The sequence below is a fragment of the Nocardia citri genome, assembly GCF_054065835.1.
Genome location: NZ_JBSUQM010000010.1, coordinates 115,344 through 172,550 on the forward strand (window position 1 = coordinate 115,344; position 57,207 = coordinate 172,550).

Annotated in this window: 50 protein-coding genes, 1 tRNA gene and 4 pseudogenes (2 of these 55 running past the window's edge); 29 read left to right on the forward strand and 26 right to left on the reverse strand. The window is 64.9% G+C overall.

Annotated features, from left to right (window positions below; genetic code table 11):
* Positions 1-742: the 5' portion of an FAD binding domain-containing protein gene (locus tag ACW2Q0_RS16815; protein ID WP_457191087.1), read on the reverse strand. The gene continues 149 nt to the left of window position 1, outside the view; 742 of the gene's 891 nt are visible here — the first part of the coding sequence; its start codon is at positions 740-742; its stop codon lies beyond the left edge, outside the window.
* A 58-nt stretch (positions 743-800) separates the two neighbouring features.
* Positions 801-1,961, reverse strand: a complete 1,161-nt coding sequence (locus ACW2Q0_RS16820; RefSeq protein ID WP_457191089.1) for an XdhC family protein — start codon at positions 1,959-1,961, stop codon at positions 801-803.
* Between the two features lie 70 nt (positions 1,962-2,031).
* On the opposite strand from ACW2Q0_RS16820, the gene ACW2Q0_RS16825 reads away from it, so the two are divergent.
* Positions 2,032-2,988, forward strand: coding sequence for a LysR family transcriptional regulator (locus tag ACW2Q0_RS16825; RefSeq protein WP_457191091.1), 957 nt, complete (start codon positions 2,032-2,034; stop codon positions 2,986-2,988).
* 14 nt (positions 2,989-3,002) lie between these two features.
* The gene (locus tag ACW2Q0_RS16830; protein WP_457191216.1) at positions 3,003-5,006 is read left to right on the forward strand and encodes a glycoside hydrolase family 15 protein; all 2,004 of its coding nucleotides are present in this window, start codon (positions 3,003-3,005) and stop codon (positions 5,004-5,006) included.
* A gap of 197 nt (positions 5,007-5,203) precedes the next feature.
* On the opposite strand, the gene ACW2Q0_RS16835 is transcribed toward ACW2Q0_RS16830, so the two are convergent.
* The gene (locus ACW2Q0_RS16835; protein WP_457191093.1) at positions 5,204-6,094 is read right to left on the reverse strand and encodes an alpha/beta fold hydrolase; all 891 of its coding nucleotides are present in this window, start codon (positions 6,092-6,094) and stop codon (positions 5,204-5,206) included.
* A gap of 136 nt (positions 6,095-6,230) precedes the next feature.
* Between ACW2Q0_RS16835 and ACW2Q0_RS16840 the strand changes: the two genes are divergently transcribed.
* Entirely contained in the window at positions 6,231-8,090 is a 1,860-nt protein-coding gene (locus tag ACW2Q0_RS16840; RefSeq protein WP_457191095.1) for a Na+/H+ antiporter, read from the forward strand.
* Here the strand turns inward: ACW2Q0_RS16840 and ACW2Q0_RS16845 are convergent.
* The 3 genes from ACW2Q0_RS16845 to mshC all read right to left on the reverse strand — a co-directional run bounded on the left by ACW2Q0_RS16845 (position 8,066) and on the right by mshC (position 11,463).
* Positions 8,066-8,635 carry a TetR/AcrR family transcriptional regulator gene (locus ACW2Q0_RS16845; RefSeq protein ID WP_457191097.1) on the reverse strand — a complete coding sequence of 190 codons (570 nt, stop codon included), beginning with the start codon at positions 8,633-8,635 and terminating at the stop codon, positions 8,066-8,068. The genes ACW2Q0_RS16840 and ACW2Q0_RS16845 overlap by 25 nt on opposite strands.
* Before the next feature lie 280 nt (positions 8,636-8,915).
* The gene (locus ACW2Q0_RS16850) at positions 8,916-9,623 is read right to left on the reverse strand and encodes a dienelactone hydrolase family protein (RefSeq protein WP_457191099.1); all 708 of its coding nucleotides are present in this window, start codon (positions 9,621-9,623) and stop codon (positions 8,916-8,918) included.
* A 595-nt stretch (positions 9,624-10,218) separates the two neighbouring features.
* Positions 10,219-11,463: a cysteine--1-D-myo-inosityl 2-amino-2-deoxy-alpha-D-glucopyranoside ligase gene (gene mshC, locus ACW2Q0_RS16855; RefSeq protein WP_457191101.1), complete on the reverse strand. Its 1,245-nt coding sequence runs from the start codon at positions 11,461-11,463 to the stop codon at positions 10,219-10,221.
* A 237-nt stretch (positions 11,464-11,700) separates the two neighbouring features.
* On the opposite strand from mshC, the gene ACW2Q0_RS16860 reads away from it, so the two are divergent.
* Positions 11,701-12,573, forward strand: a complete 873-nt coding sequence (locus ACW2Q0_RS16860) for an LLM class flavin-dependent oxidoreductase (RefSeq protein ID WP_457191103.1) — start codon at positions 11,701-11,703, stop codon at positions 12,571-12,573.
* Positions 12,574-12,821: 248 nt separating this feature from the next.
* Here the strand turns inward: ACW2Q0_RS16860 and ACW2Q0_RS16865 are convergent, their stop codons facing one another.
* The 4 genes from ACW2Q0_RS16865 to ACW2Q0_RS16880 form a co-directional block, all read right to left on the reverse strand.
* Positions 12,822-13,613, reverse strand: a complete 792-nt coding sequence (locus tag ACW2Q0_RS16865) for an SCO1664 family protein (protein WP_457191105.1) — start codon at positions 13,611-13,613, stop codon at positions 12,822-12,824.
* A gap of 3 nt (positions 13,614-13,616) precedes the next feature.
* Positions 13,617-14,201, reverse strand: a complete 585-nt coding sequence (locus ACW2Q0_RS16870) for a DUF3090 domain-containing protein (protein WP_062993133.1) — start codon at positions 14,199-14,201, stop codon at positions 13,617-13,619.
* Positions 14,202-14,284: 83 nt separating this feature from the next.
* Positions 14,285-15,028: a histidine phosphatase family protein gene (locus ACW2Q0_RS16875; RefSeq protein WP_457191108.1), complete on the reverse strand. Its 744-nt coding sequence runs from the start codon at positions 15,026-15,028 to the stop codon at positions 14,285-14,287.
* Between the two features lie 16 nt (positions 15,029-15,044).
* Entirely contained in the window at positions 15,045-15,974 is a 930-nt protein-coding gene (locus ACW2Q0_RS16880; RefSeq protein WP_457191218.1) for an undecaprenyl-diphosphate phosphatase, read from the reverse strand.
* A 237-nt stretch (positions 15,975-16,211) separates the two neighbouring features.
* Between ACW2Q0_RS16880 and ACW2Q0_RS16885 the strand changes: the two genes are divergently transcribed.
* The 4 genes from ACW2Q0_RS16885 to ACW2Q0_RS16900 all read left to right on the forward strand — a co-directional run bounded on the left by ACW2Q0_RS16885 (position 16,212) and on the right by ACW2Q0_RS16900 (position 20,313).
* The gene (locus tag ACW2Q0_RS16885; RefSeq protein WP_457191110.1) at positions 16,212-17,189 is read left to right on the forward strand and encodes an aldo/keto reductase; all 978 of its coding nucleotides are present in this window, start codon (positions 16,212-16,214) and stop codon (positions 17,187-17,189) included.
* A 28-nt stretch (positions 17,190-17,217) separates the two neighbouring features.
* Positions 17,218-18,255, forward strand: a complete 1,038-nt coding sequence (locus ACW2Q0_RS16890; RefSeq protein ID WP_457191112.1) for a heme/hemin ABC transporter substrate-binding protein — start codon at positions 17,218-17,220, stop codon at positions 18,253-18,255.
* Between the two features lie 38 nt (positions 18,256-18,293).
* Entirely contained in the window at positions 18,294-19,367 is a 1,074-nt protein-coding gene (locus tag ACW2Q0_RS16895) for a FecCD family ABC transporter permease (RefSeq protein ID WP_457191220.1), read from the forward strand.
* Between the two features lie 133 nt (positions 19,368-19,500).
* On the forward strand, positions 19,501-20,313 hold the full coding sequence (locus tag ACW2Q0_RS16900) for a heme ABC transporter ATP-binding protein (RefSeq protein ID WP_457191222.1): 813 nt from the start codon (positions 19,501-19,503) through the stop codon (positions 20,311-20,313).
* A 4-nt stretch (positions 20,314-20,317) separates the two neighbouring features.
* Here ACW2Q0_RS16900 and ACW2Q0_RS16905 read toward each other — a convergent pair whose 3' ends face one another.
* Genes ACW2Q0_RS16905 through ACW2Q0_RS16920 form a run of 4 tightly spaced genes read right to left on the reverse strand, consistent with a single transcriptional unit; the run spans position 20,318 to position 23,509 of the window.
* Positions 20,318-20,494, reverse strand: a complete 177-nt coding sequence (locus ACW2Q0_RS16905) for a hypothetical protein (RefSeq protein ID WP_457191114.1) — start codon at positions 20,492-20,494, stop codon at positions 20,318-20,320.
* Positions 20,495-20,524: 30 nt separating this feature from the next.
* Positions 20,525-22,618: an MMPL family transporter gene (locus ACW2Q0_RS16910; protein WP_457191116.1), complete on the reverse strand. Its 2,094-nt coding sequence runs from the start codon at positions 22,616-22,618 to the stop codon at positions 20,525-20,527.
* Entirely contained in the window at positions 22,619-23,146 is a 528-nt protein-coding gene (locus ACW2Q0_RS16915) for a hypothetical protein (protein ID WP_457191118.1), read from the reverse strand.
* A 6-nt stretch (positions 23,147-23,152) separates the two neighbouring features.
* Positions 23,153-23,509: a hypothetical protein gene (locus tag ACW2Q0_RS16920; RefSeq protein ID WP_457191120.1), complete on the reverse strand. Its 357-nt coding sequence runs from the start codon at positions 23,507-23,509 to the stop codon at positions 23,153-23,155.
* 154 nt (positions 23,510-23,663) lie between these two features.
* Between ACW2Q0_RS16920 and ACW2Q0_RS16925 the strand changes: the two genes are divergently transcribed.
* Genes ACW2Q0_RS16925 through ACW2Q0_RS16935 form a run of 3 tightly spaced genes read left to right on the forward strand, consistent with a single transcriptional unit; the run spans position 23,664 to position 26,030 of the window.
* Positions 23,664-24,704, forward strand: coding sequence for a hypothetical protein (locus tag ACW2Q0_RS16925; RefSeq protein ID WP_457191122.1), 1,041 nt, complete (start codon positions 23,664-23,666; stop codon positions 24,702-24,704).
* Complete coding sequence (locus tag ACW2Q0_RS16930) at positions 24,704-24,949, forward strand: DUF5703 family protein (protein ID WP_420773543.1); 246 nt, start codon at positions 24,704-24,706, stop codon at positions 24,947-24,949. The genes ACW2Q0_RS16925 and ACW2Q0_RS16930 overlap by 1 nt, the downstream gene beginning before the upstream one ends.
* Before the next feature lie 4 nt (positions 24,950-24,953).
* Entirely contained in the window at positions 24,954-26,030 is a 1,077-nt protein-coding gene (locus tag ACW2Q0_RS16935; RefSeq protein WP_457191125.1) for a quinone-dependent dihydroorotate dehydrogenase, read from the forward strand.
* 41 nt (positions 26,031-26,071) lie between these two features.
* On the opposite strand, the gene ACW2Q0_RS16940 is transcribed toward ACW2Q0_RS16935, so the two are convergent.
* Positions 26,072-26,458 carry a hypothetical protein gene (locus ACW2Q0_RS16940; RefSeq protein WP_457191127.1) on the reverse strand — a complete coding sequence of 129 codons (387 nt, stop codon included), beginning with the start codon at positions 26,456-26,458 and terminating at the stop codon, positions 26,072-26,074.
* Positions 26,459-26,864: 406 nt separating this feature from the next.
* Here ACW2Q0_RS16940 and ACW2Q0_RS16945 point away from each other — a divergent pair, with 406 nt between their 5' ends.
* The 3 genes from ACW2Q0_RS16945 (at position 26,865) to ACW2Q0_RS16955 (ending at position 31,238) form a co-directional block, all read left to right on the forward strand.
* Positions 26,865-28,367: a PfkB family carbohydrate kinase gene (locus ACW2Q0_RS16945; protein ID WP_457191129.1), complete on the forward strand. Its 1,503-nt coding sequence runs from the start codon at positions 26,865-26,867 to the stop codon at positions 28,365-28,367.
* A gap of 141 nt (positions 28,368-28,508) precedes the next feature.
* Positions 28,509-29,165 (forward strand): GTP cyclohydrolase II, encoded by a 657-nt coding sequence (locus ACW2Q0_RS16950; RefSeq protein ID WP_457191131.1) that lies wholly within the window; start codon positions 28,509-28,511, stop codon positions 29,163-29,165.
* Between the two features lie 240 nt (positions 29,166-29,405).
* A complete protein-coding gene (locus ACW2Q0_RS16955) occupies positions 29,406-31,238 on the forward strand; it encodes an AMP-dependent synthetase/ligase (RefSeq protein ID WP_457191133.1) in 1,833 nt (610 codons plus the stop codon).
* 105 nt (positions 31,239-31,343) lie between these two features.
* Here the strand turns inward: ACW2Q0_RS16955 and ACW2Q0_RS16960 are convergent, their stop codons facing one another.
* Both ACW2Q0_RS16960 and ACW2Q0_RS16965 read right to left on the reverse strand, forming a co-directional pair.
* Entirely contained in the window at positions 31,344-31,880 is a 537-nt protein-coding gene (locus ACW2Q0_RS16960) for a YbhB/YbcL family Raf kinase inhibitor-like protein (protein WP_457191135.1), read from the reverse strand.
* An 18-nt stretch (positions 31,881-31,898) separates the two neighbouring features.
* Positions 31,899-33,260 (reverse strand): M20/M25/M40 family metallo-hydrolase, encoded by a 1,362-nt coding sequence (locus tag ACW2Q0_RS16965; RefSeq protein WP_457191137.1) that lies wholly within the window; start codon positions 33,258-33,260, stop codon positions 31,899-31,901.
* Between the two features lie 692 nt (positions 33,261-33,952).
* Here ACW2Q0_RS16965 and ACW2Q0_RS16970 point away from each other — a divergent pair.
* A tRNA-Leu gene (locus tag ACW2Q0_RS16970) sits at positions 33,953-34,040 on the forward strand.
* Here ACW2Q0_RS16970 and ACW2Q0_RS16975 read toward each other — a convergent pair.
* Positions 34,019-35,764, reverse strand: a complete 1,746-nt coding sequence (locus tag ACW2Q0_RS16975; RefSeq protein WP_457191139.1) for a recombinase family protein — start codon at positions 35,762-35,764, stop codon at positions 34,019-34,021. The two genes, ACW2Q0_RS16970 and ACW2Q0_RS16975, sit on opposite strands and share 22 nt — an antisense overlap.
* Before the next feature lie 1,189 nt (positions 35,765-36,953).
* Between ACW2Q0_RS16975 and ACW2Q0_RS16980 the strand changes: the two genes are divergently transcribed.
* The 4 genes from ACW2Q0_RS16980 (at position 36,954) to ACW2Q0_RS16995 (ending at position 40,794) form a co-directional block, all read left to right on the forward strand.
* Positions 36,954-37,385 carry a hypothetical protein gene (locus ACW2Q0_RS16980; protein ID WP_457191141.1) on the forward strand — a complete coding sequence of 144 codons (432 nt, stop codon included), beginning with the start codon at positions 36,954-36,956 and terminating at the stop codon, positions 37,383-37,385.
* On the forward strand, positions 37,382-38,434 hold the full coding sequence (locus ACW2Q0_RS16985) for a tyrosine-type recombinase/integrase (protein WP_457191143.1): 1,053 nt from the start codon (positions 37,382-37,384) through the stop codon (positions 38,432-38,434). Before ACW2Q0_RS16980 ends, ACW2Q0_RS16985 begins: the two co-directional genes overlap by 4 nt.
* A 23-nt stretch (positions 38,435-38,457) precedes the next feature.
* Positions 38,458-39,348 (forward strand): DUF2637 domain-containing protein, encoded by an 891-nt coding sequence (locus ACW2Q0_RS16990; RefSeq protein WP_457191144.1) that lies wholly within the window; start codon positions 38,458-38,460, stop codon positions 39,346-39,348.
* Positions 39,349-40,185: 837 nt separating this feature from the next.
* Entirely contained in the window at positions 40,186-40,794 is a 609-nt protein-coding gene (locus ACW2Q0_RS16995) for a hypothetical protein (protein WP_457191146.1), read from the forward strand.
* Here ACW2Q0_RS16995 and ACW2Q0_RS17000 read toward each other — a convergent pair.
* Both ACW2Q0_RS17000 and ACW2Q0_RS17005 read right to left on the reverse strand, forming a co-directional pair.
* Complete coding sequence (locus ACW2Q0_RS17000; RefSeq protein WP_457191148.1) at positions 40,723-41,124, reverse strand: hypothetical protein; 402 nt, start codon at positions 41,122-41,124, stop codon at positions 40,723-40,725. The genes ACW2Q0_RS16995 and ACW2Q0_RS17000 overlap by 72 nt on opposite strands.
* Before the next feature lie 378 nt (positions 41,125-41,502).
* On the reverse strand, positions 41,503-42,393 hold the full coding sequence (locus ACW2Q0_RS17005) for an alpha/beta hydrolase (protein WP_457191150.1): 891 nt from the start codon (positions 42,391-42,393) through the stop codon (positions 41,503-41,505).
* A 214-nt stretch (positions 42,394-42,607) separates the two neighbouring features.
* Here ACW2Q0_RS17005 and ACW2Q0_RS17010 point away from each other — a divergent pair, with 214 nt between their 5' ends.
* The 3 genes from ACW2Q0_RS17010 (at position 42,608) to ACW2Q0_RS17020 (ending at position 43,957) form a co-directional block, all read left to right on the forward strand.
* The gene (locus ACW2Q0_RS17010) at positions 42,608-43,171 is read left to right on the forward strand and encodes a transposase family protein (RefSeq protein ID WP_457191152.1); all 564 of its coding nucleotides are present in this window, start codon (positions 42,608-42,610) and stop codon (positions 43,169-43,171) included.
* A gap of 25 nt (positions 43,172-43,196) precedes the next feature.
* Entirely contained in the window at positions 43,197-43,340 is a 144-nt protein-coding gene (locus ACW2Q0_RS17015) for a hypothetical protein (protein WP_457191154.1), read from the forward strand.
* A 311-nt stretch (positions 43,341-43,651) separates the two neighbouring features.
* Positions 43,652-43,957: a hypothetical protein gene (locus ACW2Q0_RS17020; RefSeq protein WP_457191156.1), complete on the forward strand. Its 306-nt coding sequence runs from the start codon at positions 43,652-43,654 to the stop codon at positions 43,955-43,957.
* Here the strand turns inward: ACW2Q0_RS17020 and ACW2Q0_RS17025 are convergent.
* Both ACW2Q0_RS17025 and ACW2Q0_RS17030 read right to left on the reverse strand, forming a co-directional pair.
* Complete coding sequence (locus tag ACW2Q0_RS17025) at positions 43,927-45,120, reverse strand: IS110 family RNA-guided transposase (RefSeq protein WP_457191224.1); 1,194 nt, start codon at positions 45,118-45,120, stop codon at positions 43,927-43,929. The genes ACW2Q0_RS17020 and ACW2Q0_RS17025 overlap by 31 nt on opposite strands.
* Before the next feature lie 1,057 nt (positions 45,121-46,177).
* Positions 46,178-46,438, reverse strand: coding sequence for a hypothetical protein (locus tag ACW2Q0_RS17030; RefSeq protein ID WP_457191158.1), 261 nt, complete (start codon positions 46,436-46,438; stop codon positions 46,178-46,180).
* Between the two features lie 41 nt (positions 46,439-46,479).
* Here ACW2Q0_RS17030 and ACW2Q0_RS17035 point away from each other — a divergent pair, with 41 nt between their 5' ends.
* The 6 genes and pseudogenes from ACW2Q0_RS17035 to ACW2Q0_RS17060 form a co-directional block, all read left to right on the forward strand.
* The gene (locus ACW2Q0_RS17035) at positions 46,480-47,157 is read left to right on the forward strand and encodes a phosphotransferase family protein (protein WP_457191160.1); all 678 of its coding nucleotides are present in this window, start codon (positions 46,480-46,482) and stop codon (positions 47,155-47,157) included.
* A gap of 524 nt (positions 47,158-47,681) precedes the next feature.
* A complete protein-coding gene (locus ACW2Q0_RS17040) occupies positions 47,682-48,563 on the forward strand; it encodes a hypothetical protein (protein ID WP_457191162.1) in 882 nt (293 codons plus the stop codon).
* Between the two features lie 21 nt (positions 48,564-48,584).
* Entirely contained in the window at positions 48,585-49,304 is a 720-nt protein-coding gene (locus tag ACW2Q0_RS17045; protein ID WP_457191164.1) for an LOG family protein, read from the forward strand.
* A gap of 51 nt (positions 49,305-49,355) precedes the next feature.
* A complete protein-coding gene (locus ACW2Q0_RS17050) occupies positions 49,356-51,380 on the forward strand; it encodes a nucleotide sugar dehydrogenase (protein WP_457191166.1) in 2,025 nt (674 codons plus the stop codon).
* 93 nt (positions 51,381-51,473) lie between these two features.
* Entirely contained in the window at positions 51,474-52,631 is a 1,158-nt protein-coding gene (locus ACW2Q0_RS17055) for a hypothetical protein (RefSeq protein WP_457191167.1), read from the forward strand.
* A 339-nt stretch (positions 52,632-52,970) separates the two neighbouring features.
* A pseudogene (locus tag ACW2Q0_RS17060) lies at positions 52,971-53,222 on the forward strand (helix-turn-helix domain-containing protein); the annotation flags it as partial.
* A gap of 102 nt (positions 53,223-53,324) precedes the next feature.
* Here the strand turns inward: ACW2Q0_RS17060 and ACW2Q0_RS17065 are convergent.
* The 3 genes and pseudogenes from ACW2Q0_RS17065 to ACW2Q0_RS17075 all read right to left on the reverse strand — a co-directional run.
* Positions 53,325-53,600: pseudogene (locus tag ACW2Q0_RS17065) on the reverse strand (transposase); the annotation flags it as partial.
* Positions 53,601-54,303: 703 nt separating this feature from the next.
* A pseudogene (locus ACW2Q0_RS17070) lies at positions 54,304-55,467 on the reverse strand (recombinase family protein); the annotation flags it as partial.
* Positions 55,468-55,481: 14 nt separating this feature from the next.
* Positions 55,482-55,685 (reverse strand): hypothetical protein, encoded by a 204-nt coding sequence (locus ACW2Q0_RS17075; protein ID WP_457191169.1) that lies wholly within the window; start codon positions 55,683-55,685, stop codon positions 55,482-55,484.
* Positions 55,686-55,732: 47 nt separating this feature from the next.
* On the opposite strand from ACW2Q0_RS17075, the pseudogene ACW2Q0_RS17080 reads away from it, so the two are divergent.
* Positions 55,733-56,047, forward strand: a pseudogene (locus ACW2Q0_RS17080) (hypothetical protein); the annotation flags it as partial.
* Between the two features lie 157 nt (positions 56,048-56,204).
* On the opposite strand, the gene ACW2Q0_RS17085 reads toward ACW2Q0_RS17080, so the two are convergent.
* Positions 56,205-57,207 carry the 3' portion of a polyprenyl synthetase family protein gene (locus ACW2Q0_RS17085; protein ID WP_457191171.1) on the reverse strand. It continues 20 nt past the right edge of the window, so the window shows 1,003 of its 1,023 coding nt (coding positions 21-1,023); its start codon lies off the right edge, out of view; its stop codon occupies positions 56,205-56,207.

Sequence of the window (57,207 nt, forward strand, 5' to 3'; positions counted from 1 at the left end):
CGGCCGCGGCGAAAACCTCCTCGGTGGGTGGCTCACCGAGGAGCACGTCCGCTGCGGCGGCCAGCGCCGCCGGATCGGGGTTGACCGCTGTCAGACCGATCCGCGCGGCCGTTATCGCCTCGTCGCGTAGGGTCACCGTCGCACCGGATGCCGCGATCGCCCAGTCGCCGACCCGGCGCTCCACCTTCGCGTAGGCGCTCGAGGTCCGATGCCGCACCGGAATTCGGATCTCGATCAGAAGTTCGTTGTGCGACATGGCGGTTTCGTAGGGACCGACCAGGAACTCGTCCATCGCGATCTCCCGGTCGCCGGACGGTCCGCGCACCAGGCAGGTGGCGCCGAGGACCGTGCAGACCGTGCAGAGATCTTCGGCGGGATCGGCCTGGCATAGCGAGCCGCCGATGGTGCCGCGGTTGCGCACGACCGGGTCGGCGATCACCCGTTCGGCGTCGCGGAAGATCGGGCACACCTCGGCGAGATCGGCGGATTCCAGTACATGCCGATGCCGGACCATCGCGCCGATACGCACCAGGGTCGGATCGGTGACGATGTATCCGAGTTCGGCAGCCAGGTCGTTGATGTCGATGAGATATTCCGGATTGGCCAGGCGCAGCTTCATCATCGGTAGCAGGCTGTGCCCGCCCGCGACGATGCGCGCCTCCGGCCCGAGTCGGTCCAGTAGTCCGATGGCGTGATCCACCCCTGTTGCGCGCTCGTATTCGAAGGGCCCAGGAACTTGCATGTGATCGACCTCACGTTTGCGGGAACAAAGGTTAGCCTCTGCCCTGCCGATGTGGCCGTCAATACCGATTCAAGTAATCACTTAATTCGCTGTTCACACTGGTCGTGTGATGGATCCGCCCGCCGGTTGTGGTCAGTGATACGCCGTGTCCGCCCCAGCGCCGCGCGATGATCTCGGCCGCGATGGAAACCGCTGTCTCTTCCGGTGTGCGCCCGCCCAGGTCCAGCCCGATCGGGCTGGCGAGTCGGGCGAGTTGCTCGTCGGTGAGACCGGCTTGTCGCAACCGGCCCAGCCGCTCGTCATGCGTGCGGCGTGACCCCATCGCGCCCACATAGCCGATCTCCGGTGCGCGCAGTGCCACCTCGAGCAGGGGAACGTCGAACTTGGGATCGTGGGTCAGCACGCAGACCACGGTCTGCGAATCGACCGCGTCGGTCGCGATCTGCGCGGCCAGATAACGGTGCGGCCAGTCGACGACCACCTCGTCCGCGGTCGGGAACCGGGCGGAGGTGGCGAAGACCGGCCGCGCGTCGCACACCGTCACCCGGTAGCCGAGGAACGATCCCTGCTGGGCGAGGGCGGCAGCGAAATCGATCGCCCCGAACACCAGCATCCGCGGCTGTCGGGCGTAGCTGGCGACGAAAACACCCATGCCCTCGCCGCGACGCTGCCCGTCCGGACCGTAGGACAGCACTTCGGTACGGCCTGCCGCGAGCAGCCCGCGTGCGTCATCGATGACCGCGTCGTCGGCGCGCGCGGACCCCAATGTGCCGTGCGCATCGCTGGGCCGGATCAGCAACCGGTGTCCCACCCGGGTGGTGTCGGGGTGCTCGATGACGGTCGCGATCGCGACCGGTCGGTGGTCGGTGATGTCCGCGGCGATCGCGGCGAGTTCCGGAAATGTTTGCCGCGAGATCGGTTCGACGAAGATGTCGATGATGCCGCCGCAGGTCAGACCGATCGCGAACGCGTCTTCATCGGAGAAGCCGTACCGCTGCAGCACCGGGCAGCCGGTTCGGATGACGTCGGTGGCGAGTTCGTAGACCGCGCCCTCCACGCAGCCACCGGAGACCGAGCCGCCGACGGTCCCGTCCGGGGCGACGACCATGGCCGCACCGGGCGGTCGCGGCGATGAACGGAAGGTCCGCACGACCGTCGCGACTCCAGCTGTGCCCCCGGTGTTCCATGTTGTCATCAGATCCGTGAGCACGTCCTGCATGATGCGTCCTCGTCCTCCAGACGCGCTGCGGTCGGCGACGCTGCGTCCACCTCCAAAGTAGACTCGGATTGTGACGCCCGCCCAGCTTCGGGCCTATTCGACCGTGGTGCGGCTCGGCTCCGTGCGTGCGGCGGCCAGAGAGCTGGGGATGTCGGATGCCGGTGTTTCGATGCATATCGCCCAGCTGCGCAAGGAACTCGACGACCCACTGTTCACCCGCGCGGCGGCGGGTCTGGCTTTCACACCCGGCGGGCTGCGCTTGGCCAGCCGGGCGATCGAGATTCTCGGACTGCAACGCCAGACCGCCATCGAGGTGAGCGAGGCGGCGCACGGTCGACGGTTGCTGCGTATCGCGGCATCGAGTGCGTTCGCCGAACATGCCGCGCCCGGCCTCATCGACCTGTTCGCGGCGCGGGCCGAGGATCTGTCGGTCGAGCTGAGTGTGCATCCCACCAGCCAGTTCCGCAGCCTGATCGAGTCCCGTGCGGTCGATATCGCGTTGGGGCCCGGACCGGTGGGTAGCGACACGACCATCACCGCCCGGCCGTTCCTGAAGTATCAGATCATTTCGGTCGCGCGACCCGACAGCCCGCTGGCCGAGGTCACACCGCATCCAGCGCTGCTGCGAGAACAGCAGTGGATGCTGGGCCCCAGCGCGGGCAGCGTCGACGGGCACATCGCGAAGATGTTGCGCGAGTTGGCGATTCCCGAATCACACCAGCGGATCTTCCAAAGCGATGCCGCCGCCCTCGAAGAGGTCCGCTGTGTCGGGGGCATCACGCCGACGATCGGCTTCGCTGTCTCCTCCGACCTCGCGACCGGCCGGTTGAGCCACATCAAAGGCCCCGGCCTTCAGATATCGGATGAATGGTGCGCGACCACCCTGCCGCCCGATACCCGCCAGCCCGCGGTGTCGGAACTGCTGCGGTTCATCACCACCCCGCGCTGCACCCAGGCGATGATCCGAGGGTCCGGCGTCGGCGTCACGCGGTTCCGCCCGAAAGTGCATGTGACGTTGTGGAGTTGACCGCGGGCACCGCGATGGAATACGGCGCGGCGAAACTCGGAGTCAGCCCCCAGATGACGATGGAGCGACACATGGACGACGACATCGAACGCACACCGCAGCTCACGGCGTTCCCACGGATCGACGACTATGGTTTCATCTCCGACTGTGAGGTCACCGCGCTGATCGCCCCCAGCGGGACCGTCGAATGGATGTGTCTGCCGCGCATGGACTCCCCCAGTGTCTTCGCAGCCGTCCTCGATCGTTCCGCCGGTTCGTTTCGGTTTGCTCCCGCGGACTTCATGGTGCCCACCGATCGCCGCTACGTCCCTGGCACGATGGTCATGGAGACGAGTTGGCGCAGTGGCGACGGGTGGGCGACGGTCCGCGATGTGCTGCTGGTCGGGCCCTGGCGACACCAGACACCCGGCCGCAGCGCCCACTGTCGAACCCCCACCGACTACGACGCCGAGCACATTCTGCTGCGGACGGTGCACTGTGAGACCGGGCAAATCCAGTTCGCGCTCGACTGCCAGCCGTCCTTCGACTACGGCAGGCATCGCGCGCATTGGGAGTACCTCGACAGCTACCACCTCGCGCAGGCCAGCGCCGACGGGATCGATCTGGAGCTCACGCTGAGCACCGATATGCGCCTGGGGCTGGAACGGACGCACGCGCTTGCCCGCACCCTGCTGAAGGCGGGTGATACCCGTTTTTGCGCGCTGTCGTGGGGAAGTTGTGCCGCGCCCCGCGCCGTCGACGAGGCCGATGAACGGCTGCTGCAGACAATCCACCACTGGCGGCACTGGCTGGCCGGCGGGCGGTTTCCGGACCATCCGTGGGCCGCCCAGCTCACCCGCAGCGCGCTGACTCTCAAGGGGCTGACCTTCGCGCCGACCGGCGCCATCAGCGCCGCCGCCACCACGTCATTGCCCGAAACGCCAGGCGGACAACGTAATTGGGACTATCGATACTCGTGGATACGCGATTCCGCGTTCGCGCTGTGGGGCCTGTACTCGCTGGGCTTCAGCTGGGAGGCCAACGACTTCTTCTCCTACATCATCAGCTTGACCGAAGACGTCCGGGACATGCAGATCGTCTACGGCATCGGTGGCGAAAGCGACCTCACCGAGCAGACCCTCAGCCATCTGCGCGGTTACGAAAATGCCGGGCCCGTGCGCATCGGCAACGACGCGTACCGGCAACGCCAGCACGATGTGTGGGGCGCTGCGTTGGACGCGGTGTATCTCTACGCGCGCAACCAGGACCAAATCGACGCGCGGTCGTGGCTGGTGCTGAGCCGAGCGGTCAAAAGCGCCCTCACCTACTGGCGCGAGCCCGACCACGGCATCTGGGAAGTACGTGGGCAGCCCCGGCACTTCACTTCCAGCAAGGTGATGTGTTGGGTTGCCGCTGATCGCGGCGCCCGGCTGGCTCGCATCCACCAGGACCTCGAACGCGCGAATCGCTGGCGGCAGGCCGCAGACGACATCCGCGCCGATATCTGCGCTCACGCCCTCGATTCCCGGCGGGTATTCACCCAGTATTACGGCAGCACGGCACTGGATGCTTCGACCCTGCTCATCCCGCTGGTTCGTTTCCTGCCCCCTGACGACGACCGGGTGCGCAACACGGTGTTGGCCATCGCCGACGAACTGACCGAAGACGGCCTCGTCTTGCGGTACCGCGTCGGTGAAACCGACGATGGCTGCGCGGGCGAGGAGGGTGCTTTCACGATCTGCTCGTTCTGGCTGGTCTCGGCGCTGTCGGAGATCGGCGAGAAGACACGAGCCAAACAGCTGTGTGAGAAACTGCTCGCCTACGCAAGCCCACTGGGCCTCTACGCCGAGGAGATCGACCCCCGGACCGGTCGGCACTGGGGAAACTTTCCCCAGGCGTTCACCCACCTCGCCCTGATCAACGCCGTGATGCACGTCATCCAGGACGAACAAACCATATTGCGGCAGGCGCTCGGCGGCGAATCGATCGCCCCACGACTGGACGACGCAGCGTTCACCCTGGGATATATGCACCGCTGATCAGTGGTCGGCAGATCCGCGCCGCCTCGCACGATACGAGTCCAGAACCGGCGATGGTGAAGGGCCGTGATCGCGGCACGGCCCTCATATATCCCGCCGACGCGGCCGAACGCGGCCCTCACCGACGGCACACCCGTCGCGGTCACCGCTGCCATGTAGCCACAGTATGGGACACCCCATGCCGCCGGGGTGCGTGTCTATCGCACGCGGCTGGTGTGGAAATCCAGTACCGCGGCCAGGGTCTCCTTCGGCGCTTCGAGCTGGGGATAATGGCCGACCTTCGGCAACTCGACTACATCCGGGTCCGGAATGAGCTCGCGATAGCGGCGCACCATATGCGCCCCCGACGCCGGGTCGAGCAGTCCATCGATGAGCCGCACCGGAACCGTCGTGTCGACCAGTGCGCCCACCCAGCGCTCCCGGTTCGCCTTACGTTCGCTCATATAGCGAATCAGCTTGTGGCCGTTGCTTTTGCCGTGCTTACTGCACCACAGGATCCAGTACTGGTCGAGCTCGTGGGCACTGGGGCGGGTGTCGGGACCGAAGACCCCGGCGAGGCTGCGGCGGAAGACCCGCTCGGCGCCGAATCCCCCGACCAGTGGTCCCAGCGGACTCGCCAGCACCTTCTGCGCTGGGCGCGCCCGGTGGGTCTCCGGAAATAGTCCGCCGTTGAGCAGGCACACCGACTCGATCACCAGGGATTCATCGCCGTCGGCGTGGCGCTGTGCGGCGCGCGCCAGCAACTCTTGGGCGACGGTATCGCCGTAATCGTGGGCCAGGATGTGAACGCGGGAAATCCCCTGCTCACGCAGCAGGTTCTCGTGGAGATCGGCCTGATCGGCGATCCGGTAGTCGTAATGGCGGGGTTTGGCCGACCAGCCGAAGCCGATCATATCCGGGGCGATGAGCCGCGCGAACCGCCCGCGCAGGCCCGGCCAAATCGCGTGCCAGTCCCAGGACGCGGTGAGGAAACCGTGGATGCAGAGCAGATTCCCGGCACCGTCACCGGTGCTGTCCTGCCAGAAGATCTGATGGCCGCGGTGGGTGTGGCGCCGGCCGTTCGCCCGCCAGGACGCAAACTCTTCCATGTCTACCTCCTTTGTGCCGACAACTATTGCGCGCGAACGCTACCGCCACCGCCGTTCCGGGGAACCGATTACGGCGTCCGTGTCACATACCGCATGGTCTTTTCGAGCCGGGTGTTTGCTCTGCGAGAATGCCACTGTGCATGTCGCGATCGGCCTCGTTGTTCTCGTCGCGTCCGCGGCGTCGCTCGCGGCGCTCGCGCGCCGCTTCGGGATATCCGAACCGCTGGTTTTGACGATGGCCGGGGTGGTTGCGTCATATGTGCCGCATGTTCCCCAGGTCCACCCGGATCCCGAGGTCATTCTGCTGGGTTTCCTGCCGCCGCTGCTCTATACCTCCGCGATCCGCACCTCCCTGGTCGATTTCCGGGCCAATGCGCGCACCATCACGCTGCTGTCGGTGGGGTTGGTGCTGTTCAGCACCTTCACGGTCGCGGCGGTGGTGTGGTGGCTGCTGCCGGTGCCTTTCGCGGTGGCGGTGGCCCTGGGCGCGGTGGTCGCGCCGACCGACGCGGTCGCCGCGACCGGGATCGCGCGGCGCATCGGCATGCCGCGGCGGATCGTCACCATCCTCGAAGACGAGTCGATGTTCAACGACGCGACCGCGCTGGTCACCGTGCGTACCGCGATCGCGGCGGCCGCGGGCACGGTGTCGGTGTGGAAGGCCGGTGGTGACTTCCTGCTCGCCGCGGGCGGTGGTGCGGCGGTGGGCATCGTGGTCGCCTATCTGCTGGCGATGCTGCGGCGGCGCATCACCGATCCGGTGCTGGACACCACGCTGTCATTCCTGGCGCCGTTCGCGGCCTATCTGCCCGCCGAGGGGATCAAGGCCTCCGGTGTGATCGCGGTGGTGACCTGTGGCATGGTGCTGGGTCATGGCGCGCCGGTGTGGCAGAGCGCGGCCTCCCGGATCGCCGAACGCATCAATTGGGGCACCATCCAATTCATCCTGGAAAGCGTCGTCTTCCTGATGATCGGGCTGCAGATGCGCGCGATCATCGAGGGCGCGTGGGGCAGTGGCCTCGACCACACCACCCTGATCGTGGCGGCGGTGGCGGTCATGCTGGCGGCGATGCTTTCGCGGCCACTGTGGGTGTTCCCGGTCGCGACGCTCTCGCGCAAGCTCGGATTGTCGAATACCGATGTGCCGCTGAGTCATCCGCTGGTGGTGTCGTGGGCGGGCATGCGCGGGGTGGTCACCCTGGCGGCGGCGCTGCTGCTGCCCGCCGACACCCCGCAACTGCCGGTGCTCAAACTGCTCGCGCTCGTCGTGGTCGCGGGAACGCTTCTGCTGCAAGGGACTTCGCTGCCGTGGGTGGTGCGGCGGCTGCATGTGCGCGGTCCGAGTCGCGCGGAAAACGCACTGCAAAAGGCGAATCTGCTGCAGCAGGCCACCGCGGCCGGACTAGCCGAACTGGACGAACACATCACCCCCGATACGCCACAGAGCGTCATCGAGTCACTGCGCGATCGGGTCACCTGGAAGACCAACGCGGCCTGGGAACGCCTGGGCCGCTCGGAAGCGGAACTGGCGACGCCGACGGCCGAATATCGTCGGCTGCGCCTGGAGATGCTGCGCGCGGAACGGGAAACGGTGCTGCGCGTACGAGATGCGGGCGGCGCGGACTACGAGATCCTGCAGTATGTGCTGTCCCAGCTCGATCTCGAGGAATCGATGATCGACCGCTATGACGAAACCGAAGAGGAGCGCATCGAACCGCTCGCCGCGCCCGCCGCAGCCGACACCTGCGCGCACCTGCAGGACGCGCCACTGGTGCGTGAGCCCGCCGAACCCGACGAATGCCGGGAATGCATCGCCGAGGGGTACACCTGGGTGCATCTGCGCATGTGCCTGACCTGCGGCCACATCGCCTGCTGTGACTCCTCGGTGGGCAATCACGCGACCAAACACTATGGCAGCACCGGACATCCGGTGATGCGCAGCGTGGAACCGGGCGAGGCATGGCGGTGGTGCTACGTCGACGAGCTACTCGGCTGACGGCGAGCGTGGGAGTAGATCAACCGCGCGTACTGGGCCAGTAACTGGTCCAGGGAAATGGTTTCCCCACCGTCGGCGATCTGCTGGTATCCGATCAGCATCGACATGCCGAGCGCGGTAACCACCGCGGTCGTCTCCTCATCGCCCACAACGCCTTTGATGGCCTTGTGTACGGTGCGGCGGCGCGATTGGTCGACCCGCTCGAGCGCCAGATTCACCGATTCGTCATTGGCGGCCCAGGCGCGGATCGCGGCCTCGGCGGCATGGTGCAGGCCCGAGGCGAGATCGGACATGGCGCGGATGTCGTCATCGGGATTGCCCTGGTTGAAGTTCAGTGTGCGCAGGATGATGACCTGACGGTTCTCCCAATGTTCGAGCAGCGCGTCCACGAAACCCCGCCAGCTGCCGAAATGGTGGTAGAACGAACCGCTGGTGACACCGAGCCGACGGCACAGCAGACCGATATTGAGGCCTTTGAAGCCGAGTTCGGCCAACACCTCCAGAGCCGTGTCGAAGTACTGCTCCTTGGTGAGCACTCGTGACATTCGCAGGTGCCGTTTCTGTTCGTGCGGGCAAAGCGCAGGACCAGACAGTACCTCATCGTATCGCCGTCGCGCTGAAACCCTGACGAAGTCCATGCGCTGGCGTCGCCGCGCCGCGCAAGCACCGGTGAACGGCGCAAACATGTAGTGCCAGCATGGGAATGGGCGGGCCGGGGTGGGCTACTTCTGCCGATCGTCGCCGGCGCGGACGCGCGCGAACGGCCGCGCGCGTTCGCCGACAAGCGTGCGCCACGGTTTCGCGGGGAATGAGCAGGCAGACGCGTTACTTCGATCCGGTGGCCGCTGTCAGGTGTTTGTCGAAGAACGCGAAGATGCGGTGCCAGGCGTCGCGGGTGGCATCGGCGTCGTAGCCGAGACCGGCAACCCGCAGGACCGGGTCGATGCCGAAGACGTTCGCGAAGCCGTGCGTGGTGCCCGGATAGGTTTTGATGTCGTGTTCGACGCCGAGATCGGTCAGCGCGCGATCGAGCTTGCGGCCGGCGCCGACGAGTGAGGGGTCGAGCGCGGCGTAGCTGGCCACCACTGGGCAGGCGCCGTCGAGTTGGGCGCGGTAGTCACCGTAGAGGCCCGGATAGAACGGTGCGGCGGCGTCGAAACCCATTGGCGCGGTGAGCAAAGCGAAGCCACCGCCCATGCAGAAGCCGATGACTGCGGTCTTGCCGGTGCAGTCGGGATCGGCGACGAGCCGGTCGCGGGCGGCGAGGATCTCCCGGATCGTCGGGCTCTCGCCGGTGAAGACGAGCGAGCGCATCACCGCACGGATACAGCGCACCCGGCCATTGGCGAACAAATTCGGGGCAATCGTGAGATAGCCGTAGTCGGTGAGCATTTCGACATTGCCGCGCAGATCCCGGCCGAAGGCGACACCATCGTGGAGCACCACGACTCCGGGCCACGGACCGTCCCCGCTCGGGTGGGCCAGGATCGCCTCGAGGGCGCCGTCTGGTGCGTCGAGTTCGATGGTGTTCATTCCCAGTAATGTAGGTCACTGTCCCAGACGTGTACAGCTATCGCCTGGCGAGTCCTATGGCGCAAGGCGGACTTCGCAGTTGATCGGATACCTGGCGTCGTGGCCGCGGCTGGTTTGCATGCCTGCACGCCTCGGCGCGGGGCTTCGACGGGGCTAGCGGTGTTCGAGCGGAACCGACTTGGCGATCACGAATGCGTAGGTCGTGCAGCCCGCCACGGACAGCACCACCCGATCGCACCGCACCGGTACCCGGATCCACGACGTCGGCCCCGCAGAACCGTACTCGCGCCGCCACGGTCCGCGGATCCGCATGCGGCGCCGAGGCCTGTAACCGCCTCGCCGCCAATGCCGTCCCAGCGCCGGGCGCGGACCACGGCCCCATCATGCCCCGTGGACAACATCACGGATCGACTGTTCGAACACGGTCCCCAGGCGCCCCTGCCGCCGCCCTGGAACCATCTCCCACCACATGCATTTTCGCCACCACGCGCCCGATCGCAGAGGATTTGGTGTCGGCCGAGGCGGGCAGGTCCAGCGCGACGCCCGTCCGGCGAATGTCACGGGTGGGACGCGGCGAGGTTCACTCCGAACCCGATCAGGTCGACAGCTGTACGCCCAGCAGAGCGTCTACGGCGGTTGCCAGCAACGCCGGGGCCGCAGGATCCTGGCCACCGTAGTTCAGGACCTGGTTAGCCCAGTTGTCCACGGCTGCAAGGGCTTTCGGGGTGTCGAGGTCGTCGGCCAGGTGTTGGCGGAGGCGGGCGACGGTGTCTTCGGCGGCGGGCCCGCGGTTGCGGGCGGTGGCTCGGCGCCACAGGTCCAAGCGCGCGGTGGCCTCGGCGAGGACAGCGTCGGTCCACATCCGGTCTTGGCGGTAGTGACCGGCCAGCAGTCCGAGGCGGATGGCGGCGGGGTCGACACCCGCTGCGCGCAGTGTGGAGACGAGCACCAAATTGCCGCGCGACTTCGACATCTTCTCGCCGTCCAGCCCGATGAGACCGGCGTGCACGTAGTGGCGGGCGAAGCGGCGACCCGCGATCACGGCCTCCGCGTGCGCGGCGGAATATTCGTGGTGCGGGTAGATCAGGTCGCTGCCGCCGCCCTGGATATCGAATTCGGGTCCGACACGGTTGAGTGCGATCGCCGCACACTCGATATGCCAGCCGGGTCGGCCCGCACCGAATGGCGCCGGCCACGACGGCTCGCCGGGACGCGCGGCGCGCCACAGCAGCGCGTCGATGGTGTCGCGTTTGCCCGGACGGTCCGGATCGCCACCGCGCTCGGCGAACAGCCGCTCCATAGTTGCCCGGTCGTAGCCGGATTCGTAGCCGAACTGTTCGGTGGCATCGGCGCGGAAATAGATATCGGGATATTCGACATCGTCGACCGTGTACGCCGCACCCGAGGCCAGCAGCTTCTGCACGAACTCGACGACCTCGTCGACCGATTCCACGGCGCCGATATAGTCGCGAGGTGGCACGATGCGCAGGGCCGACATGTCCTCGCGGAACAGATTGATCTCGCGGGTGCCCAGATCGCGCCAGTCCACACCGTCGCGGTCGGCGCGCTCGAACAGCGGATCGTCGACGTCGGTGACGTTCTGCACGTAGTGCACCTCGTGGCCCGCATCGCGCCACAACCGGTTGACCAGGTCGAAGGTCAGGTAGGTGGCGGCATGCCCGAGATGGGTGGCGTCATAGGGGGTGATCCCGCAGACGTACATGGTGGCCGTAGGGCCAGGGGTCACCGGGCGAACTTGCCGGTCGGCGGTGTCGTACAACCGCAACGGTGGCCCTGCTCCGGGAATGGTCGGTAGGGCGGTATCGGACCAGGACTGCATGATTCGAGGGTAAAGGTGTGGCGGCGGCCATTGCGCCCCGCCCCGCTCCGAACGGTCGGCCGTCGGGGCACCACCCCTGATCTGACCTGCCCCGATGTCGCAGAAACCGGAAGTCAACACTTCCCGTCTGGCGGATCGAATTGATATGAGTGGCGTAGATCACTGTCGCGGATTCTGCCGCGAGCCGCGAGTGCCCGAACTCGGCCGGGCCGAGTGGGATCGCGCTAGGTTGGTCGGATGAGTGTTCTCGGTGCGGTGTCGATGCCCCAACTTGCCCCAGAACATTTGCTCGCGGTGGCAGCCGCGGCCGAAGACAGCGGTCTCGAAGAACTGTGGTTGTGGGAGGACTGCTTCTGGGGCGGTGGGATCGCCAGTGCCGCAACGGTGTTGGCGCGGACCGAGCGGGTGCGCGTCGGGATCGGAGTCATGCCGGTGCCGCTGCGCAATGTCGCGCTCACCGCCATGGAGGTGGCGGCGCTGCTGCGGCTGCATCCGGGCCGGGTGATGCCGGGCTTCGGGCACGGCGTGCAGAACTGGATGGGACAGATCGGTGCGCGGGTCGAATCACCGATGACGCTGCTGCGGGAACAACTGGGTGCGCTGCGCGCTCTGCTGAACGGTGAGAAGGTCAGTGTCGCAGGCCGATACGTACACCTGGACAATGTCGCCCTGAACTGGCCGCCCACCGCACCCCCACCGATAACCGCCGCCGCCACCGGCCCTCAAACACTGCGACTGTCCGGTGAACTCGCCGACGCCACCATCCTCACCTCGCGAACCACCTCCGACGGTGTCCGCGCCGCCCGTGCGCGCATCGCGGAAGGCCGCGCGAAAGCCGCACGCACCGACCCACATCGGCTCGTCGTCAACCTGCTCGCGACCACCGGCCCGAATGCCGGCGAACGCCTCGCCGCCGCCCAGCAACGCAATTGCGGCGAGCACCCGCCCGAGGCAGGCGTCGCGGGCGAGGCGCAGGTCATCGCCGACGCCGTTTGCCGCTACGTCGAGGCGGGCGCCGACGCGGTAGTCCTCGAACCCACCGACGACGATCCGGATCTGATCGAATTCGTTCGCTTCGCCGGAACCGAGGTCCGTCCGCGGGTGGGCTGAGCTCGGTGCGAGCCGGAGCCTTCCGATCGCCCGAGCGTGGGACGACCGAGGGATCGCGTATCGAGCTCGCGCGGCGGGTCGTGAGCGGGATGCAGTTCACGGTCGCCCGCGGCGAGTCATGTCTCGGATCCGCAGGTCAAGGTACTCATCTGTGGTCGCCGCTCGACGCCCGTCTTCGCGTAAAGCATCCTGTGCACCTCGGCATCCGATGCAATACGGCACGGTCGGCTATCGCGGCGACACTCGCCTCAGAACGCGGGCCACGGAATCGGCCGCGAGGTCCTCGGCATCGGCATCACCGGATTGTCCAGCAACTGGTGTGCGCGGTCGCCGAGCGCCTCGATCTCGGCGTCGGTGATATGCGCAGCGAGATCATCGGCGAGCGCGCCTGGTAGCTCTTCGGCGAAGGCGGCGATATCGGCCATCAGCCCGTCGCAGATGGGTTTACCCGCCCACCCCCACAGCACTGTGCGCAACTTGTGCTCACGGTGCAGGCAGATGCCGTGGTCGACGCCGTAGACCTGCCCGTCGACACCTTCCAACGCGTGCCCGCCCTTGCGGTCGGCATTGTTGAGCAGCACATCCAGCACCGCCATCCGCTGCAGCCGCGGATCGTCGGCATGGATCAGCGACACCTCGTTACCGGCCGGATCCTCGGCGCGCAGCACCTCGCAGAACCCGTCCGGTACCGCGCCCAACGGCACCAGATCGACCAGATCGAGCCGGTCGCCCTGATCGGTGTGGTTGTCCACCGACTCCACCCACCGCTGCACCATGCCCGGCCCGTAGGGGCCATCACGCAAGATTGTCTCCGGAATCACGCCCCAGCCCAGCGCATCCGACACGCGATACGAAGCCACCTCGCGCCCGGCCAGGGTGCCGTCCGGGAAATCCCACAGCGGCTGCTCCCCGCGCACCGGCTTGTAGACCACGCGAACACCATCGGAGCTGTCCGCATCGCAGACGAGGGTGATATTGCTCGCGGTCGTCACCCGCCCGATCACCGTCAATTCCGCAGTGTGCCACCGAGGCTCGGCCACGGACTACTCCTCTAGCTCGGCCGCGCCGAAAATATCCCCGCGCTTGTATCCGTTGGTTCGCACACACATATGCCCGCGCGCTGAGAGTGGTTCCCCGCACAGCGGGCACGGCGGCCGGCCCGCAGCGATCACGCGGGTCGAGCGCAACGCGAACTCCCGCGCCTGGATCGGGGTCAGGAACACCCGAACGGCATCGGGACCCTCCTCGGTGTCGTCGAGCACCACCGATTCGTCGACCTCGGTTTCGGTGATCGCCAGCAGTTCCACCACTACCGCACCCGCGTCGGCGTCCCAGCCCAGGCCCATGGTGCCGACCCGGAACTCGGCGTCGATAGGAGTCACCAGGGGGTCGCTGTCGGAGATGTCTTCGGCCTGCGGCGGCACCTCGGCACCGAAGCGGCGCGCGACCTCGTCGAGCAGCAGACCCATCCGGTCGGCGAGCACCTTGACCTGTTGCTTCTCCAGTAACACGCTGACCACTCGCGGTTCCTGCACAGCCTGCAGGTAGAACGCGCGATCGCCCGGCTCACCGACGGTCCCGGCGACAAAACGATCGGGGGTGCGAAATACATGGATTGCGCGAGACATCTGCACCTCCTGATACGTGACCCTGATCGACTATCCGCGGCGTTGGACTCCGCAACACGCCACCTACTCGTTTACAAGGAATCTCAACGCTCCGCATTCCCATTATCCGCACTCGGGGTACCACCCAGCTCGCCACCAGGAACCGGACCGGCGTCGGGGACTGCGGCAGCCTCGGAATCCGAGGCGGGTCGCTGCGGTTTGCTTGCTAAACCGGACAAATCCGACCCGGTGTCGTTGAGTCGAACCACGTACGGCGCGGTCGGGGTGTAGCGCACGATGCTGAGCGAGGCGGGTTCCACCACGATGCGCTGGAAGCCGTCGAGGTGCAGCCCGAGCGCGTCGGCAAGCACGGATTTGATCACGTCACCGTGCGTGCACGCCACCCACAACACATCGTGACCGGCCTTTTCGGCGAACCGTCGATCGTGTTCGCGCACCGCGCCCACCGCACGGATCTGCACCTGTGCCAGCCCCTCGCCGCTGGGAAAGACCGCGCCGGAGGCATGCCGCTGCACCACGTTCCACAGCGGTTCGCTCAGCAGATCCGCGATCGCCTTGCCGGTCCAGTCGCCGTAGTCGACCTCGATCAGGCGATCCTCGGATTCCGGCTCCAGGCCGAGTTTTTCCGCGAGCGGCGCGATCGTGCGCTGACAGCGCAGCAGCGGCGAATGCACGATGTACTCGATCGGTAGGGCGGCGAGCCGTTCGGCGACCGCGCGGGCTTGGGTATTGCCTTGTTCGGTCAGATCGACGCCAGCGCTACGCCCGGCGAGGGTGCGGGCGGTGTTCGAAGTCGAAACACCGTGCCGCAGCAGGATCACGGTCATGGCACCAGCCTAACGATCATGTCGCCGACACCACTCCGCCGGCGAGCAAGCCCATGACCGTCAGCCCGAGTGCGATGCGGTAGCCGACGAACCAGTCCAAGGAGTGTTTGCCGACGAATTTCAACAGCCACGCCACCGAGGCGTACCCGACGACGAACGCCAGAATCGTCGCGACCAGCAGCTGCGCGCCGCTGGCGTTGAGGCCCTCACCCGCCGGTTCGAACGCGTCGGGCAGGCTGAACAGACCCGACGCGGTCACCGCGGGAATAGCCAGCAGAAACGAGAACCGCACGGCAGCTTCGCGCTCCAGCCCGAGGAACAGACCCGCCGTCGCGGTTGCACCCGAACGCGACACACCCGGGATCAAGGCCAGACATTGCGCGAGACCCATGATCAGACCGTCGCGGGTGCTCAGCTGCTCGATCGGACGGATCTTGCGTCCGTAGTACTCACCAGCCGCGATGACCAGCGCGAACGCGACCAGCATGAACGACACCAGCCACAGATTGCGGGCACCGGTGCGGATCTGATCCTTGAACAGCAACCCCAGCACGCCGATCGGGATCGTCGCGATGATCACATACCAGCCGATACGGTAATCGAGTTCACGCTGGGCCTGCTCGTCCAGGACGCGCGTGTGCTCGGCGGTGATGACCGGAAGGCGCATGGTTGGCTGGTCGTGCAGCGGCAGCTCCGGCTGCCTACGTTTGGTCAGCCGATCGCGCAGGCCCGCGAACCACGCCACGATGATCCGCCAGATGTCTTTGGCGAAGAACACCAGCACCGCCGCCTCGGTGCCCAGCTGGGTGACGGCGGTGAACGAGGCGCCCGCGTCGTCGCCGAAGAACACCGACGACACGATGCGCAGATGCGCCGAGGAGGAGATCGGCAGAAACTCCGTGAGACCCTGCACCAGACCAAGAACCAAGGCCTGCACCCAGGTCATCGACTCGCCGACCACGAACCAGCCTCCATTTCCGCCCGAAATGTGGATTCCTACTGGGCAATTGGTCCGGCGATCGATCGCATCGCTGCGACCACCGCCGCAATCACGCAGCGACAGTACAGTGTCGAGTCGGCGGCGGCGTGCCCGGCTCGACGGTGCGACCCACGGTGCTGGCGGGCGTCGAGTTGGGTGTCCACGCTCTAGGCTTGGCGCCGTGACGATTGCGCGGACACGGTGATGGAACAGCGGACGGTCGGCCGCAGCGGCCTACGGGTGTCCCGGATAGGACTTGCGACCCACACCTGGGGTGCGCATACCGATACCGACGATGCGGCAGTGCAGTTGGTGGCGTTCGCCGAGGCGGGCGGCACGCTGGTCGATACCTCCCCCGCCTACGCCGGTGGTGCGGCACAACGGATTCTGGCCGAATTGCTCGGCGATCTGGTCTCCCGCGACGATTTGGTACTCAGTGGCTGCGCGGGTGTCGCGCCGCGGATCACGCCCGCACCGGTCGATCCGACCGTGCCCGAGCCGGAGCCGGTGCGTCCGTCCGTGGACACCTCGCGTCGCGCGCTGCTGCGCCAGCTCGATCGGACGCTGCTCGAACTGGGCACCGACTATCTCGATATCTGGCATGTCGCGGCCTGGGATCCGGCGACCCCGCTCGACGAGGTCGCGGCCACCCTGGATTTCGCCGTGCGCTCCGGACGCGTCCGCTACGCGGGTGCGCGCGGGTTCAATGCCTGGCAGGTCGCCAGCCTCGCCGCGGTCGCGCCCATCACCGTCGCGCAGACCCCGTACTCATTGCTGACCCGTGACACCGAAACCGATTTCATTCCGGCCACCCAACATCACGGGGTGGGGCTGTTCGCCACCGCACCGCTGGCCGGGGGCATTCTCACCGGCAAATACCGCGATGGGGTGCCCGCCGATTCGCGTGGCGCGGATGAGGCGACCGCCGCCGAGATCCGGCATCGCCTCGACGATCACGCGACGCGGGTCGTCGAGGCGCTGGTGACCGCCGCCGACGGACTGGCCACCTCGCCCTTGGCCGTCGCCCTGGCCTGGATCCGGGACCGTCCTGGCATCGCGAGCATGATCGTGGGCGCGCGCGATATCGGGCAGCTCACCGGAGTGCTCGCCGCCGAAACGTTGGAATTGCCGCGTGCGATCGCGGCGGCGCTCGACGATGTCAGCGCCCGCGCGGCAGGGTGAATCGATGAGAGAGGCTAGCCTTACCTGCATGAGGTTTCTCGGCCGTGTCCGATCCGGTGGGGTGCGTTCGCTTCTGGCCGTGCTGGCACTGACCCTGGTGTTGGGTACGGCCTGCGGTACCGGCAGCGATGCCACGAGCGACAGCGGACGCGGGCCGGCCACCGCGAAACTGGAGAACCTCGATCCGGTGCCGATCGGGCCCGAACCCACGCCCACGCTGCCCGCGACCGTCCGGTCGTTCGACGGTACCGAGGTCACGGTCACCGATGCCGGCCGGATCATCGCCGCGGACCGCTTCGGCACACTCGCGCAAACGGTCTGGGCGCTGGGCATGGGCGCCAAACTGGTCGGCCGCAGCACCGCGGCCGGGTTTCCCGCGGTGGCGAATCTCCCCATCGTGACCGGTGGCAGCGGTTCGCTGAACGTGGAATCCATACTGGCACTGCGTCCTTCGGTATTTCTCACCGACAGCACCAGCGCCGCGCCGCAGGTGCGCGAACAGTTGCGCGCGGCCGGAGTGACCGTCGTCTACTTCGATCCGCAGCGCACCATGGACGGTGTGGTGCCACAGATCGAGGCCGTCGCCGCCGCGCTCGGCGTACCCGATCGCGGCCAAACCCTGGCGCAGCGCACCCGCGACGAAATCGCCGCCGCCAGTGCCGCGGTGCCCAAGCAGGACAAACCCCTCACCATCGCCTTCCTCTACCTGCGCAGCACCGCCATCACCATGCTCGCCGGACCCGGCTCCGGCGCCGACGCCCTCATCGCCGCGCTCGGCGCGCGCGATGCGGGTACGGCGGCAGGGTTGAGCGAGCCGTTCGTCTCGATCACCAGCGAGGCCATGATCGCGGCCGCCCCCGACGTTGTGCTGGTGATGTCGGACGGGCTGAAGTCGGTCGGTGGCGTCGACGGGCTGGAAAAGGTGCCCGGTATCGCGCAGACACCCGCGGGGCGCAACAAGCGCGTGGTCGATATGGCCGATTCGGTGGTGTTGAGCTTCGGCCCGAACACCGGCCGGGTGATCGCCGCCCTCAGCGCGGCCGTCTACGGTACCAAGCCCGCATGAGCGAAAAGATAACGGGGGCAACCGCGACCGACTCGGCCATGCCGCACAGTCCGCATCCGGTTTCGCCGAAATCTCGGGGTTGGTCGCGGATCACGATCGCGTTCGCGGTCGCGGTGGCCGGGTTGGTGATGTTGGCGTTGGCGTCGGCCGCGATCGGGCAGGTGCCGACGACACCTGCCGAGGTCGCAGGCAGTGTGTTGCATCGGATCGGATTGGATTGGGGACCGATGCCCGCGCATCCGGCCGGTGAAGTGACGTTGTGGCAGGTGCGGTTCCCGCGCGTAGTGCTCGCGATCCTGGTGGGCGCCGCATTGGCGACAGCGGGCGCATTGTTGCAGGGGGTGTTCGCCAATCCGCTCGCCGAGCCGGGTGTGATCGGAGTGTCGGCGGGAGCGGCGGTCGGTGCGGGCACGGTGATCGTGGTGGGCGGTGCGTTCGTGGCGGCGTGGTCGGTGGCGGCGGCCGCATTCGCGGCAGGGCTGTTGACCACATCGCTGGTATATCTGCTCTCGCGCTCGAACGGGCGCACCGAGGTGGTCACGCTGGTGCTGACCGGTGTCGCCATCAATGCCTTCGCCGGTGGATTGATCGCCTTCCTGCTGTTCATCGCGACCCCCGCGGCCCGCGATCAGATCGTGTTCTGGCAGTTGGGCAGTCTCAACGGAGCCACCTGGGATGCCGTGCGCGTCGTCGCTGCGCTGGCGGCATTCGGCATTCTCGCCGCGGTGCTCATCGCGCCCCGCCTGGATCTGCTCTCGCTCGGTGAATCCGCCGCGGCTCACCTCGGTGTCGACGTGGAACGCTTGCGGCGCAATGTCATCGTCGTGGTCGCCGTCCTCGCGACAGCGGGCGTCGCCTTCACCGGCATCGTGCTGTTCGTCGGACTGATCGTGCCGCATGTGGTCCGCATGCTGGTCGGACCTGCCCACCGCATCCTGATCCCGTTGAGCGCCATCGTCGGCGCGGTCGTACTCCTCGCCGCCGACGTCGCCGCCCGCTCCCTGGTCCACAATGCCGACCTCCCCCTCGGCATGCTCACCTCCCTCATCGGCGGCCCCTTCTTCTTCTGGCTCCTGCGCCGCACCCGCGCTCGTGCGGGAGGTTGGGCATGAGCCGCGAAATCGCTTGGGGCCCAAACGATCCGCATGGGTTCCGCAAGTGGCCTCACGATCAGTCACCCAGCGTGGTGCCGGTGTGAGCGCGGTGCTGGAGGGTTTGCGTTCGGTGTTCGCCCGGACCCACGAGATGCCGGTGGCGCCGAAGCGCGGCGCGGTGACGTTGCGGGCCAGCGGTGTCAGCGTCGACCGTCGTGGTGCTTCGGGAGCGCGTACGCGCAGGGTCCTCGAAGCCGTCGACTTCGACGTGGTGGCCGGCGAGATCGTGGCATTGGTGGGGCCGAACGGAGCGGGTAAATCGACGCTGTTGGCAGCGCTCGCGGGTGAACTGGAGCCGAGCGAGGGCACGATCGAACTGGATGGGCAGGCACTGGGCCACTGGTCGCATCTGGATATGGCGCGACGCCGGGCAGTATTGCCGCAGAGCCACACCGTCGGATTTCCGTTCACCGCTCGCGAGGTGGTCGCGATGGGGCGTGCGCCCTGGGTGCGGACCGATCAGCACACCCTCGATGACGAACGGATCGCCGCCGCCATGTCCGCCGCTGACGTGGAACACCTTGCCGCCCGGGCATTTCCCACGCTCTCCGGTGGTGAACGCGCCCGCGTGGCCCTGGCCCGCGTCCTCGCTCAGGACACCGCGACCCTGCTCCTTGACGAACCCACCGCCGCCCTGGACCTGGGCCACCAGGAATCGGTGCTGCACCTGGCCACCGCCCGCGCCACCGCGGGCACCGCCGTGGTCGTCGTCCTGCACGACCTCGGCATCGCCGCCGCCTACGCCGACCGCGTCGCCGTCCTGGAATCCGGCCGCATCGCCGCCGACGGCCCACCCCGCAAAGTTCTCACCACCGAACTCCTCACCCGTGTCTATCAGCACCCGGTCGAAGTCCTCGACCACCCGGTGACCGGCGCCCAACTTGTCCTGCCGGTCCGTCGCTGAGTCGTCACCGTACTGCGACAAGTTCTGCGGGGCCGACGACTCGTGAGCGTTCGGATTCGGCTGCGAACAGTCGGTCGATGGAGTTCACGTCGAAGGTGAAGCCCCAGAAAGCCGCTCCGGCAAGCGCTCCCAGCTCCAGCAAAAACATCAGGGCCGGATTCGCGCCTTTGCGCGCTGTCATTTTCGATCCTCTCGACCACTCAGGGAGCAGTCAGCGCCAGATCAGCTTCAACACCGCGGGCGTCAACAGCATGCGGACCACCGACGCGTCCAGGACCAGCGCCGCGATCATGCCGTAGGCGATGTACTTCATCAACACCAGATCGGAGAAGCCGAACGCGCCCGTCACCACGATGAGAATCGCTGCGGCGGAAGTGATTACACCGCCGGTGTGGGCGATACCGGACCGGATAGCCGCCGGCGGCGACGCGCCGTCCGCGCGCGCCTCGGCCATCCGCGACAGCAGGAACACCTCGTAGTCGGTGGACAGCCCGAACACCACCGTCACGATGAGCGCCAGCACCGCGAACATCAGCGGTCCGGGCGTGAAGTCGAAGATCCCGGCCCCGTGCCCCTCGACGAACACCCAGGTGAGCACGCCCACAGTGGAGGCCAAACTCAATGCGCTCATCAAAACGGCCTCGAGCGCCAAGACGATCGAACCAAATGCCAGATACAACATCACCAATGCCGCAGCCGCCAGCAGCCCGACCAGCAACGGTAGTCGCACGAGCAACCCGTTGATGCTGTCGCGCTCGAGCGCGGGCACACCGGTCACCATGACATCCACGCCGCCGGGTTCGGGAATCGCTCGCAGCGCATCGATCACCGCGTCCGCGTTGCGCTTGTCGGCGAGACCGGCATCGAGCACATTGATCCCGTCCTCGGTCGGCGCAGCGGGTTCGAAACGACCGGTCAGACCGGGAATCCGGCTGGCCTCATAGCGAATATCGCTGAGCTGCTGCGGATTCGCGCCCACCACCACCAATTTGATCGGCTCGGTGCGAAAACTCGGGAACAACGCGTCGAACCGTTCCTGCGCGACCCGCGCCGGATTGTGTTCGGACAGATACCGTTCGCTGATCCCGCCGAATTCGATACTGCGAATCGGAATGATCAACGCCAGCAGTCCGAGCACGATCGGCACCACCACCGCCCACGGCCGCCGCATCGCACGCACCGCCAACCGCGAGAAGAATCCGGCGTCGATCTGCGCCTCTGTCCTGGTGCGCGAGAAGCGATGCCAACCCCACAGGTCGATCCGCCGCCCGACAATGCTCAGCACCGCCGGCAGCGCCGTTACCGACAGCAGCGCCGCGAGCAGCACCGAACTGATGCCGCCCAAGGGCACCGATCGCAGCACCCCATTCGGGAAGATGAACAACCCCGCCAGGCTGATCGCGATGATCGCGGCCGAGAACAGTACAGTTCGCCCGGCCGTAGCGACGGTGCGCGCCGTCGCATCCTCGACGCTGTGCCCGGCGGCCAACTCCTCCCGGAACCGGGTCACGGTGAACAGCCCGTAGTCGATCGCCAACCCCAAACTCACCAGCGTGACCACCGCACTGGCGAAGACGTTGACCTCGATGTGATCGGTGAGCAGACGGATGGTGCCCTGGGTGCCGAGTACCGTCATCGCGCCGATCAGCACCGGCAGCAGCGCCCCGATCACCCCACCGAAAACGAAGTACAGCAGGATCGCCACGATCGGCAGCGCGATGATCTCGGCCCGGCGAATATCGTCCTGCATGCCCTGGTTGATGCCCTCGACAATGGGCTGCAGCCCGGCCAGCTGCACCGTGGTACCGCCGGGGCCGCCGCCCGCGCGCCCCGCGCCGAGCTCACCCTCGATCGCCGCGTAGTTCTCGACTGTCGCAGTGCCTTCACCGCGCAATCCGACGCTGGCGAAGGCATGGGTGTGCGAGGCGTCGGTGGCCTGCGCGGCGAAGGGGCTGTCCCAATAGCTGTCGATCTTCTGGATCCGGTCGGGGTGACCAATGCGCAGTTGCTTCAGCGAATTGGTCACCGCGGCGCGCACCATCGGGTCGTCGACGGTCATGCCCGCGGGCGTGGTGTAGAGCAGGATGATGTCGCTGTCGGTGTCGCGGCCGAAGGTTCGATCGGCGATCTTGGCGGCGGCCACCGATTCACTGCTCTCGTCGAACCAGCCCTCCTGGGTCAGCCGGTCCGCCAGATCTCGGCCATACCAGCCCGAAAGCAGCACCGCGACAATGGCGATGCCCAGCACCAGGTAGCGGTGACGGTGGATGAGAAGCCCCCATCGCAGCGAACCGGATTCGATCATTCAGCCGCAGGCCGGGGTGTGGTAGTCGGCCGAGCGCAAGATGCCGCACAGGTCGGTGCGCGAGATCTTCCACTTGCCGTCGAGCAGCACGAAATGCACGACGGTGGTGCGGACCGCGGTGCCGGTGCCGTCCTTGTCCAGCCGCATGGTCGCGGTCAGTGTGCCGTCTCGGTTGTCAAAGACCGGATCGGTGACGCCGTAGATGGCGCGCGGATTGTCCTGCAGTGCCTTGTACATATCCGGGATGGCGTCGCGGAAGGCGTCGCCGTCCTCGATGAGGTCGGTGCGTTCGGAGTCGGGCAGTGCGGGATCAAGGGCACGTTTGATCTGCGCATCCAGTTCGGCGGCCGTCGGCAGCGGTCGGTGCGCGGCGCTCGAGGACGCCGCGATCGAGGACGACAGCGAGGCATTGGCCGAGGAACGCGCGGCATCGACCGCGGCTTCGTCAGGTCCCGTGCTGCACGCTGCGGCCACCGCGACGAGGGTGGCCGCGGTGAGCGCGGAGCGGGCGAATCGTGTCGTTGCCATCACCATCTACATACCATCGATGACCGAACTGATCCGGCCCAGCAGGGCCCGCACGGTTGTCATATCACGATCCGGGGCCGGCGCCACCGGCTCGGCATCCGGAATCATGTCGCGCACCAGCGCGATGACGCTGCGTTCGTCGTCGAGGTCGATATCGGTGACGCGGGCCTGGGCGACCGCGACCACATCCTCCGGTCCGGGAACATCACTGTCGAGGTCGGCGCGGTAGATCTCCAGTTCCACGGTGGAACGGACCGTGCGGAAGGCATACGGCCGACCGTCGGCTGTGGTGCCGAATCCATGAGCAAACGGACCAACGGTTATGTCATCGATGGCAAATCCCGATGGATGGTCGGCTTTCAACCGGCTCTCCCTGAATTGGACACTATTTCAAATCAACGGTAACTCTGATCACCGACATTCTCCGTCGGCGACCACCCCCGGTCGGCCCGACAGGTGCGCCACCATGGTCAGATGGTGCGGTAGCGGATGATTCGTCCTGTAAGGAGTTCGGTGGATGGGCCTACATGGTTCGCTGCCCGCAGCACTCGCGGGTGTGGCGGTGCTGGCGTTGCTCGCCGGATGCTCCTCGGACTCCGATAGCGACAAACTCGAGACCCGACCGGCGGCCACCGCGGCGGTCGCACCCGAACGCACCGCGCAGCCCACCGGCGATGTGTGGTCGCTGGCCAACCCGATCGGCGCGTTGTTCGCCGAGGCGGGCACCGGCGAACTGATCGCACTCGACGCCAGCCGCGACAACAGCGCCACGCTGTTCGTCCTCGACCCCGCCGCCAACGCCACCGGGAATCCGGTGCTGCGCACCATCGTGCTGCCGACCAAGGGCGTCGGCCTGGCGCAGGGCAAACCGGGTGAAGTGCTGATCCCCGCCTCCCGGCGGATCCTGCGTGTCGATATCGCCACCGGTGTAAGCACCGAGGTGCCCGTAGACGGCGACGTCACAGCGGTGCGCTACCGCGACGACGGCACGCTGTTCATCGGCACCGCCGACGGCAAGGTGCGCGAGCTGTCCCCGGAGGGCAAGGTCACCGACACCATCTCCGGGCTCGCCTCCGCCGACGCGGTGGCCCTCGCCGGCGATCATGTCGCGGTCCTGGACCGCCGCCAGACCTCGCTCACCCAGCTCGACCTCGGCAAAGACCGCCTCGGCCTGGCACTTCGCGCGGGCGACGGCGCAACCAATCTGATCACCGATCCGTTCGGCCGCATCACCGTCACCGATACCGCGGGTAACGAACTGCTGGTCTATACTGCCGGACCGCTCGTACTGCGGCAGCGATTCCCGGTAGGATCGTCGCCTTACGCGCTTGCCTACGATCAACGGTCCGACACCGTGTGGGTGACGTGTACGCAGAGCAACGAAGTCGTCGGATTCGACCTGTCGTCGGGTATACCGAAAGAGGTGGGCCGTTATCCGACGGTTCGCCAACCGAACTCGGTGACCATCGACGAGCGCACCGGTGACCTGTTCGTCGGTTCCGCGACCGGAGACGGTCTGCAACGGATCCGCGCGGACCAGCGGAAGAAAGGGCAGTGATGGCGCCACAATCACGCGCAGCGTTACCGGCGAGCTGGGAAACCAGCAGTGACGACTACGAATACGTGCCGCTGCGGCTTCCACCGGAGGTGACTCGGGTGACGGCGTCGATGCGGCTGGCCATCCAAGCCGAATTCGGTGGCTGGGAGCTGTCACGGGTGCGGGCCTACACCGACGGCAGCCGGCGGGTGCTGTTGCGGCGTCGAAAAACCGCACTACTACCCCAGCCCGAACCGGGAATGTGAGGAAATGTATTCACTGCTGCTGCGCCTGATGTTCCTGCTGCCGCCGGAACGCGTCCACCATCTGGCGTTCACGGTCATGCGGCTGGCCGCCCGGTTCGCTCCGTCGCGGTGGGCCATGACCAAGGTGCTGACCATTGACGATCCGATCCTGCGCAACCGTGCCTTCGGCGTCGACTTTCCCGCGCCGCTCGGGCTGGCCGCCGGATTCGACAAGAACGCCGACGGTGTGAATGCTTGGGCGCCACTGGGATTCGGATTCGCCGAAATCGGCACCGTCACCGCACAAGCCCAACCGGGCAATCCCGCGCCGCGGCTGTTCCGGCTGCCCGCCGACCACGGCCTGATCAACCGGATGGGCTTCAACAATCACGGCGCCGCCGCGGCGGCCCAACATCTGCGCAACCGCCGTGGCGGGGTCCCGATCGGCGCGAATATCGGTAAAACGAAAATCGTCGAGCCCGCGGACGCCGCGGCTGACTACGCGGTGAGCGCATCGCTGCTCGGGCCGCTGGCCGATTTCGTCGTCGTCAATGTCAGCTCCCCCAACACCCCCGGCCTGCGGGATCTGCAGGCCGTCGAATCCCTGCGCCCGGTCCTGCAGGCCGTTCTCGACAGTGTCGAGGTCCCGGTGCTGGTGAAAATCGCCCCCGACCTGTCCGACGACGATGTCGACGCCGTCGCTGACCTCGCGGTCGAACTCGGCCTGGCCGGGATCGTCGCCACCAACACCACCATCCGCCGCGACGGCCTGCGCACCGCCGCCGCCGAGGTCGAGGCCATGGGCGCGGGTGGCCTGTCCGGGCCCCCGGTCGCCGAGCGGTCTCTGGAAGTGCTGCGGCGGCTCTACCGCCGCGTCGGCGACCGTCTGGTGCTCATCTCTGTCGGTGGTATCGAAACCGCCGACCAGGCCTGGGAGCGCATCCGCGCCGGCGCCACCCTGCTGCAGGGCTACACCGGTTTCATCTACGGCGGACCGTTCTGGATGCGTCACATCCACCGCGGGATCGCCCAGCGCCTGCGCGAAGGTGGATACCATTCGATCGCCGAGGCGGTCGGCGCGGAGCACGTGGCACATACCTGATCCCGGCCGGTCGTTTCGTGCGGTCGATGCCTCGCGGCGCGCTATCGGAACACCCACGGTGTCGGGTCGGGTCGCGGCATCCGGTGCGAGCCGAAGCCATCTCCGGTGGGTTCGCAGCTGTGCTCATCGAGACTCTGATCCAGGCGGGCCAGGATCCGCTTGGACAGCAGGATCACCGCCTGTTCCCAGATGATGCCGACGGTGTCGGCCAGAATGGCCGCATCGGCGTGGGCGTGCCGATCGTGCACGATGTCCGGATCGCTGAGGATCTCGTCGAGTTCCATACCGGCCATTGCCTGTTGACGGGTGAGCTGTCGGCCGGGCAGCCAGCTCAGCCGCCACACCGCGGCCTTGGAACCGGTGTCGCGGTAGGCGGACTCCGGTGATATGTCGCTGATCATGGTCCAGTCGGTGGACGTGACGGTCATGGGTGCCTCCTGTCGAGCATCCGCTGGTGCAGCGCGTGTTGCACGGTGATACCGAGACGAAGTCGGCTTGATCGGGTGAAATGTCGTCCCGGCGAGCTGGATTCGTTCGCCTAGACCGTGGCGCGGTTCGCGACGAGTTCGGTGTCGGTACCGCCGGCCCTCGGCTCCCCGCGCCGCCGTGCGTACCGAATCAGCAGAATCACTTTCATCACCAGGCCCTCCCGAGTCATCTGGCGGGCGACGGTTGGTCGCCGTAACTCAGTGTGGCATTTGCCATTCAACACGGTCAATTGCCGTTGTAAGTTGGTAATTGCCGGTTCACTCGGCGGCTAAACCCCGGACGATTCGGCATATCGTGAGAGTGACATAGGGAACGATCGCAGCGTCATGGAGGACAGGCCCGCCTATGGTCCAGCAGGACTCACGCACGGTTGCCATCCGCAACATTCTCACCCGGCTCAGCAAGCGCTCCGGTCTGAGCGCGGACCGGTTGCGCACCACGGAGATCGACGTCGCACCCCTGCTGGATCTGTCCGTTATCCGCCAGCGAGCGCACCAGGAGGGGCTCTCGACGGAGGAAGCCGTCTTGCCCGTGGTTCGCGACCTCGCGCGACAGTTGGACCCGACCAATCGGTTGATTGCCGATGCCGAACTGTCCCTGGGCCTATTGCGTGAAAATCCGCCCGCCGGAATAGATCTCGAACGGTTGTACGCGGCCGACCTCGGCGAGCGTCGCGTGTACCTGACCGAGCAGTGGCATACTTTGCACGAGGCGTACGACGCCGAGTTCGTTCCGTCCGCACCGACTGTGCGTTCGTTGCGGGCTACACCGGAGCGACGCGCATTTACCGAATTGGCGGGCAAGCTCGCGGCCGCAGCGGTCTCTGCGACCTCGCACTACAGATTCACCCCGGAGCCGAAGGTGCTGACCGCACTGCCGGACGCACAGCCGCGCCGCGGCACGGTCACTGTCATCGGATCGGCGGTAATCGACCACATCTACCGGATCGGCCACATTCCTTCGGCGGGCAAATCCACACCGGGCAGCTTCGAGGTCCACGCGGGCGGCAAGGGGCTCAACCGCGCGGTGGCGGCCGCGCGGCTCGGACTCCGGTCCCGGCTCATCTCCGCGGTGGGCAACGACGATGCCGGTAGGCACATCCTCAACTATTTGCGCACCGAGAATGTCGATACCGAGCTGGTCAAGGTGGTCAACGGCGCCACGACGAATGTCTCCGCGGTCATGATCACCAGCACGGGTGTGTCCAGCAAGATCGGCTGCGAGGACGACCGAATCTGGCAAGGAGCGCACGTGGTGAGCGAATCGCGCTTTCGCGAGGCGCTCGCGGCCTCGGACGCGGTCGTATTGACCTTCGAGCAACCCGCGGATGCGATCAAAGCTGTGCTGGCGGCCATCGGGGAGATGGACCGGCGGCCGTCGTTGGTGGTGAACCCCTCGCCGCCGATCGATGCCCCACAGTATCTCTACCAGCACTTCGGCGCCGTGGACTATCTTGTGGGCTCGACCTGGGAACTGCGCGCACTGCTGCCCGGGGACCCACCCGCGTCCGGGGCCGAGGTGGCACAGCGGCTGCGCAGTCTGGGTGTGCGCGGGGTCTGCGTGATCGATGGCTTCCGATGCATTGTCAGGTCCGATGAGATCACTGCTGATATCGCGGATTTCCCTGTGGCACTGGAGGATTCGCCGGGCGCGGCGGCGGCTTTCTCTGCCGCGCTGGTAGCGAAGATCGTCGCCACCGGCCGACCGGCCGACGAACCGGTATTCCGCTGGGCGACCGCGGCCATGGTCGCGACACAGTCGTTCGGCGATATTCCGGACGCCATGCCGTCGGCCCGGGACATCGACCGCATCGTGCACCTCGCCGGCGAAGAGCCGACCAGCGCGTAACATAACGCGATGGCGTGGCTCGCAACTTCAGAGCGCCGAAATCGGGTGATCGAGTTACAGTTTGCGTCGTTGCGTGGCAGCGGGTCTTCGCGTGCCGCAAACGGCCGCAAACCCAACTGTCCCATTGTCTTCGGAGGAGCATTGACCACAGCTGTGCCGACGCTCGGTGAGACCGCCCATCGGCTCACCCGCAAAGGGCAGGAGTTGCAGGTTCGTGTGATGGAAGTGGCCGGCGGTGCCGAGTGCGGGCATGTGCTCGTCTTCGGCAAAGTCGACGATGGGTGTCTGGTCCGGGTGCATTCGCGGTGTCTGTACGGCGAGGGGCTCGGCTCGGACGATTGCGATTGCGGGCCGGAACTCGACAAGTCCCTGGACCTGATCTGGGCTGAGGGCAGCGGTGTCCTGGTCTATCTGGAGCAAGAAGGCCGCGGTCTCGGGCTGATCGCCAAGGCGCGGGGCTACCGGGAGAGTCAGCGATCGGGCGCGGACACTTTCGCCAGCTACGAGCGGCTCGGATTCCCCGTGGACAGTCGTAGCTACGTGCACGCGGCGAAAAGCCTGCAGGATCTCGGACTGACCCGAGTTCGTCTACTCACCAACAATCCGGACAAGGTTGCCGAACTGAGTGCCGCCGGTCTGGCGGTGATTATGGAACCATTGCTGACCCCGGTGCTCAGTGCGCGGGCCGCAGCATATCTGGATGCGAAGCGTCGACGTCGTGGGCACATGATTCCGGTCAGCGACGTGCCATGGGCGCCGGACATACAGCCGGTACTCGAACGCCCAAGCCGCATCTAGCGGTTCTGGACGACGCGCGGTCAGGCCCGCCGTCGCCGCGCACTCCCCGCGTCCAAGTAACGGACGCGATTACCCCGAGCTGGCTAACATGAGTGAGCCGCGCCACATGGTGCTATCCCGCAGCCTGAAATGATGAGATAACGTCCCCTGCAATTTATCAACAGCAGCGGGGCTGGAACCGTGTGGAACACACGGTCGCGCCGGGCACGGTGCACGCCAGAGATATCGGGAAACGGGAAGATGACGACAACAGAAATCGGTTTCGCGCACGAGTCCGGCAAGACGGTGTACACGGTGCCGGCGGCATTCCAGGAGACCGTGAAGTTACGGCCGGATCAGGTTGCGTTGCGGACGGTCGGCGGCACCACGGAGATCAGCTGGCGCGAATACGGCGAACGGGTGCGCGCGCTCGCGGCCGGACTCGCCGGACTCGGCATCGGCCACGGCGACACCGTCGGCATCATGCTCACCAACCGGCCCGAATTCAATCTGATCGATACGGCCGCACTGCATCTGGGCGCCACTCCCTTCTCGATCTACAACACCAGCTCCCCCGAGCAGATCACGAATCTGTTCACCAATGCGGAGAACAAGGTGGTGATCACCGAGCGCGCCTTCCTCGACGTGATCAAGGGTGCGCGCATCGAGCTCGAGCACATCGTGGTGGTCGACGGTCCGGCCGCCGATACGGTCAGCCTGGCCGATCTCGAGGCGAATCCGGCCGCCGACTTCGATTTCGACGCCGCCTGGCAGGCGGTCACCCCCGACGATCTCGCCACGCTGATCTACACCTCGGGCACCACCGGCCCGTCCAAGGGTGTGGAGATCACCCACCGCAATGTGCTGGCCCAGATCATCGCGCTGGTCAACGGTCCGCTGCGGGTCGGCTTCGACGACCGCGCCATCTCCTACCTGCCGGCCGCGCACGTCGCCGACCGCATTTCCGGACACGCCATCAGCCTGCTCACGGGCATCCTGATCACCTGTGTGCCGGATCCGCGCGAGATCGCCGCCGCACTGCCCGACGCGCGTCCCACCATCTTCTTCGGTGTGCCCCGGGTGTGGCAGAAGATCAAGGCCGGTATCGACGGCAAGCTTGCCACCGAAGCCAGCCCAGTGAAGAAGGCGCTGGCCAACTGGGCCATCAATACCGGCGTCGCGGCCGCCCGCGCCGATCTGGCGGGTAAGGGCCGCAGCCCGCTACTCGCCGCCCAGCATAAGCTCGCCGATGCGCTGGTGCTGTCGAAGCTGCGGGCCACGCTCGGACTGGACAACCTCGTGGTCGCGTCCTCCGGCGCCGCCGCGATCCCGGCCGAAACCCTCGAATATTTCCTCGGACTCGGGTTGACCGTCTCCGAGGTATGGGGCATGTCGGAGACCACGGGTGTGGCCACCTACACCGAACTGGCCAAACCGCGACCAGGTTCGGTCGGCCGGGCCATCGACGGCCTCGAGCTACGGCTCGGTGAGGACGGCGAACTGCTGGTACGCGGCGCGATCGTCACCCACGGCTACCGCAAACAGCCCGACAAGACCAAGGAGGCGCTCGATGCCGACGGCTGGCTGGCCACCGGTGACGTCGCCACCATCGATGCCGACGGCTATGTGCGCATCGTGGACCGCAAGAAGGAACTGATCATCAACGAGTCGGGTAAGAACATCTCCCCGACCAATATCGAGAATGCGGTCAAGGCGGCCTCCTCGCTGGTCGGGCAGGTGGTGGCGATAGGTGAGGCCAAACCGTTCATCGCCGCGCTGATCGTGCTCGATCCGGACACCGCCGCCATCCGGGCCAAGGAAATCGATGCGCCCGCAGACGATCTATCCGCACTGGCCACCCGCAAGGAGATCCTCGACGAGGTGCTGGCCGCGTGCGCCGCAGCCAACCGCAAGCTGGCGCGCGTCGAGCAGATCAAGCGGTTCACCGTGGTCGGCCAGCCGTGGGAGCCCGGCGGCGACGAGCTGACCCCGACTATGAAGCTCAAGCGCAGCCCGATCGCGGCGAAGTATGCCCACGAGATCGCCGCGCTGTATACCACGCCGTTGCCGGAATCTGTCGTGAATGTCTCCTGAGTCCAACCGACACTACTGTGGCCCTGGGCAAACGTTCAGGGCCACAGTAGTTTTCGTGCGCTGGTGACCGCGCATGGGCGGGCCGCCAGCAGGCTGGTCCGTTTCTCAGGCGACCTCGTACTTGGCGACGATGGTCGCGCGGCCCACGGTGTGGGAGAAGAGGTTGAAACCGAGGAAGGCGGGAGTGGCGTTCTCGTCGATCTCGAGCTTGTCCACGTCGAGGGCGTGCACCACGATGAAGTAACGGTGGTACCCGTGTCCGGCAGGCGGTGCCGCCCCGACGTATCCGGGGAACCCGCCATCATTGCGCAGTGTGACCGCACCGGTGGGCAATGACCCGCCCTCGCTGCCCGCACCGCGCGGCAGCGAAGTGGTGCTCGCCGGGATATTCGCCACCGCCCAGTGCCAGAAGCCGGATGCGGTCGGCGCGTCCGGATCGTAAACGGTGACTGCGAAACCCTTTGTCTCCGTAGGGAACCCGGACCAGGACAGCTGCGGCGAGATATCCTTGCCGCCAGCGCCGAACGCCCCGCTGACCTGATCGTTGTCGAATGTCTGGCCATCGGCGACATCCTCGGACGTCAGCGTGAAGCCGGGCACCTGCGGGAGCGCGTCGTAGGGGTTGTAGGAGTAATCAGGCACGGTGGGTCCTTTCGATCGTCAGCTGTTCAACAGGAAGTGTTCTAGCACCCGGGTGCCGAATTCGAGCGCCTGTACCGGAACCCGCTCGTCGACACCGTGGAACAGTGCCGTGAAGTCCAATTCCGGTGGCAGCTGCAGCGGTGCGAAACCGAAGCAGCGAATACCCATGCGGGCGAAGGCCTTTGCATCGGTACCGCCGGAGAGCATATAGGGCACCGTGCGGCCCTGCGGGTCGTGTGCGAGAACGGCGTCGTTCATCGCGTCGACGAGATGTCCGTCGAATGTCGTTTCGTAGGAATCGAGTTTGGTGATCCACTCGCGCTCGACATCCGGGCCGATCAGCTCGTCCACCTCACGCTCGAACGCGGCCTGCCGCCCCGGCACCACGCGACAGTCGACGACCGCCTCGGCGGTCTGCGGGATCACATTAGCCTTGTAACCCGCCTGCAGCATGGTCGGATTCGCAGTATCGCGCAGGGTCGCGCCGATGATGCGGGAGATCGTGCCCAACTTCGCGAGCTGACCTTCGATATCCGGACTCGACGGATCGAACTCCAGGCCGGTCTCCTCGGCGACCGCGGCCAGGAATTCGGCGACCGAATCCGAAAGCACCAGGGGGAAGGTGTGTTTGCCCAGTCGCGCCACGGCCGCCGCCAGAATCGTGACGGCATTGTCCTCGTGCAGGAACGAGCCGTGACCAGCACGGGCCTTGGCGCGCAACCGCATCCAGCCGAGCCCCTTCTCGGCCGTCTCCACCAGATACAACCGGCGGTCGGTGCCGTCCGGGCGCGGCACGGTCAGCGAGAAGCCGCCGACCTCACCCACCGCCTCGGTGATCCCCTCGAACAGGTCGGGCCGATTCTCCACCAGCCAGTGCGAACCCCATTTGCCGCCGTTCTCCTCATCGGCGAGGAAGGCGAAGACGATATCGCGCGGGGGCACCGTCCCCTCGATCTTGAACTGGCGCGCGACGGCCAGCATCATGCCGACCATATCCTTCATGTCTATCGCGCCACGGCCCCACACATAGCCGTCGCGCACCGCCCCGGAGAACGGATGCACACTCCAATCCGCGGCCTCGGCGGGCACCACATCCAGATGCCCGTGGATCAGCAATGCGCCGCGGCTCGAATCGGCACCCTTCAGCCGCGCGAACACATTCCCGCGCCCAGGGGCGCCCGACTCCACGTACTCGGTCGTGTACCCCGCCTGATTCAGCTGATCGGCCACCCACTGCGCACATTCGCGTTCGCCCTTGGTGGTGGCCAGATCCCCGGTGTTGGAGGTGTCGAACCGGATCAGCGTACTGACCAATTCGACCACCTCGGACACGGCACGAGATGTGGTGTTCGGATCGGATACTTCGCCAGTTGCAGACACGTCCCCTTTCCTACCACCTGACACCGCCCGCACGGCGCCACAGCCGCCTGGCGCGACACCCGCCGCTCGCGCGAGGTGCGCAATCGTGCGCGGGTTCGGGGTCGATTCACGCTGATCGCAATCACGGACGCTGTGTGGTCAGACCAATGGGAGTCTGTCGCGATCAGCCGCGATCGAAAAGCCGTATCCATGAAGTTTCCGATCCTGCCATCGCATCCATCAACAGTGCGAGCGACTGGCGTGCGAGCAAAGGTTTCCCGAGGCGGAAATGAACGCCCGGGGATCCGCGTTCATCGCCAGCACCGTCGGACCGTCCTGGCAGTTGGCCCGCGCGTGGCGACCGAATTGCCCGGCGGCTGGCGCTTGAATCGGAGCCTGCGGTTGAAGGTTTTCCCGATTTCACCGGCGCAGCCAGGGGGCCGAATATCAGCGATCTCCCGGCCATATTCCCTTGCCCGCGAAAGTGACTGTCGAATTCCCGCCGCCGCTCGACCTGCACAAGGTGTTGGTATCGGAGCTGGATGCGGTTCGCCGCCCATCGCAACCCGTTCTGCAGAGATGTTGGTAAGTACTGGCTCGAATAGTAGGTACTCGCCGACAGCTCGGGCAAAGCGCACACACACCGAGAATCCCCAGCTAAACCCGCGATTTGGTCAACGCGGCCACATCCGATAACCTTGCTGAGCACACCGGTCCGGGTGGCGGAATGGCAGACGCGCTAGCTTGAGGTGCTAGTGCCCTTTATCGGGCGTGGGGGTTCAAGTCCCCCTCCGGACACCAGTGCTAACCCCACAGGGGGTCACACCAACGATTGCGAGTTGTTGTTGGTGTTGGTAGCGCACCTGGAGGTCGAGCGCTGCATACAGCTGGATCTTGTCGGAGGGATTCCCGGCGGCGAGGACAGCGCGGATGTCGCCGAGAGATTCGATCAGTTTCCTGATCTCGGTTTCGGTGAGCCGGTCTATTTTGGGGAGATTCTGCAGCTCGGCTCGAGCTGCTGCTTTGTCGGCTTGTGCGGTGTTCATGGCTGTGACGAGGGCTTGCGGGTCAACGCCTGCTTCGATCGCGGCGAGATGGCGGGTGAGTCTGGCTTCGGCGTCGGTGACGCGCTGCCGCAGTGTTCGACGATGAGTGTCGGTGTCGTCGGTGTGCTGGGTGGCAATGAGGGCGGCGATGGTGTTCTCGCGGTGGTTTCGATCGAACAGACTCGCGATCCAAGCGTCTATCGGGCCGACGACAACGTCTTCGCGCAGGTTCACTGTCCGGGGGTGGTCGTGGAGCAGAGGGCTACCGGGGGCGATGGATTTGGCGCGGCATCTGTAATAGACGGCGTCGCGGACCAACTCCGCCTGCATCTTTCGGCCACACCCATCGCAGCGGACGAGTCCGCTCAGCAGGTACGGACGCAGACTGCTGGCCCCTCTGTTGCGTTCGAGCTTTCCGCGTGATCGGTTGCTGGTGCCCGCACGCTGGCGCCTCAGTAATTGTGCTTGGGTGAAGGTTTCGACCGAGACGATGCCCGGGTGAGCGGGGCGTTTCGAGCGGACGACGCGATGGGTGGGTGATCGCCGGAACCGGGTGATGTTGCCGGCGGCGGCGTCGTCGGGATCGAGAAGTTCTTCGTGTTTGGTCCACCGGCCGAATACCGCGTAGCCGGTGTAGCGGGGGTTCTGCAGGATCGCGGCAACCGTGCCCGCTTGCCAGCCGTCTTGGGAACGGTGCCGGTTCTGCTCGGGCCGATGCGCCGACGGGCAGGGGACACCTTCTCGGTTGAGCGCGATGGCGATGGCTTTGTCACCGCAACCGGCGAGGTAGTCACGGAAGATACGCGCCACCACCGGCGCGGTGGCTGCGTCGATCGACAGGATCCGCAGTTTGAGCCCATCGCAGGCCCGATTGGGGTTGGGATGCGGCGGACCGTCGATCACCATGTACCCATAGGGCGCGCGTCCGCCTTGGTGTCGGCCTTCGTTGAGGACTTGAGCGTCCATGCTGGCGCGGGTGCGCTGCTGCACGTGTTGGCGTTCGGACTCGCTGAGCCCGCCGAGCATGCTCATCATCATCGAGTGCGTGACGTTGCGTGAGTCGAAGCGTCCCCCGAGCTCGGGCACCCACACCTGCACCCCGTGGGCTTGGACCCGCGGCGCGACCAAACTGAACTGGTTGCCGAACCAGCATCGTGTTCCCTCACCCACGACGATGGCCGACCACCCCCGGGCGGGATTCTTCAGATCAGCCAGCAGACGCGCAGCTTCCCCGCGACGGTGCCAGGGCACCGACCGCGACTGCCCGATATCGAAATAGTCCGCCACGATGGACCCCTCGCCAACGAACTTCTCCGCGTTGCCCCGCTGCCAACGGTAAGAGGTCTGCGGGTCTTGATTGTCCTCGGTCGAGCAGCGCCCGTAGAACGCGAAGCGTTGATCAGCGCTGCTTTCGACGGCCTCGGGGACCAGACCGAGCAACTCGTCGAGTACGGCCCACTCGTTGGACTCGGTCGGCATCGTCGTCCCTCTCAACGCGGTGTTCACGGGCATGTCGCAGCAGCAACTCGAGCAGCACCCCGGCCGCGCTGGCATTCAACTCCGGCGGGTGTTCGGGGCAAACAACTCTGATGATGCCAGGCCCAACACTGCCATCGTTAACGCGCCGGTTGCTGTGGTCAGCGCACACGATCTGCACCCCCACGCTGCAAACACACTGTGGGACACAAGATTGTTGTGCACTCGGGATGCTCAGAACTGCGTCGCAAGACTCGTAGTACATCTTTCGGCACAGTGGGCGAACCCACCACAGTTGTGCCGGTTTCCGGACCGGCGACGACCAGTACTAAACGATCACCAGTGAACTGTCTGGCTATGTTGCGAATCACTGCTCGACGCCGAACCCGTCCACCGAATGTGTCCCAGTTACCGCAATTCGCCGCCCCGCTGATCGTGACAGCTCTGACACCGTGGAGGCCCGAGTCCGAACCCGGTCTCTCACAGCGCAATCCGCTGAAGATGACGCTGGTGAGGTTGGCGAGGCACAGGAGATCATCTGGTCGCCGCTGGACCTTAGGAACTGGCGACGCCCGCAATCCGAGACGATGGCCACCGCACCCGCGACTCGCACTAGCGGACAGACGAGGACAAATCACCCACATGACGCGCGCAAGCGACGTCGCGGACGAGGGGGCACGTCAGGCTCCTGACCACCCGTCTGCTGATTCTCCCGCGTTCCAGACTACCCGAACTGTCAGGCTGCTCCGTGGCCCACCACAACACCGTGCCCCGCCCCGCGCCACGGCCGATGAAATGGCCCAAGCGGTTTCGGTCATCACCGCCGGACAACAGCCGCTCACCCTCGCACACTACGTCCGCGACCGAAACGATAGCTGAGACAGTCGATGACGATTCGGGGTGCGCCGGCTAGACACCCTACCCATCGCGATACCAGGACCGACGGTCACAGATCGGGCCACTCGAACACCTGGAACCGGCATGGAAGTCGCGAATCAGTTGCGCGAATCCCCTCTCGCGCACGGATCTGCAACATTTTTGTTGGATATCGGTGCCGTGTGTGCGAGTGCACTCGCACACACGGAGGTTGACCAGTGATTCCATGCTCTGACCTGCGCCGATATGCGGCACACCTGCCGGAAATCGGCTCCTCGGCACCCTCGGAAATGTTTGCTGGCGGGGGTGATCGACGGTGATCACACCTGTCATTCCGCCCCAGTCGCCGCTGCAGGAACTCATCCACGGCCCCGTGTCCACGACCTCGACGCGTGTCGCCAACAGTGAGGTCGTCTACGGGGTGTGCACCGTCGGGGAAGCCGGACGCGTCATCGACAAGCACGCCTACGCCGTCCTGGACTGGCGGCCGGGAACTCGCCTGGAGTTGAGCTGCCTGGATGCGGGTGTGCTGCTGGCCCGACCAGCCGCGGATGGGCCGGTCCTTGTCACCGCGGGCGGATTCTTCCGTATCCCGTATCGGCTGCAGCGCCGGGTGAGCCTGTTCATCGGCGAGCGTGCCCTGCTGATCGGGCACCGCACCCGCAACCAGTTGCTGATCCATCCGCCCGTCGCGCTCGACGAGTTGTGTGCGGCGAGCCTGCGCGTCCTCGAGGCGGTGCGGCGATGACGACACTGACGCAGCCTGCGGCGAACGCCGAGACCATTGCCGCCGCGCGAGTGCTGCTGACCCAGATGGGTATCTCTCCCGCCGATCTCGTCACCACTGGTGCGGCGGTGCCGACCTTCGGCGAGGTCATCCCGAAGGTGAGGGCGCGGTTGTCGGAGGGCACGCTGCGCACGTACAACACCCACTTCGAGCACCTTCTCGCAGCGTGGAGCGATCACCGCCTCGACGAGCCGACGAAGACCGACCTCGAGGAGAAGGCGCGCGCTATCCAAGCCACCGCCCACACCAACCGCGCCTCCCGCGGCGGCGCCTGCGCGGTGCGGCATTTCATCAGCGCGGTGCGCTGTGTCTACCGCTACGGCGAGGACAACGGCTGGATCCGCCCGTGTGACAACCCCGCCCGCCAACTCACCATGCCCGTGCGACGCCCGTCGCAGCGCTACGCGATCCCCTCGGGCCAGTTGGCCGAGATGTGCCAGACCGCAGCTACCACCGGTGACGACCCCGAACTCGACGCCCTGATCCTGCGTCTGCACGTCGAAACCGCCTGCCGCCGAGGAGGTGCGCTCGCGCTGCGCCCGCACGACCTCGACCCCGACCAATGCCTGGTGTATCTGCGGGAGAAGGACGGCACCGACCGGTGGCAACCGGTGTCGCCGACCTTGATGCGACACCTGCTCGACCACGCCGCCCAACGCAATAGCCCGCAGTCGGGGCAATTGCTGCGCTACCGCAACGGAAAACCCATCACCGCACGGCGTTTCGACTACATCTGGAGGCGAGTCGGCGAGGCCCTGCCTTGGGTCGCGGCCCAAGGCATCAGCATGCACTGGCTACGTCACACCACCCTCACCTGGGTCGAACGCACCTTCAGCTACGCCGTCGCCCGCGAATACGCCGGACACCGAGGAAAAGCCCCCGGCACGACTGCCACCTACGTCAAATCCCATCTCCAAGAAGTCGCCGCTGCGCTGTCGATACTCACCGCCGAACCGCATCCGCTCGTCCCCGGACACCAGCCGGGCACGCATACGCCGTCCGCACGCTGATCGCATCGCGATAAAGGACTGTCATGACCGAGATCGCTCTCACCTCACCCACAGCCGTCGTCGCGCGCACAACCCAGCCCGAGACGACCACACCGAAGCCGCGTGCGCACGGCTTCTTCTGGACAGTGCTCACCGCGGCAGCCACGGTCAGCATCACCGGCAACGCCACCCAAGCCGTCCTGCACGACACCGCACTCCCCGCCGTCGCCGCTGCGGTCGCGATCATCCCACCCCTTGCTTTGCTGGCGGCCGTGCACGGGGTTTCGGTACTCGCGCGTGCGCACGCAGGCGCCCGCAGCACCCATCTGATCGCCACCGCGATGACCGCTCTCATCGCGACCGGCGCATTCTGGTTGTCGTTCACCGCACTACGGTCACTCGCGATCACCGCCGGTGTCCCGCACGGGGAGGCATGGTTGTGGCCCATGATCATCGAGGGCTCGATGGCCCAGGCGACGGTCGCGCTGCTCGCGCTCGCCCACTCCACCACCCACAGTGACAGCGCTTCGGCCACCACTGATCAGTGCGCACCGCAGAACACGTGCACACCATCGGCCACACCGGCAGCAACTGAACCCGAGGTGATGATCGACAGCGATCAAGTGCGCGCGCCACGGCCGTTAGCCGACCGCACCGACGCAGAGTTCAGGGAAGTCGCGGCGCTGCTGTGCGCACGAGACCCCGGCCGCCGCCGCGATCCCGACACAGTCGCCCGAGCACTGACTCACCACCACCTCGATGGGTGGACACCGACCCGAATCGCACGGGAATTGAACAAAAGCCGCTCGACCATCAGTCGAATACTCAGCGACGCCGCGACAATCGACATCCTCGCCACATCCCGACACGCCCGCGCGGATCAGGCTGATGCCGATAAAATTCCTTTGGAGCCGTGCTCCCGCATCGGCTGCTGACGTCGCCCGCAGGCCCGACGGCCGGGCCGCGACGAACGAGATCCAGAAAGGCTACTGACCGCAGCTCGCCCGCGGCGTGAGTGGTGACCGCCGTCAGGATCGCAGATTCCCTTCCAATCCATTGAATTGCATTCCAATTCATTCCGTTTCGTGGGAAATGGAATGAATTTCGATCTGCGGATGCGTAGAGGTGTTTGCGGTCAGACGGATACGGCGTGCATGTTCGCACGCACCCAGGGGAGCCGGTGGGGATGACCTGGGCGGATTCGCTGGCGCGGTGGCCGTTGTGGCCGTAGACGCGATCGGTGAAGGTGACCAATCCGTGCCCGATGTCGCGGGACACCAGGAACATCGGCAAGCCGTCCTGCGACTTCCACGAAATACCGGTGTGGCGGAGCGTGTACGGCGTCAGATGCTTGATCTGTAGCGACTTCACCGCCGTGCCGTAACGGGCGATCGACTCCTCGGGGTCCGCGCCCCGGCACGGCGGGTGAAAGGACTCAGATGTCCACGCGCACCGATATCGTCGCCGCGCTCGAGGCAGGGGCAGCACACAGGCAAGCCCGTGCAGACGCCGCCGAGCGGGTTGCCACGCCTTCTCATAGAGGGAGGAGGCGGTGATCGGCCCTTTGTCGGTCAGGGGCCATGTGCTGCTGGATCGGACGAATCTGCCTCAACCGCCGACCACAAGGAAGGGACTCCTCAATGCATCAGCATGCCAATACCTCTCGACAGCGGGTCGCTGAAGGTGTTGGATACCTCACAGAGCTTTTGTTGCAGGTACCAGCACCACAAACGCGCCGCTACAGCGCAACGGCTCGGGAGGGGGTCCCCCGCATGGACATCGACCTCACGTGTCCACACTGCCGCCAGCTCGACTCGGTTCAGAGTGTGCCCGCGTTGAATGCCGATGGTGTGTCGACCAGTTCCGGAACGAACGTCTATTCCGGCGTTGGTGTGGCTTCAACTGGCCTGGTCCCGGTGTTCGGTACTGCCACGGTTGAGCGCACTCACACCACATCACTTGCACGGAGTCTGGCCCGCGAGCCCGCACGTACTCCAGCCGGCCGCCTGACCTTCTTGGCGCTTGTGCTGCTGTTGCCAGCGATGTGCTGGATCGTTCCGGCAATCATCTCAATCGCCGATCCGTATCCCGGCGTATCACCGTGGGTCGCGGCTCTTTCCACCGTGATCTTCTTCGTGGTCCTGACCACGCCTGGCGGCCTCCTGCTCAGCGTTGCTGTACGTCGTATTCGCCGCAACGGGAGAGTCGTACGAGGACGTCGGCGCGCTCACGCTGTATGGCAGGCCGGTTTCTACTGCCATCGGTGCGGTGTCGCGTTCTGGCCTTTCTCTCCAGCGCCGGGCATTCCTTCACGGCAAGCCTTCGCGCCGCAGCACTTCCGGTGGTTCGTGTGGAACGCCGGTGGTTACGCCAGCGCCTGAATCCAACATCAAGTCGGGAGAGGTGGTTGGTGTGGCGGTCGGCTTCGGTGATGGGCTCGCCGACATTGTGCCGCCCGTTGCGCGTGCGGCGGTGATCAGTTGCCGGGCTTGTTTGACGCTGATTTCGAGCAGATCAGCGACATCTTCGTCGGTTTGATCTTGGTCACGGATCACTGCGGCGGCAACAGCTTGGTCGGCGCGGTGGCGGGCGATCTCCTCAGTGGCTCGTGATTCGACTGCGCTGATCTGCTGGCGCAGCGCCTCGATTTCTTGGTCACGCTTGGCTTCACACGTCGTGATCGCCTGCCAATCGTTGAGGTACCGCTTCACCGCTTCGGTGATCGCTCGCTCCCGCTGACGTGCCTGTTCTCGGCGTTCACGAATACGCGCACGCGAACGTTCCAGTCGCTCAAGGGCTTCCGGGGATCGAACTGTCCGCGATGACCGCGGCGGACGACGCGACGACATGACCGACCTCCTAGTCGGGTCTGCCTGCTGATTCTCCCGCGATCGATCATACTCCCGCACTCGCGCGGCAAGTCTCGGTCGCATTTGAACGATGACCTGCCGAATTCGACACCTGCGCCTCGCCCAAGCTGGCGACAAGTGTTCCAGCACTTGTGATCTGGTCGCCGCAGTCTCGCCGGTCAGCTAACCCTGCTTACGCCTGATCGAGATCGCGAGCAAATTCCGAACCAGATCCAGGCATTATCCGCTCAGGTTGGCGAGCAGAAAGTCGCGAGCGACACCGGAGGCTCGTTCAAACTGCTCCTCGTACACAGCGAAGTGCGGGCCAGGGATCAGGGCCAGTTGTTTGGGTTCCAGTGCCTCGGCGTAGCTCTGTAGCGCGATATCGGCGGGTGTCAGGGTGTCCTGATCGGCGATCACCATCAGCAACGGTGTCGGAGATACGCGGCGTAGGAACGCTTCCGGGGCGTAGGACTGGAATTTATCGATGCTGGAGAGGGTGACCTCGTTGCGCCAGGTCGGGACTTGCGGCCCGTTGGCCATCAACCAGTTGTAGACCTCGATACCGGGCATGGCGACGAGTTCGGTCGGATCATCGGAGGCCGCCTTGATCGTCTGGTGCGGTTTACCGGAGGCGCGGGCCTGGCGGTCGGCGGCGATGGCCGCATGCACGGTCGGCAACATGATCGACGGCACCAAGCTGCGGAAGTTGGCCCACCCGTTGGTCAGTGGCACCTGCGATACGACCGCACGCACCCGTCGATCGGTCGCCGCGACGACCAGGACGTGGCCGCCCGCGAAGCTGGTTCCCCAGATGCCGATGCGTTCGGGGTCGATACCGTCGAGGGTCTGGGCGAAGGTGATCGCATCGCGATAGTCCTCGATCTGGGCGAAAGGGTCGACCTCGAAACGTGGTTCACCATCGGAGGTCCCGAATCCCGGGTGGTCGTAGACAAGACAAGCTAAGCTGGCCTTGCTGAACACTTCGGCGAACGGCGCAACCCATTCCTTGACGCCGGCGAACCCGTGGGTCATCACCACCAGCGGGACCTGCCCCGTCGCCTGCTCGGGCCGGTCCAGCCAACCCCGCAAGGTCACTGCGCCACTGGTGAATTCGACATCGACGCGCATCGCGGTTCCTCCCATTGCACCGGTCTTGTCATCAAACTACGGCGCGGGTGATGTGCTGTCGAAGGTTTCTCAAATCCTTGCCTCTGACCAGCTTTTAGCAACTGCGCGGTCCGGAATGTCGGCAGCACGTGAATACTAGTTCTGGCCCACTTTCGATGATCTTGGGCGTGTCGATCCCGTTGGGGCGCAGCATCTCTGGCTATAGACCCTGCTTGTGGTCGTGGGTAGTGCGCTGGAGTCGCTGTTCGGGTTGTTGTTGCCGCATCTGTCGGGTGTGCGCGTCGACGGAGTCGATGCGAGCGGCCGGACGATCCGGCTGGACGCGCATGGTGAGGCCGAATCGGCTGCCTGTCCGGACTGTGGCACCGTGTCGGAACGAGTTCACAGCCGTTACATGCGGCAGCTGACCGATCTGAGCATCGGTGGGCGTGCCGTGTGTATCCGGTTGCACGCCAGACGGTTTCGATGCCTGACATCGGATTGCCAACGCAAGATTTTCGCCGAGCAGATCGCCAGCTTGGCCGGACGGTATCAGCGTCGCAGCAGCATGCTGACCGGGCTGCTGACCAAGGTGGCACTCGCGCTGGGTGGCCGGGCCGGGCAGCGCATGACCGGTCATCTCGCCACCGAGGTGCCACGATCGACGCTGTTGCGGCTGATCCGGGCCCTGCCACTACCGGCAGCAGGCGCGTTGCCCGCCGTCGGTATCGACGACTTCGCGATCCGCAAAGGCAACACTTACGGCACCGTCAGAAAGCCCGGAGTTCAGTGGAAGTGAAGGAATTTCGCTGGGAACTCAAGGGGTGGAAGGGCTTCAGGACGAGAGCAGTGCTTGGGTTCGCGGTGACTCAGGGAGCCTGGCGCAACGCCGCCACCGCGAGTACGCGGACTACGCCGCGCAGCGGCTGTACGCGATCGACACCGCGGTCGACGACGACCCGGTGTAGCACTCGGCGACGTGCCGGAAGTAGCTGCGGTCCCACAACTCCTTTCGGCAGGGGGTGGTCGGGATCGGGGGTGTGGCCGGTACCCTCGGATGTCGAGATGATGCGGGTGTGTGCGGAATCGATGGGGTCGATTCGTAAGCAGATGTTACGGTCGTTGACGTGATTTCGAGGGGACGTCGACCGAGGGATGCGGTTGAGACGCCGCGGCCCCTGTTCCTTCGTCCTCATCCGGGGGGTGTCCCTATGGTTTTCGTCAAGTTCGGCGGCTAATCCGGTTGAGGGGATGAGTTCTGGCGTCGAGGATGGGCGGGATGTCGGGAGTGAAGTTCGTGCGCCAGGTGGACGGGTTGACCTATGAGTTCGCCCGTGAGGGGGATGCCCATGGGTTTCCGTCGTATAAGCGTGTCGACCTGGATATTTGGTGTCAGCGACTGCCGGACTTCGGGTGGGTGGTGTGTACGAAGTCTGGTGAGGTGTCCAGCCGCCCGTTCGACGACCCGGGAAACGGTGACCTTCCTCCCGAGGGGGTGTGGGTGAGCCGCAAGGGGGACCGGTCGTATGTGTATGACCTGGTCCGCGTCGATTCTCAGGCGGTGGCAGGTCCCGAAGTCCGGTAGGGCTGTTTGGTTTTCAGCATGGCGTAGAGGACGTCGCAGCGGCGTCTGGCCAGGCAGATGAGGGCAGCGTTGTGTTTCTTTCCCTCGGTGCGCTTGCGGTCGTAGTAGACCCGACTGGCCGGGTCGTGCAGGGCCGCGAACGCGGACAGGAACAGCGCCCGTTTGAGTTTGTGGTTGCCGGATCGGGCGGGGTGCTCGCCGCGGATGGAGCTGCCGGAACGGTGGGTGACCGGGGCGATGCCGGCATAGGCGGCCAGGTGCCCGGCGGTGGCGAAGGCACTGCCGTCGCCGACTTCGAGCAGGATGCGGGCTCCGGTCCTGACCCCGACGCCGGGCATCGAGGTCAGGACCTTGGCAAGAGGGTGCGCATCGAGCATCCTCTCGATATCGGTGGCAATGCTTTGCCGTTGCAGCAGAACCGATTTCAACGAGTCGGCCAATTTTGGGAGCACGACCTCGGCGGCCTTGCTGCCGGGGACGGTGACCGTCTGCGCGGGCAGTGCGGCAAAGATTTCCTCGGCCAGGCGCGCGCCCATGCGGGGTGCGTGTTTGACGGCGAGGGTGGTGAGCTTGCGTTTCCCGACCGCTCGGATGCCTTCGGGGCCGCCGCAGCGGGACAGGATTTCCAGCACCGCTGGATGGGCGATGCGGGGGCCGAGGAAGCGTTCGAGGGCGGGGTGGATGCTGGTGAGCAGGCCGCGAATGCGGTTGCTGGTGCGGGTAGCCTCCCCGGCCAGGTCGTCGTCGTAGCCGACCAGCACCCCGAGTTCGGTGAGTGCTTCGTCGCCGACGTCGACGCGACGCAGCGTGTGCGGCATGGTTCGGGCGGTGTCGGCGATGATGAACGCGTCGCGGGCGTCGGTTTTCGCCTGTCCGGGATACAAATCGGCGATGCGGCGCATCGACAGTCCGGGCAGATAGGCCACGTCGTGGCCGGAGGCGCGGGCCACGGTGACCGGCAGCGCGCCGATCGTGTTGGGCTGATCGACGACGATCAGCAGCGGCCCGTGTGCGGCCAGCTTCTCGAACACCGCCCGCAGGCGGGCTTCGTCGTTGGGTAATGCCTTGTCGTGCAACCGTTTTCCGGTCGAGTCCAGCCCGACCGCGTGATGCTCGCCCTTACCCACATCAACGCCGCAGAACACGGCATACGCCTGTGTCACCCTGAGGTGTCCCTTCATCGCGTCGAGCCCGGACGGCCGCCGATCCGGCGTCGACGTCCGTCACCCACGTTACGAAGAGACCTGTCCTCGGCCCTGTCCCCATCAGCGGTCCATCGACGCCACCAGCGCCCGGCGACACCACCCCCCGGATCATGCACACGACAGGGGCAAGAAGTCATACCGGGACTGGCGACCGTGACCCCGTAGCAGGGTCACGAAGAAGGTAACGGGGGTAGCGGGCAGGGGCTTTGATCCCTCGGAGGCTCCGCTTTGTCTCGTACCGACGCCCATACGCCGTTTCGCGTCCGGCTCCACCGTGGTGAACTCGCCGCACGTAGCGATCACGCGTCTGACCATGACGTGTGCGATTTGCCGCCACGCCCTCCGCTCACTCGTGCCGAGTGGTACCGCACCTGCTGCCATTGGGGTCTGCATTACACGGGCACCAACATGTGCCCGTGCTTGCTGTGCCACGCCGGCGTTGCGGCGCGACGCGCGAATCGCCGTGAGCGCCAGCGTAATCGCCGCGTACTTGCAGAGTCGCTCGAGTCCTGGCGTGCGGGAGCGTGTTCCAGCTTCGACGAGATCACCACGCCGGTAGCACGGCATCGCTTCCGGTAGGCAGATGAGCAGTCGGTCCCGGGCTGGGGTCACAACGCGACACTCTGGCTGGTCGTGTGCTCACCCCGCCACACCGGGCCCGCGGCGTGAGTCCGCACAGCGCCGATCCCGGCCCCCGTGAAGGCGAAATTCCTCCATCAGGTGGTATCGCTCAGCAGGCCGCGGGGTGGGCGGCGACGATCAGCGGAAGCGACGTGCGCGTGCGAGACGGTGGGCGCGATCATGGAGCGAGTTTCCGGTACCGCTGGCAACCCATCGCACTGTGAAGGGTGTGGGGCGTTGCATGGCAGCGCGCAATCGGTCCCGAGCCGGTTCCGAGACCGGAAAGGATCCCACCGATCCGTCGCTCAGTGCGGTGGTCACCGCGTCGACGGCCGCGACGCAATCGGACAGGATGTGCAGGGACTGCGCACCCAACTCGGGCGCCAACGCCACTTCACAGATCGCGATGACCTCGCTCTCTGTCGAGGAGATCCCTACCGTGCAGCGCCCGCTGCCGCTGCGCCCATCGGCGGCCATCCAGTTCCCCAGGAGCACCTCCCCGATGTTGCTTGCACCCGCGCTCGGCACGCAACTGCGTCATCGCTTCGACACGCAGCGCCTCCGCCCGCCGGTAGGCCCGGCTCATCGCCTCGCGCTGCCGGATTCTGTTGGCCAGCTTCAAAACGAGCATGTCGCCCTCGAGCAGCGTCTGCACATAATGCAGCCCTTCGCCCGTGCCCGGCGCAGCTGTGGACTGTGCAGGGCATCGAGGATCTCCGGCGAGGCGGTGCCGTCGACTTCGGCCCAGCAGGCAGTGACCAGCACGTCGAAACTGGAGAGCATCGACTCCACCAACGGGCCCGGCACCGGGATATTCGCCATGGGCAGAACGTAATCCGCGCCACCGACAAGAACACGAACCCGGCCAGACACACCCCGCGCGGAGCGATTGCGGACCCCCGGCAGGCTCATACCGCCCGTCCGTGTCCGGCCCTCAACGTTGATGATCACGCGTGGACCGCCAGCCGCGCCGAGGTACTGGTTGCAGCCTGCCGGGCCACCCGATTTCCCTTGGGACATGGCCTGATTCATGCCGATGCTCACTCCGAGAACGCTGTCAAGACCGACCGCGGGTTCGTTCTGATCGACTGGGACGGATGTTGCCTCGGGCCAGGGGAACTCGACCTGATCAGCGGGCTGCCAGATCACTTCCAAGAGCCAGAGGCAGACCGCCACCAGTTCCTCGACGCCTACGGGCACGACATCCTCGGCTGGCCGACATGGCGGCTGCTCCGCGATATTGCCGAGCTGCATTCGATCGGCTCGTATATTCGGCTGGCACCGGACAAGCCCGTCGCTGCTGAACAGCTACAGGTCCGGATCGGTTCGCAGCGAACGGGTGACTCTCAAGTACGGTGGACCGCAGTGTCGTAGGCACCGCTGGGGAGTGCCGAGGTCTGAGTGTCTACAGAGGCGGCGCCGGCGCCGGTCCTGAGTTAAACTGAACGAGGACCCTTGGGGGTGAGATGAATCTATAGCATCGGTGACACTTCTAGTACCCCTGAGCCGCTGGCTGCGTGCTCAACTCCATTCAAATACCTCGATCGCAGCGTCGGGCAAGTTTAAAGTTGATACGATCCTCGATTCGGCTAGAGCTCGCCGTCGCGATGCTTTATTGCGTACGCCAGAACCAAGAGTCAGCCAATTCGAAGTGGAGGAAAGAATTGCGCGCTCCCCACCTGCCGGATTGCCCCGCTGCAAGTGTTGATCAGATGCCGGTCGCTCGAGTCCGTGACCAGATGAATATGCTTGCCCCTCACCGTGAAACGGCGCGGATACTTGAAGGCCTACTCGACGATTGGCATCGCGATAGGAATATAACTACGCCAATACAGACTGTTCGTCAGTTGCTGGACTTGATCAGGCAATTGCCTCGAGGGGACGAGCGGATAGCTGCAATGAATACCGTGGTCAGAATCCTCGGTACCGCGAACACGCTGGCGACTCTCTTGGATATGATTAGGGATTCAGCCACGCGCGAGGGATCCCACGAACAAGAATTGAGCCTATACTCGCGGCTCGAACCTAAACACAGCTTGTATGGGTGGTGCGGTCAAACGAAGCTAATCTGTTCGAGCCCAGGTCTGACACCGGGAACGCTGAGCCCAGAGCCGGGAGTGCAGGAAATACTGGGACGCATTCCCACGACGGTTTGGGGGCTCAACATGCACATTTGGCAACCGAACCCGTTCGCCAAAGGTTTTCCGTCAGGGAAGCGGCCGGAGCCAAACGTTATCGTAGAACCGCCGCATTCCCATCCCTACGACTTTGCGTCGATGGTTGCTATCGGCTCGATGCATCAGTCTATCTACGCTCAACGCGGACCTGATGGTTCCACTGTCAGTATCGAGAACGGGCGCTATGACGGATTGATGCTAGAACATGTGTCTGGAGTTTGGCCGCCTCACACCGACCAGGAATCAGCTCAGGTCGTTGTGCTGGAGGAACGGATCCGCCTCTCTGCCGGCGACTGCTACTACCTGCCATGCAATGTGATCCACGATGTGGAAATCGATGCGACCGTTGCGTCGACGAAACCGGCGATCACACTCTTTCTGAGGTCGGAAGCCGTTGTGAAGCCTCATGTCTATATGGCGTCTTCAATGGTTGACTACCATGCTGCGCATCCTGACATCGAGCGCTTGGGTCAGCCGATGCTTGAAGAAGATTGGCATACCAAACTCAGGATGGTGAGTGAATATCTACGAGGAGATAGCCCGAACTTGATCCTAGACGACGTCGTTAAGCAGCAGAGTGAATATGCGTTCTTTCATCGATGAATAGAATATAGAGGCCAATAGATGCAGTTTCGAATCTGTGTGCTATGCGGCTCAGGCGCAGGGATCAGCACCATTTATATCGAAGAAGCGGTTAGGCTGGCTGGCGCGCTCGCCGAGGCGGGAATTGGGCTAGTTTATGGCGGTGGTGGGGCCGGTTTGATGGGCGTGGTCGCTCGCTCGCTCAAGAGTCGCGGTGGGCATGTCACGGGAGTTGTTCCCCAGGTATTGTTCAGCGAGGAAGAGTTCATTGACGAGTCGGACTTACTCCACGTCGTGAACTCTTATCATGAGCGAAAGATGCTCATGTATTATCTCTCGGACGGATTCATTGTGCTACCCGGTGGCCCAGGCACTCTCGAGGAACTCATGGAGCACCTTACGTGGATGCATCGAGGGCGTACGCCCAAGCCGGTCTACATCATAAATCAAGCAGGATATTGGGATCCGCTACTTCAAATGTTCGAATCGATGCAGGACCGTGGATTTATCTCGCATGATTTGAATAGCAAATATTTGATCTGCGAATCATCCTGCGATGCTGTATCGGACTTCATGTACGGACCTGTCAGGTCGGGAATCGCTCGTATCAGTACTGATGTGAAAGGCGAAGAGTCAATATCGATTGATCAGAGAATCGCCGGTGATCCACCGTTGGCAAGTATCGACAAAAATGGAATGTCCGAGTCGGAAGAGATCACACAACGTGAACTACCGGATGTGGCTGACCTTAGCGCGCCTTAACATACGATATGACGAAATATTCTCCCTTTCCCGACAGTTGCAGGGCAATCCATGATCCCAGTCTTCATCCCGTGGCGTTACGATGACCATCGCGCCAAGCTTAGAGCGTGGATATATGAACGCTTTTGGTTGCCGCTAGAAGTCGACGGCGGCTTCCGTGTGATCGAAGGCAAGTCGCCGGAGGGGCTGTTCAACCGGTCGGCCGCACTCAATGATGCTGCGCGACAAGCCAATGAGATGGCAGACTGGGATGTCGCGGTGATCGCCGACGCGGATGTGTGGGTGCCGGCTCCACAGTTGATGCAAGCCGTCTCCTCAGCCGCTGAAAACGGCACGCTCACAGCGGCATACGATGCGATCTTAGGGCTGACACATGCCGGGACTGACGCCCTATTGGAGACTGGCCACCTGAACTTCATGGATCATGGTGTCGACAAGATGCGCACTACTGAGCACCTCTCGGAGGTGCAGTCCAAAATGCTGGCGTGTCCACGCGAATTGTGGGATGACATTGGCGGTTTCGATGAGAACTTTGTTGGCTGGGGTGGTGAAGACAACGCGTTCTGGAAGGCAGCGGATGTTGTGCGCGGCACGGAACGCGTACCCGGTCCATGCTTTCATCTGTGGCATCCTCTTGAGTCCGATCCTGACACCCGCATGCGCAATCCTGTGTTTCTGAAGAACTGGCAGCGATGGCAGCAGTACAAGCGCTCGCGCAATCACTCTGATATCAAAAGACTCTGGAGCAATGCTTCCGAGCAGGCCCCTCCGGATCTCGCGAAAACTACTCGAGCACCTGTCCGTGAATGCGTGACCGGGCGGCGGGCAGCTGTCGTGGGACTGGGGCACACGGGGCTACCGCTGGCAGCGGCACTTGCGGAGGCCGGTACGAGGGTGTACGGCATCGATACTGACCCCGACGTGGTAGCTTCAGTCAACAATGGGGAATCTCACGTCGATACAGTGCGCGGGGAGGAATTGCGTGCTATTCACGAGTTGCTCACCGGGCAATCAGATCCCAACATTATATCCAGCTGTGATGTCGTAGTCGTGTGCGTCCCAACTCCTTTGGACGCAGAAGGTATTCCGGACTTGTCTGCGCTGCGTTCGGCAACGCTCATGGTTGGCCCGCGAGTGCGTCGGGGGCAGTTGATAGTTATCCAATCAACAACTTTTCCGGGAACGACCGAGCGAATTATTCGTCCGTTGCTTGAATCTACCGGCAATATCGCTGGTGTGGACTTTCACCTTGCATATTCACCTGATCGTGTCGACCCTGGAAACGCAGACTATGACTGGCATTCGGCAACCAGGGTCGTTGGTGGCTCCACTGCCGCATGTGCGGCGGCTGCTGCTGAATTCTTTCGGCCACTGGTGCGCGATGTTTACATCACGCGCGGCCTCAATGAAGCTGAGGCGAGTAAAATGCTGGAGAATATTTTCCGGCAGGTTAATATCGCGCTCGTTAACGAGTTCGCTCAGATTTGTTACGCAATTAGTGTCGATATATGGGACGTCATCGCTGCCGCTTCTACGAAGCCGTTCGGGTTCATGACTTTTCGGCCTGGGCCGGGAGTCGGAGGGGAATGTATACCGGTCGATCCGCTCTATATGGCTTTCGCAGCGCGTGAAGCGGGTCGGATATTCACCCTTGTCGAAGCGGCACAGCTAGTTAATGACGCGACACCAGAATGGATTGCGGAACGGATTTTGGAAGAATGCAGAAAACGCGCAGATCATCCAAAAGTTCTTATCGTGGGTGTTACATACAAGCCGGATGTCCGCAGTACTGCAAACTCGCCGGCATTGCCGATTATATCCTTACTTCAGCGGTTCGGGGTGCGGGTCTGTTACTACGATGAGATGGTCGAGGATTTAATCGTCGACGGGCAGTGCCTAGAACGGATCGCAGCCATCGATGACGTGCATTTTAACGAGCCAGTTGATCTAGTGGTTATATTGCAACGACACAGGGGCGTAGATATTGAACGCTTGTCTGCAATTGGTCCGATCTTCGATACGAGTGGAGGTATGGCAAATGGGCAAACGATCAATCTGTGGGCGCAGGGGAACTGAAATGACCGTCGAGTTCACGGCACATCCGGTCACTTTTTGGCAGAAGTTGGCGCTTTTCGAACGTTTAGCACCCATTGCGACTGTGTGGAATCCATGACGAGCGGCGGAGGGGCTCGTCGGATACCTGATCGGCGTCCGACCATAAGGTTCGCGCCGGAAGAGTTCGGGTATGGTCCGCTCGGAAAGGCCCTACACATTGCCCGAGCGATTCGCGGGATAACGGGCGATGCCGTCGACCTGGAACTGATCCTGTCTGCGGATACCTTTCGCAGCCCTGTCGGCGACGGACTCTTCGATCGAATCAGTACGGACGGGTTGTCGGTCGCCGGACGTGCTGACGCTCTAGTGACCATAATGAACGTCAAGGGAATCATGGCCGCGGCCGCACGAGGCGAAAGAATCTATGCAGTCGATTCTCTCGCATGGCTATGGGACGAGCCTCTTCCCATCCAAGACGTCATAAGCATGTACTTCTACCAGGATCTTCCCATCCTCCCCGTACCCGCGAGGAACTTGGCGAGGATGCCCGATCCCACGCCCATTTCGGCGATCGGACACCTGCCCAGCCACACTGTGGATAGCCGACAAGGTAACGAGTCCATCGTCGGCATCCCCCAGTTGGTCATAAGCCTCTCCGGGATCGAGACTCCTGATTCGCGGCTGGATCTGGACAACCTTTGGTACCCGCCTTACGTTCTGGATGCCCTAGAACACCTCGCCGACGCCGGGCAGGTAGATCCGGACGAGCTTGCGCTGTTCGGCAACACCACGGTGATGAGGCATTTCGCCGGCCCCCAAATTGCACGCTCTTTGCGTCAAGGATCGCAACACGAATTCGGCACTACCGCCCGCGCGGCAGGCGCGGTTGTTTGCCCGCCAGGGCTCACCACTATCGTCGAGTGCATTCGTGCGGGGATCGGCCTGAAATTGCTTCCAGCACAGAACACTGGACAAGTGAAAATGATGAAAATATTTGTGGACGCTCTCGGTATTCCAGCCATGCCTTGGACCGGGGATTCCGTCCGGATTCTGCAGGACGCGAGGCTCCCAGGATCCGTCAGGACGGCGATTATGCGAGGGATCATCGCCGAGGAACGGCTGTCGCGCGACTATGCCGATCCAGGGGCATTGCTATCGCTGCTCACGCAGGATGTATCGGTGCCTGACGCTGCAACCGTTGACGGCTTGATCGGTCCCGGTGACGGGGCGCTGGCGGTGGCCAATCACGTGGTATCGGCCCTTTCGCGCTGAGACTTTGACTTCTTTCGAATGTCGGAAATGGGCCAGCGGCTGCAGCGCAACTAGAGTCTCCCGTTTGATATGTAGGAATTTGTGGAAGTTGAAGGACGGCGCGCCGATGGTCGTGGTGTCCCGCGACGCCGGGCACGGATCAGTCACAGTCACCGACCGCGTCTACGGTCACAACGACCGCCGCGCCAGCGAATCCGCCGTGGTGTGGGAGCCCACGCAGCAGTGGTGTTGATTGATGAGGAGCGGCGGGTGCTGACCGGATGGACCCGGCGGCGGAAGTCGGCGCAGGCGCTGGCGCAGCGGGCGCGGATCGCGCTGGCGTGTGCGGAGGAGGGCAGGATGCGGTCGAACACCGATGTTGCTGTGCAGGAACGTGTTTCGTTGCCGACCGTCGGCAAGTGGTGTAAGCGGTTCCTGGATGAACGCCTCGACGAGCTGGGTGACGAGCCGCGGTCGGGCGGGCCACGCACGATCACCGACGAGCAGGTCGAGCAGGTGCTCGTGGCCACGTTGGAGCGGCAGCGGAGAAACGCTACGCACTGGTCGCGGTCCTCGATGGCCGCCGAGACCGGCCTGTCGAAGTCGTCGATCGGCCGGATCTGGAAAGCGTTCCGGCTGCAACCGCACCTGAGTTGGCTCATTCGTTTAGTGCCTGAGATTGCTCGTCTGCAAGCGCGGCGAGCAGCGCCTGCTGGTGAATGCCTCACCGTACCAACGGAAATGGGACTCCAGATCGATCGGGGCTTTGCTCACGCGCGAGCCCACGATGAACCGCATATCCGCCTCATCCAGGGCGGTCAGGTTCTGCTCGGACAACATGCCCGCGTCAGCGACCACGACAATGCTCTCAATGCGGTGGCGCGCTTGGAACTGGGCGATGATCGGCACGATCGTGTTCTTCTCGGCCTTGTTGCCTTCCCAGCAACCGATTTCCAGCGGGAACCCGTACCGGTCAACCAGCAGGCCGACGTCGACCCACAAATAGTCGTGGGACCGCTCGTCGATCGCAACGGATTCCCGCTGGAAATCGGGTGTTGGGTGCGGTTGTCGCGGGTATAGCGTTTGGTCGAGTAGGCCCAGACCGCCCGCCACGAGCGGCGATGGTTGTCGGGGTTCCAGACCGGCTCGGCGCGCAGGCCGGTGTCGTTGTCGAGGTTGGCACCGCGTTTGGGGGTAAGGGAATCGATGACCTGACCGCGCCGGCCCAGCCGATCTCGGTGTCGACCTGTTCGCTGTCGCCGATCACGGTGACGACGACGGTGTCGACGACCGCGCGCAGCAGTTGTTTGCGGTCGGTGTTGGTCGTGGTGGCCGCATGCCAGAGCGCGGGGATGTCGGCGGCCAGGATACGGATCCGGTCACGGTCGGCGGCCGACAGCAGCAGCGGTGAGGACGCCAGGAACCGATCGTGGTCTTCCCGCAACTGTTCCAGCTCGGCCAGTGCCCGTTCCCACTCCTGTTCCAAAGTTCTTACTACCAAACGGTTTTCCGGTTCGGCCAGGCGATAGCGACGGCCGGCCCGGTCTGCGGTGTATGCGGCGCGTTCCAGCCGCTGCTGCCACAGTGTCTCGAGCCGGGCGCGTTCGGCCTCGATCTCGGTCGCCGCCGCCAGCGACACCTCCAGCGCCGCCGGGGCCAGCATCGCCAGCAGTTCCGCACCGACGTAGGCGTCCGCGCACCGGCCGGACAGGCGCTGGCGGCCGGGCAAGCCGTAGTCGGACCGCGCGCGGGCGCAGACATAGGTGTATCCGTTGACGACCCCGTCGCGGTGGACGTAGTGCACCGTCATCTTCGCCCCGCACCGGCCGCAGCGCAGCAGCCCAGCCAGCAGCGCCGGCCCGTCGCGCACGGCGCCGGGCGTGCCGGCGGTAGACCGGTTCGCTTGCAGCCGAGCCAGATTCGCCCGCCAGCGGTCCTCGCCGATGTAGGCGGGCAGCCGGGCCGGCAGTACCACCTTCCACTGGTCTATCGGCACGGTCACCTTCCCCGTCGACGGCCGGCCCGCGATCCGCCGCCTCGGATCGATCCGGCGGCGCCCGTGCACGTAGATCCCGGCATAGATCGGATTGTGCAGGATGTTCTGCAGTGTCATCCGGCTCGGACGCCGCCATTCCAGCTCACCGGTGTCCGGCCCCTCCCGCAACCGCACCCCGATCCGGATGCCGTGCCCGGTCAGATACGCCAGCACCGCATTCAGCGTCCCCAGCTCGTCGAACAAGTCGAAGATCAACGCCACCACCGTCCGGACCTGCTCATCGGGGTCCTTGACAACCTCCCCCGACGGGCGCAGCACATACCCGGTCGGGACCGCGAAGAACAACTCACCGCGGCGAGCCTTGGCCAGCCGGCCCGACGCCATCCGCTGTCCGATCAGATGCAGTTCCGCCTCCGACATGGTGCCCTTCAACCCCAAAAGCAGCCGATCATTGTACTGGCCAGGATCGTAGACGCCATCACTGTCTGCCAGCAGCGTTCCCGCCAGCGCGCACAACTCCATCAGCTGATACCAGTCCCGGCCCGACCGCGCCAGCCGCGACACCTCCGCACCCAGCACCAGCCCCACATGACCCAAACCTACCTCGCTCACCAACTCCGCGAACCCCGGCCGCCCCACCGCAGTCGCCCCCGACCGGCCCAGATCCGCGTCGATCACCTTCACCCGCTCCCGCGACCACCCCAACCCGATCGCCCGGTCCACCAGCGCGTACTGCACCCGCGTCGACTCGGTGTGCTCAACCACCTGCCGCATCGTCGACTGCCGCACGTAGATCACCGCCAGCCGATCGGTGTGCTCCCGGGTCACCTTGCCCGACAACCCCGGCATCCGCTCCGTCATCGCCCGCGCCTCCCTCACCCGTACACGTCAGGCACTTGCGGATCATCGCGGTCAGCACTCGCACCGCCGAAACCCGGCTCGGCACAGGCAGATCCGCCCACCCAACCCGCTCCGGCCGCATCATCGCCGGCCTCCGCACGCACAGTTACCTCGGCCTGCTGCCGCCTCAGCCGCTCCACCACAACCACCAGCCGCAGCAGCCCCTCATGTCCAATCATCACCCCTCCGCCCCATTCGGCTACAGGTGCATCATGGACCGAACGCTGAGCAGTCGTTTCGGATGTCGAAAACCGATCTGAAGGCTCGCCCGATGTTCCACCGCACCCGCGACGCGATCGAAGCGCACTTGACGATCGTGTTCACCGCCCTCGCTGTTGCCCGCTACCTGCAAGAATCCACCGGAATCAGCATCGCCCGCCTGGTCCGAGTACTACGGCCACTACAAGAGATCACCGATTATCGCAGGCCATCGGCACTGTCAATGGCCATTTCTTGGCCACGGACACGGCACCTCGCTGCCGATCCGATCGGTAGTGAAGCCACCGAAATCCTCACCGCCCTCGCCATTCCACACCCATGACGACCAGAAATGGGTCACTAAACCTGTGCAACTCAGGTCGGAATGTGAGCCGGATCTATTCGACGGTGGGGTGCAGCGAGTTCGTTTGAAGCAATAGCAGTCGAGTCGTGAAATTACCGTTGCGCCTAGAATCCATCAAGGAATTGAGTTCGGATTTCTAGACGCGGGATAGCGCCTCGATGGCGGCGGTGAATTCCACGCCGCGTTGGAAATCAGTTGATGAATAGTCGTGCATTACCCCCGTCAGGAACTGTCGGTCCAGCCACGCATCCCACAAGATTCGCTCTTCGTGCCCAATGGGCAAATCGCGAGCCCACATCCGTGCAATCTCGGCCTCATACTGCACCAGCAATGATATTGTCCTGCGGATTTCATATCTTTGAAGAAGTGCCTCTATGTCAGATCCGAGGCTCAGGCGACCGGCTGCGGTCGAAGCTCGCGACATAAGATCATCGAGCTCGTCTCGCTGCGCGCGCTCGCGAAGCAGTATAGTCACAGCTGTACAACGGCCATCAAGTATGTCGGAGTACCTCTGTCCGCCGAGCAATGTCTCTCGCTCCATCGTGTTTCTCAGGTCATTTCGGAGCTGGCCGGCAATCGCACAATGGCTATATGAATTGCGAATCAATTGTGTGAATAAAGCATTTTCTGCCAATAACCCACAGTATTTCCAGCAATCGCCTACAAAATCAACTCGGGCTGTCGACGAACAGCAGTAGTCACGCAACGAACTCGTACGATGCACACTGTGCCGCATAATCTGCTGAGTGAGCATACCGTGGACGCAGTCTTCCCACAGGGTGGCGAGGTCTTCGCTGAGATCGGTCAAGAAATGTGACAGGCGCTGGCGCCCTTCGGACAACGTCGCGAGACTCGGGCCCGTCCCCAGTTCACCGAGCGCAGTGGGGCTGCCATACCGGGCTGTCTTGCCATCGAGTAGATCGTCATGAAGGTAGAAGAGGACACCCACAAGTTCACATATCATCGCGGCTGGCGCAGCCCTCGAGTCGCACCGCAACATAAGATACGGCAGGCAAGACCGGAAGCGCCGGCCCGCGAGCATGTCGACGGTGCTTCTCGCGGCGGGCCCGAGGAGCCTCTCTGCCGAACGAAACAAATAATGCGCACGGATATGGCCTTGGAATATAGTTTCGAAGGCT

Excerpts from the sequence above, each read along its gene's own strand:
- ACW2Q0_RS16820 (WP_457191089.1), bottom strand. The coding sequence starts at position 1,961 with ATGCAGGACGTGCTCACGGATCTGATGACAACATGGAACACCGGGGGC.
- ACW2Q0_RS16830 (WP_457191216.1), top strand. The coding sequence starts at position 3,003 with ATGGAATACGGCGCGGCGAAACTCGGAGTCAGCCCCCAGATGACGATG.
- ACW2Q0_RS16835 (WP_457191093.1), bottom strand. The coding sequence starts at position 6,094 with ATGGAAGAGTTTGCGTCCTGGCGGGCGAACGGCCGGCGCCACACCCAC.
- ACW2Q0_RS16845 (WP_457191097.1), bottom strand. The coding sequence starts at position 8,635 with ATGTCACGAGTGCTCACCAAGGAGCAGTACTTCGACACGGCTCTGGAG.
- ACW2Q0_RS16850 (WP_457191099.1), bottom strand. The coding sequence starts at position 9,623 with ATGAACACCATCGAACTCGACGCACCAGACGGCGCCCTCGAGGCGATC.
- mshC (WP_457191101.1), bottom strand. The coding sequence starts at position 11,463 with ATGCAGTCCTGGTCCGATACCGCCCTACCGACCATTCCCGGAGCAGGG.
- ACW2Q0_RS16860 (WP_457191103.1), top strand. The coding sequence starts at position 11,701 with ATGAGTGTTCTCGGTGCGGTGTCGATGCCCCAACTTGCCCCAGAACAT.
- ACW2Q0_RS16870 (WP_062993133.1), bottom strand. The coding sequence starts at position 14,201 with ATGTCTCGCGCAATCCATGTATTTCGCACCCCCGATCGTTTTGTCGCC.
- ACW2Q0_RS16875 (WP_457191108.1), bottom strand. The coding sequence starts at position 15,028 with ATGACCGTGATCCTGCTGCGGCACGGTGTTTCGACTTCGAACACCGCC.
- ACW2Q0_RS16880 (WP_457191218.1), bottom strand. The coding sequence starts at position 15,974 with ATGACCTGGGTGCAGGCCTTGGTTCTTGGTCTGGTGCAGGGTCTCACG.
- ACW2Q0_RS16885 (WP_457191110.1), top strand. The coding sequence starts at position 16,212 with ATGGAACAGCGGACGGTCGGCCGCAGCGGCCTACGGGTGTCCCGGATA.
- ACW2Q0_RS16890 (WP_457191112.1), top strand. The coding sequence starts at position 17,218 with ATGAGGTTTCTCGGCCGTGTCCGATCCGGTGGGGTGCGTTCGCTTCTG.
- ACW2Q0_RS16895 (WP_457191220.1), top strand. The coding sequence starts at position 18,294 with ATGCCGCACAGTCCGCATCCGGTTTCGCCGAAATCTCGGGGTTGGTCG.
- ACW2Q0_RS16900 (WP_457191222.1), top strand. The coding sequence starts at position 19,501 with ATGCCGGTGGCGCCGAAGCGCGGCGCGGTGACGTTGCGGGCCAGCGGT.
- ACW2Q0_RS16905 (WP_457191114.1), bottom strand. The coding sequence starts at position 20,494 with ATGACAGCGCGCAAAGGCGCGAATCCGGCCCTGATGTTTTTGCTGGAG.
- ACW2Q0_RS16910 (WP_457191116.1), bottom strand. The coding sequence starts at position 22,618 with ATGATCGAATCCGGTTCGCTGCGATGGGGGCTTCTCATCCACCGTCAC.
- ACW2Q0_RS16915 (WP_457191118.1), bottom strand. The coding sequence starts at position 23,146 with ATGGCAACGACACGATTCGCCCGCTCCGCGCTCACCGCGGCCACCCTC.
- ACW2Q0_RS16925 (WP_457191122.1), top strand. The coding sequence starts at position 23,664 with ATGGGCCTACATGGTTCGCTGCCCGCAGCACTCGCGGGTGTGGCGGTG.
- ACW2Q0_RS16930 (WP_420773543.1), top strand. The coding sequence starts at position 24,704 with ATGGCGCCACAATCACGCGCAGCGTTACCGGCGAGCTGGGAAACCAGC.
- ACW2Q0_RS16935 (WP_457191125.1), top strand. The coding sequence starts at position 24,954 with ATGTATTCACTGCTGCTGCGCCTGATGTTCCTGCTGCCGCCGGAACGC.
- ACW2Q0_RS16940 (WP_457191127.1), bottom strand. The coding sequence starts at position 26,458 with ATGACCGTCACGTCCACCGACTGGACCATGATCAGCGACATATCACCG.
- ACW2Q0_RS16945 (WP_457191129.1), top strand. The coding sequence starts at position 26,865 with ATGGTCCAGCAGGACTCACGCACGGTTGCCATCCGCAACATTCTCACC.
- ACW2Q0_RS16955 (WP_457191133.1), top strand. The coding sequence starts at position 29,406 with ATGACGACAACAGAAATCGGTTTCGCGCACGAGTCCGGCAAGACGGTG.
- ACW2Q0_RS16975 (WP_457191139.1), bottom strand. The coding sequence starts at position 35,764 with ATGCCGACCGAGTCCAACGAGTGGGCCGTACTCGACGAGTTGCTCGGT.
- ACW2Q0_RS16985 (WP_457191143.1), top strand. The coding sequence starts at position 37,382 with ATGACGACACTGACGCAGCCTGCGGCGAACGCCGAGACCATTGCCGCC.
- ACW2Q0_RS16990 (WP_457191144.1), top strand. The coding sequence starts at position 38,458 with ATGACCGAGATCGCTCTCACCTCACCCACAGCCGTCGTCGCGCGCACA.
- ACW2Q0_RS16995 (WP_457191146.1), top strand. The coding sequence starts at position 40,186 with ATGGACATCGACCTCACGTGTCCACACTGCCGCCAGCTCGACTCGGTT.
- ACW2Q0_RS17005 (WP_457191150.1), bottom strand. The coding sequence starts at position 42,393 with ATGCGCGTCGATGTCGAATTCACCAGTGGCGCAGTGACCTTGCGGGGT.
- ACW2Q0_RS17020 (WP_457191156.1), top strand. The coding sequence starts at position 43,652 with ATGTCGGGAGTGAAGTTCGTGCGCCAGGTGGACGGGTTGACCTATGAG.
- ACW2Q0_RS17040 (WP_457191162.1), top strand. The coding sequence starts at position 47,682 with ATGAATACCGTGGTCAGAATCCTCGGTACCGCGAACACGCTGGCGACT.
- ACW2Q0_RS17045 (WP_457191164.1), top strand. The coding sequence starts at position 48,585 with ATGCAGTTTCGAATCTGTGTGCTATGCGGCTCAGGCGCAGGGATCAGC.
- ACW2Q0_RS17050 (WP_457191166.1), top strand. The coding sequence starts at position 49,356 with ATGATCCCAGTCTTCATCCCGTGGCGTTACGATGACCATCGCGCCAAG.
- ACW2Q0_RS17055 (WP_457191167.1), top strand. The coding sequence starts at position 51,474 with ATGACGAGCGGCGGAGGGGCTCGTCGGATACCTGATCGGCGTCCGACC.
- ACW2Q0_RS17075 (WP_457191169.1), bottom strand. The coding sequence starts at position 55,685 with ATGATTGGACATGAGGGGCTGCTGCGGCTGGTGGTTGTGGTGGAGCGG.